Source organism: Flavobacteriales bacterium, assembly GCA_021739695.1.
In the GTDB taxonomy this organism is placed as follows: domain Bacteria; phylum Bacteroidota; class Bacteroidia; order UBA10329; family UBA10329; genus UBA10329.
The window spans coordinates 77,672-135,342 of record JAIPBM010000008.1; the positions used below are offsets into that span (position 1 = coordinate 77,672).

The following is a 57,671-nucleotide window of genomic DNA, read 5'->3' on the forward strand; positions in this document are numbered from 1 at the left end:
ACCCTGTGGTCCTATCAGTCCATCAGCTCCTGTCGGGCCTTGTGGGCCTACAGGTCCTGTTGCTCCATCCTGTCCATCAGCACCATCTGCTCCGTCCTGTCCATCGACTCCGTCCTGTCCATCAACTCCTGCTGGGCCTTGTGGGCCAGGCAATCCTTGAACTCCTTGTGGACCTGCTGGACCCTGTGGTCCTATAAGTCCATCAGCTCCTGTCGGGCCTTGTGGGCCTACAGGTCCTGTTGCTCCATCCTGTCCATCAGCACCATCTGCTCCGTCCTGTCCATCGACTCCATCTTGTCCATCAACTCCTGCTGGGCCTTGTGGGCCAAGCAATCCTTGAACTCCTTGTGGACCTGCTGGACCCTGTGGCCCTATCAGTCCATCAGCTCCTGTCGGGCCTTGTGGGCCTGCTGGGCCTGTGGCTCCATCCTGTCCATCCAATCCTGCTGGGCCTTGCGGTCCCTGTGGTCCTGCCGGGCCAGTTGCGCCATCCTGTCCATCAGCACCATCTTGACCGTCTGCTCCGTCCTGTCCATCGACCCCATTCAATCCCGCTGGGCCTTGTGGTCCCTGTGGTCCTGCCGGGCCAGTTGCGCCATCCTGTCCATCAGCGCCTGTCGGACCTTGTGGTCCCTGTGGGCCTGCTGGGCCTGTTGCTCCATCCTGTCCATCAGCACCATCTTGACCGTCTGCTCCATCCTGTCCATCTGCGCCATCTTGACCGTCTGCTCCGTCTTGTCCATCGGCTCCATCCTGTCCGTCCAATCCTGCTGGGCCTTGTGGTCCTGCCGGGCCAGTTGCGCCATCCTGTCCATCAGCGCCTGTCGGACCTTGTGGTCCCTGTGGGCCTGCTGGGCCTGTGGCTCCATCCTGTCCATCAGCACCATCTTGACCGTCTGCTCCATCCTGTCCATCCAATCCAGCTGGGCCTTGTGGTCCTGCTGGGCCTGTAACACCATCCTGTCCATCGGCACCATCTTGACCGTCTTGTCCATCGGCTCCATTCAATCCCGCTGGACCTTGTGGTCCCTGTGGGCCTGCTGGGCCTTGAGGACCTACAGCTCCTGTTGCTCCTTGAAGCCCAGGCGTTCCGTTAGTACCCGCTGGACCTGCAGGCCCTTGCGGCCCAACAGATTGAACCCAGATAGTTCCATCGAAATACCAGAATTTATTATCGTTAGTGTCATATACCATCAGACCCGTTGCAGGGGAAGCAATGGCGGTTCTTTGAATTGTGCTAAGCCTAGGGACGAGTAAACCTTTATCCGTGGCAGATAGGTCTAAGACCGCTGAAGGATTTGGCGTTGATGTTCCAATACCCATGTTATCCTGAGCCAAAGACTCAAATGTGATAAGGCTGGTAAGAACTGAAAATACGAGTAGGACTTTTTTCATGTTACAATTGGATTTTAACTAAATGTCGCTCAATAAGTCGTTACAATAGACGTATTGATAATTTTAATCGATGAAACAAAAGTAACAGCTAGTGAGACACATTACCAAACTCATCAGACCTGAATTAGACAAACGACCAACCGTTTTTGGTAAAATCAAAGACATTTGTTCTTAAATATCGCTTAAGAAAAACTTAAAATATTTTTTGCTGTTAGTAATCACCACATGACCAAAATGCTCAGACTACTCATTCCAATTGCCCTACTGATATTAATTGACCTTTACTTTTTTCAACTGGTAAAAACATCGGTTCAGGATCTCAGTCAAAACTGGCGTACTGCAATTCAATTCGGATATTGGTCCGCAACCATTTGCGTGATGGTCATTCTATTTTTCACTGCCAACCGGAACGGCCTTCCAAACCATGTTAGATACTACCTCTTCAGTCTAATGTTGGTGTTGCTGATTCCAAAATTGATGGGCATCCTCGTTCTGTTGAGTGAAGACATTTTTCGATTTGGGAAAGGCGTTATGGGATTGTTTGGATCAACTACGGATCCATTTCTTGCTAATCGAAGAAAGTTTGTTTCGCAGGTCGGCCTCGTAGTGGCAGCTATTCCTTTCAGCACTATGCTGTATGGTATGGTGAGGACAGCTTTCAACCTCCGAGTCAATAAACAGACAGTCATTTACAACGATCTACCAATTGCTTTTGACGGATTGAAAATTGCTCAAATCTCAGATCTTCATTCAGGTAGCTTTTCTTCTTCAGCATTTATAGCAGAAGCCGTTGATCGGATTCTTGAATTGAAACCTGATATCATTTTCTTCACAGGCGACCTCGTGAACAATGAGGCCGTGGAAGCGGAGCCTTACGTGCAAGAATTCAAACGGTTGAACGCAAAATTTGGGGTTCATTCCATTTTAGGCAACCATGACTATGGTGATTATGGTCCTTGGCCCTCTCAATCTGCAAAAGCAGAAAACCTCGAAAGACTAAAACAAATTCACAGAGAATCTGGATGGAATCTACTACTGAATGATAACCACACGCTGGAATCCAGTGGAGAAAAATTGGCCATTGTGGGTGTAGAAAACTGGGGAGCTTCCAGACATTTTCCGAAATACGGTGACTTGGATGCTGCTGTCAAAGGCGTGGAAGACGTTTCATTCAAAATCCTGCTTTCGCACGACCCAAGCCATTGGGATGCTAAAATCAAGGATCATCCACAAAAATTCCAATTGACTCTTTCGGGACATACGCATGGGGCTCAATTTGGGATTGAAATCCCTGGATTCAAATGGAGTCCGGTTCAATATCTATACAAGCAATGGGCGGGATTGTACGAATCTGCCGGTCAAAATATCTATGTAAACCGTGGTTTGGGATTTATCGGGTACATGGGTAGAATTGGAATTGCTCCGGAAATCACCTTATTGGAACTCAGATCAAATAAGAATGCCTAACTTGGTTGGCAAGTTCAATTCCTCTGATTTCTAATAGCTTATGAAGAAAATTATTGCTTGCCTAGCTGTGATGGCCGGGCTTTCTGCATCCGTATTGGCAGAAGACAACGGTTACGAATACTCGATCACGGTAAATCCCGAAGACATTACCATTGTGAGAGACAAATGGGGTGTTCCTCATATTTTCGGAAAAACAGACGCAGACGTTGCGTATGGATTGGCTTGGGCCAATGCAGAGGATGATTTTTATACCATGCAGGAACTCGTTATTACTGCAAAAGGCCTTGCTGGGAAAATGCTCGGGGTTGAAGGGGCTGAACGTGATTTCTTTTCGCACGCTTTAGGATATCGGGAACGCGTTGAAAAGGACTTCAGTCAACTTTCTGCTGATTATGTGAAGTACATAGAAGGTTATTGCCAAGGAGTTAATGCTTACGCCAAATTGCATAAGAAAGAAGTGCGGGTAAAAGGTACTTTCCCTATCAACCCAAAAGATGTGGTTGGTGGATACATGTTTGCGCTGAGTGCGCTTATTGGAACTCCAGGTGCTGTTGGTAAGATCATGGATGGTACATATGATAAAGACCAACCTTCTGACCTTCCTTATGGATCTAACGCATTTGCTTTCAACAGCAATAAAACTTCAGATGGCAGTTCCATGCTTTGCATCAATCCTCATCAACCAGTTACAGGTCCATTTTCTTGGTATGAAGCGCATTTGTGCAGCGAAGAAGGTTTGAATATTCACGGTGCAATGTTCCCAGGTAGCTCAACAGTATTTTTAGGGAATAACGAACATTTGGGATGGGCGCACACGTTCAATCACTTAGATCTTGTGGATGTATTTCAGTTAGAAATGCATCCGAGCAAAAAGCATCTGTACAAATTCAATGGTGAGTGGAAAAAGATTGAGAAACGACCTGTTTGGTTGAAGGTGAAATTGGCAAAAGGCATCGTTTTTCCTGTAAGAAGAATGACATATTGGAGCGAATTCGGAACTACTTTAAAATCTCCGGACGGAAATTATTACGCGGTCAAACTTCCAGGAAACGAACGAATCCGCGTTGGAGAACAGTGGTATAGAATGGATAAGGCCAAAAACTATTCAGAATTCTACGATGCGCTCAGAATGGAATCAATCTCCATGTTCAATATTATTTATGCGGATGAAAACGATACGGTGATGTACCTGAACAATGCCGTTGTTCCAAAACGGAATCCAGAAGTTGATTACTCTGGCGTTGTAAAAAGCAATTCCGATAAAACCATGTGGACTGAATTTCATCATGTGGAAGACCTTATCCAGACCCTGAACCCGAAATGTGGTTGGGTTTTTAACACAAACAATAATCCAGTGCATGCAACGGCTAAAAATGAGTGGCAAAGTCTTGATGACTATCCAGCATCATTTGGCATAAGTGATAATGGCGAGAATAATAGAGCTGAACGATTTTTAGAACTGATGCGCGAAAAAGCTTCAGACCAAGTTTCATTCGAGCGGATGAAAAAAATGAAATTCGATTATGAATTTCCCGCTTGTGGCGCATACCAGAATTCCATCGAAAATCTCTTTCATGTAAACCCTAGCGATTACCCGGAATTGGCTCCACTTATCACAACTATAAACGCTTGGGATAAAAGAGGAGACAAAGAGAATAGAGGTGCCGGAGCATATCTTATCACCTTTCAAAAAGTGTTTTCCATGATGGGATTTTCTGATGGCGAATTCAAACGCTCCGTAAGTATTCCAGACACGACTTACGTAAAAGCACTTCGTTGGGCGAAGAATCAAATAGATACGCATTACGATGGTAAAATTCCAGCGCTAGGCGAAGTGCAGCGTCATGTTCGTGGAGATGTTAATCTTCCGCTCAGCGGATTTCCTGATGCGCTCGCTGCCAATTACAACGAAGAATGGAAAGATGGAAGGTACAAGCCTTGGGTTGCCGATTCGTATGTTCATTTTGTCCAATGGAAAGACAAGAAAATAGTCCGAATGGAAACTTTGCACCCTTTTGGTGCATCTACCCGACCAAACTCTCCACATTACACTGATCAGATGCAATTATATGCCGATCAGCAGACCAAAACCATGACTTTGGACAAGGAGAAGATCTTTGCAGAGGCAGAATCGATCTATCACCCAAAATGATATCGTAAACACTTGATACATAGTTAATAGGCATTGAATTGGGGCAGACGTACCTTTACGTTTGTGAGTTCAACCCCTAAATATTTCTACACTTAATGCCCCAAAAACCATTGATGCTGGTTGCCATCCTTTTTGCAACTACTAGCCTTTTCGCTGGCAAACCGAAAATCTCTGAAAACGAGCCAAACAGCACTGGTTCTCAATTTGAGAAGATTGATATCGCTAAGATTCAAATAGTCCGCGACCAGTGGGGCGTGCCTCACATTTTTGCCGATCAAGATCACGAAGTTGCCTATGGCTTGGCTTGGGCCAATGCTGAAGACGATTTCGGAACCATGCAAGAACTTCTTATTGCAGGTCAAGGTCGATCTGGACAACTGATGGGAAAAGATGGCGCCAAGCGCGATTTTCTACTTCACGCATTTGGAGTGAAAGATGTGGTTGATGCGAAATTTGATTCCGCTTTCAGCGAAGAATACAAGCAGTACTTAGACGGTTATGCGCAAGGAATCAATGCGTATGCGAGTTCGTATCCAGACGAGGTGCTCCTGCACGGACTCTTTCCAATATCTGGGAAAGACCTCGTTTACGGGAACGTGTTTGCAGCGTGCATCGTTTCTGGCGGGCACTTAGAAGTGGCCAACATACTTAACGGAGAATACGATGGCGGCACAACTTGGCTTGGTTCCAATGCCATGGCTTTCAATCAGAATAAGACTGAAGACGAAAGCACGATACTGGTTGTCAATCCACACCAACCAATGGAAGGTCCATTTTCTTGGTACGAAGCGCATCTCTGCAGCAACGAAGGATTGAATATCCTTGGTGGGCTTTTTCCCGGAGGACCATCGGTTTTCTTGGGGACCAACGAAAATCTTGGTTGGGCACACACGGTCAATAAACTTGATCTGGTAGATGTGTTCAAACTGAAAATGAATGAAGAAAAAAAACACTCGTATCAGCTTGATGGAGAATGGTTTGAATTGGATAAACGACTCACCTTCCTAAAGGTGAAATTGAGCAACATTCTTACCGTGCCAATTCCTAAAATGACATATTGGAGTAAGTACGGAGCCACCATCAAATCAAAAGATGGTGATTACTACTCGGTTCGATTAGCAGCAAACCAAAAGATCAATACGATTGAGGAAATCTATCGAATGAACAAGGCCAAGAATTTTGATGAATTCTACGAAGCCTTGAGCATGGAAGCGCATCCGCGATATAACGTGATCTATGCCGACCGCGAAGGAAATATCATGTACCTGAACAACGGACTTATTCCAAAACGGAATGAGGATTACAACTGGGCTTCCGTGCTGCCTGGTGACACGAGCGCCACGTTGTGGACAGAATTCCACCCAATTCAGGAACGGCCTCAGATCGTTAATCCTGCTTGTGGTTATGTTTTCAATACGAACAACACTCCTTTTAACGCAACATGCGAAAGTGAGAACATGAATCCGATGGATTATCCACCATACTTCGGATTTGAGCATGGAGACAACAATAGAAGTACACGCTTGATGCAATTACTGGAAGAACAAGAAACCGTAAATCTAGAAGAGGTTAAGCGAATGAAATTCGATTGTCAACTGCCTGATTCAAGCACGTTCTTCAATTCGGTTGACAATTTCATGCAACTTGACCCGAACAGTTTTCCAGATGTAGCGGAAAGTATTGTGAAGATGCAGAATTGGGACAGGCGTGCCGACAAGGAAAGTGAAGCGGCTGGAATGTACCTTCTCACCTATCATTACATTTTCGATAAGTTGAAGCTTGGAACGGAAGCTTTCATTGATGGAATGGATGTGGACGATAACCTATTTATTGAAGCGGTTACTTACGCCAACGAGCATTTGATGGAATACTTTAAAACACTGGACGTCACACTTGGCGAATTGCAAGTACATGTTCGTGGAGAGAAAGAATATGGTGTAAACGGTTTTGCAGATGCATTGGCTGCCAACTACAATATGCCTTATACCAATGGTCGGTTCAAGACCTTTGTGGCTGATTCATACGTGCAATTTGCACAATGGAAAACAGGCGAGGAAGTTTCGTTGCAAACGCTGCATCCGTATGGCGCTTCCAACAGAGAATGGTCTGCGCACTACAATGATCAAATGGAATTATATGCCAATCAGCAGACCAAGAAGATGACATTGAACAAGGAAGAGATCTTTGCAAACGCAGAGAAAATCTATCATCCAAAGTAATTCTGTACTAGAAGTCTACGTATTAAAAAAGGCCCTTACGGGCCTTTTTAATTTATCAGTTAACCGACAGCTTCAGTCGCTTAAAGGTTTTGTCATCAATGGATTCGAGCGCTTTCAATACCGCATCATCTTCTGCGTTAAAGACGCGGTAGAACGCTTCAGTTTGCCAAAGTGTTCGAGCCAAAAGCGCTTTCAACCTTGTTCGGATGATCTTGCCAGAAGCCTCCATTCCTTCCGCCTTTCTTGTAGCGAAATCCTTCTCTTCAGCATCATCTGTAGGCTTTTCAACCGCAGCAACTGCGTCCGTTGTGTCTTTGGCCTTTGGCTTTAGCTCCTTCTCTGCAAAGGCAAAAAAGTCATCTAGGAATTTGCCATCAAGATCAAATTTGGCTTCAAATGTTTCAAAATCCGGATACGTTTTTGCAAGCTCATCCCTATGCGTATCTACATATTCGTTTATGTACTGATAGAACAGTCCTCGGCTAAGCAGGTCTCGCAAGAAGTCTGAATTTTCTGAAGTATCAAGCGGAATGAAAATATCTGGCAGAATACCTCCGCCTCCGTATACTTTACGCTTGTTGTCCGTAAGAAACTCCTGATGATCATCCACATGGATACTGTCCATACTGAACAACTCTCCGTTGTCTCTTCTGCGCTGCCCTTCCTTTCTGTATTCCTCGTTTCCTTCTTCGTAAGGACGCTGAATACATCTTCCTGCTGGAGTGTAATATCGAGCCGTGGTGAGTTTAAGTGTCGATCCATCACGCAGTTTAAATGGCCGTTGAACCAAGCCTTTTCCGAATGATCTGCGACCGATGATGAGACCTCTATCATGATCTTGAATCGCTCCTGAAACAATCTCGCTTGCCGATGCGGAACCTTCATCTATCAACACCACTAGTTTTCCTTTCTCAAATCGTCCTTGACTAGTGGCAAAATAGTCTCGCTTAGGGTTCGATACGCCTTCCGTGTAGACGATCAACTTCTTGTCGTCAAGAAACTCGTCAGACAATTCGATAGCTGTATTCAAATATCCTCCAGAATTGCCCCTCAGGTCAAGCACCAAGTGTTTCATTCCCAATGGAATCAACTCGTTCATTGCTTCAGCAAACTCATCCATGGTGGTTTGAGCAAAACGATTCAGTTTAATGTATCCAACTTCTGGAGTGAGCATGTACGATGCATCCAGACTGAAAATTGGAATCTTATCGCGAACGATCGTGTATTCTACAAGTTCGCTTACTCCTCTTCGGTAGATCTTAACACGAACTTTCGTTCCCTTATCGCCCCTCAGTTTTGCGATCACATCTCCATTAGTAATTCCGATGCCGGCCACCACGGTGTCTTCAATTTCAACGATCTTATCGCCAGATCTTATTCCTAGTTTCTCGGAAGGTCCGCCAGAAATTGGAGATACAACGGCAATCGTATCGTGAAGAATATTGAATTGAACTCCGATTCCTTCAAAATTGCCTGAAAGCGGCTCATTCATCTTCTCGTATTCTTCGGCCGTCATGTACTCGCTGTGAGGATCGAGTTCTTTGACCATTCCGACAATGGCCTCATCAACCAACATTTCGTAGTCTGGATGATCGACATACTTGGTTTCAATCAGGTTGAGTACGTCATCAAACTTGAGTTTGTATTCTTCCTTAATGGTTCGCTGTGCAAGGGCGCTGGTAGCAACAAGTGCCAATCCAAGCACCAATCCCGACAATCTTCTCATATCCATGTGAATCTCTTTCTACGAAACGCTAAAATCGCCAAAATGGTGCCACCAATTGGTCTGTAAATCACAAAACTTGTGAACGGGTTTCCAAGACCGCATGATTCTGACCTTCTGCAATGGTTAATTTCGCATCGAATCAAAACACGAAGTCATGTCAAAAGTTCTATTGCTTGCTCTTATTACCGTTTCGCTTATGTTCTCATCCTGTGATAATACAGGGAAAATGGTTGAGCGAGAATGGGTGGTTTACAATTCAGTTATGGATCAAGGTGATATTATTACGGCAATCACTTGTTTGAACCGCATCGTTGCATTCGAAAAATACAATCCAGATGCCTTGGATACATTGGCAATACTTTATCTGAAAAGTGGATCGAACGAAGCAGCGGCCAAAATTGCTACTCGTGCTCTCAATGTCAGAGAAAGTGATGTGTTGACGAAAGTTCTGGCAAAGGCAAATAAAGGATTGGGGAAATATGATATCGCATTGGAAAACTATTCCAAGCTACTTGTAAAAACCCCTGAAGACCTGGAATTGATGTACGAAGTTGCTTACGCATACATCAACTTAAGTCGATTGAATGATGCGCTTCCTTTCGTTCAGAAGATCATTTCGCATCCTGAATCGGGAAGCGCTGTCATGCAAGAATTCATAAAAGAAGGAAGTCAGCTTTTACCATATCGCGCTGTTGCTTTCAACATGCTTGGCTTTATCCAAACTCAAGCCAATGAACCAGAAGCTGCTATAAAGAGCTACGAAACGGCACTGCAAATATTCCCGAACTATTATTTGGCCAACAACAACTTGAAGCTACTTTCAGCCAAATTGGAGAAGAAATGATCAGTGGATCAAATTGAATATCCGCGACCAACGGATCTTCTCTGCCAATTTCGTTGCATCCTTATCGATGGATAGCCAAATGAACACTGCTTTTCCAACGATGTGGTCTTCAGGTACAAATCCCCAAAAACGACTATCGGCAGAATTGTGACGATTGTCTCCCATCATGAAATAGTAGTCCATTTGAAAAGTGTATGAATCCACTTGCATTCCGTTGATGTAGATCTGAGATTCTTCGATCTTCAGATCATTGTGCTCGTAAAAGCTGATAAGACGCTCGTAAATCGGTAAGTTCTCAACCGTCAATTGTACGGTTTCACCTTTCTTTGGAATAGTGATCGGACCGAAATTATCCACATTCCAATAGAACTTCTGCTTCTCATTTGACTTCAATTCTGGGTCAGAATTCGGAAATATATATTCAGCATATGTTCCTGGCTTGGCAATTTCCGCTTCTACAGACTGAACGTTATTCAACTCAGCGATCTTCTCCTTTGCCGCCTTGGTCATTGTCAAACTGAAATCCCCTTTCACAGATGTACGTCCACCTTCGGTAATGTCTAATTTCCTAAGCACCAATTGATTGAAGCCCGTTCCATTGGTTTCAACATCATAAGAAGTTTGCATTCCTTCGGCCTGATAGGCTTCTTCACCGTTTATGTAAAGCACACCTTCTTTCACTTCAAGCACATCGTTCGGAATAGCCACGCATCGCTTAATGTAATTTTCGCGCTTATCCACCGGACGATAACCTTCCATCGGATAGTTGAAAACAACTACATCGTTATTCTTGATCTTGCTGAAACCAGGCAGACGATAGTATGGCAGTTTGATCCACTCCAAATACGATTTGGTGCTAAGCGTACCGGGCATAGTATGATGTGCAAACGGAAACGCGATAGGCGTGTTGGGAATCCGTGGGCCATAGCTGACCTTGCTTACAAACAGAAAATCGCCAATAAGCAACGACTTCTCCATAGACGATGTAGGAATCGTATATGCCTCTATCAAGAATAAGCGAATAATGGTTGCCGCGATGACCGCAAAAACGATGGCATCAACCCATTCTCGAACGAAACCTTTCTTTTGGGCAGGTTTTTCTTTCTTCCAAAATTTCCAATTCATGGCCGAAGTAACTGATCTATTGATGATTTATTTAGCGAAGCCCTCAAACTTAACATCCTTTATGAGGTCGCTCATGGTGTATACACCCTTTTTCTTTACCAGCCATTCTGCGGCAAGTACTGCACCTTTTGCAAATCCCACGCGGCTTTTTGCCGTATGAATGAGTTGTATCTCATCAATCTCAGATTCGTAGGTGACCACATGCGTTCCAGGAACATCGCTTTCTCGATGAGAAATGATCTCAAGTTCATAGTCTTTATCAGATGCGTGGTTCACCCAAACATCTTTACGATCTAAGGCATCAATGATATCGTTTCCCAATTTAATGGCTGTGCCACTTGGCGAATCAACCTTACCTGTATGGTGCGTCTCATCTACAACCACTCGGTAACCTTCATGCTCGTTCATCAATTTGGCAAGCACCTTATTTGCTTCGAAAAACAAATTGACCCCAACACTGAAGTTAGAAGCATAGAGCAGTGCCTGATTATGTCGGTGACAGACCTCTTTCACATGATCCAGCTGACCGAACCAGCCAGTGGTTCCAACCACTACGGGCGTATTGGCATCAAAGCATTTGAATATATTGCTGACCACGCTATGTGGCATCGAGAATTCGATGGCCACATCTGCGGCAGCCAACTCTTCCTCTTTACCGATCCAATCATCGGCATCGTTGAATTTCACTACAATTTCGTGTCCACGCTGCAAGGCGACCTTTTCAATCTCCTTGCCCATTTTCCCGTATCCTGAAAGTGCGATTTTCATACTTGACAAATAGCGTGATTCACGCAAAAGTAGAGTTTTATTTAAGGTGGAGCGTGAGCGCAAAGGTTGGGGTCGGAGTGAACTCCGGTCCGATCAGCTGCATGGCTGGTCTCACTTTTAGCGTTAGGTCATCACTTACGTCAAAACCTTTCAGGTGCGCATCAACCGTGGCATCTATGATATTCAATGCATAGATAACACCCGTAAAAATCAGTGAAAGGTCTCTGTTGCGTTTATAAAAGTCTACAAGTTCGCGCAAATTGGCATCGGAATAAACGCCTACAAACTCATCCTTCGTGTTCGGGTCACCATCAACTCTAATTAGGTATGCAGTCCTGTAGGTTCTACACTTCATATCGTTGAACACAGAACTATAGATAAGACCACCAAAAGCACCATAGATGATCGGTACTTTCCACCATTTACCATTATACACTTGACCCAAACCGGGCAATGCTGTGCTCATGATAGATGCACGAACGGGTGAATGTTTCTTTACGATTACCGAATCAGCTTGCTCTACCTGAGCAATTGTGTCATTTTCTTGAGCACGGACTTTCGTTGCCGAAATGATCAGAACCAGAAATAATGGTATGAGATACCGATTCAAAAAGTGCTTTTTGGTTATGGCCAAAGATCCAAGATGGATAGCACACGTTTCAGTTCCTTCTCATTGTCAAATGCAATGGAGATGGTGCCTTTTCCTTTTGCGTTCACTTTCAAACCAACCTCCGCATCGAGCTGACGCTTCACATTATCCTGTATGCGCTTGTATTCTATCGGAAGTTCCTTTTTAAGACCTGTCTTTGCTGATTCTTTGGCCGTTTTAGATGCTTGCTCCGTTGCACGTACGGAAAGCCCACCTTTCACAATTTCTTGAAACAAACGCAATTGTTCGTTCTCATCTTCCATATTGATGATGGCACGGGCATGTCCCATCGTCAGCACCTTATCAATAAGCGCTTTCTGAATCTGTGGAGGAAGCTTCAACAGCCTCAAATAATTTGTCACTGTGGAACGCTTCATTCCAACGCGTTCACCTAGCGCTTCCTGCGTCAGTTTGCATTCATCAATCAATCGCTGATAAGACAATGCTACTTCTATCGCGTCAAGGTCATCTCGCTGAATGTTCTCCACCAAAGCCATTTCCAACATGGCTTGATCGTTGGCCACACGCACATAAGCGGGAACTTCGGTCAAACCAGCTAACTGCGAAGCTCTGAACCTACGTTCTCCGGAAATGAGTTGGTAGTGATTCGGGCGAACCATCCGAACGGTAAGCGGTTGTATGATTCCCAGTTGGGCAATGGATGCGGACAGTTCATCCAACTTCTCCTGATCAAATCGTGTCCGTGGTTGAAACGGATTTGCCTCAATTTGAGAAACGGGAATACCGCTAATCATTCCTGATGCCGATTCACTTGAATTTAAATTTGATTGGGATGTCAGACCAGAGTCTGAGTTGTCGAGCAATGCTCCAAGCCCTCTACCTAACGCACTTTTCTTGCTCATCAGCTCAATATTTTCTCACTCTCCTTTAATCGTGTCATTCCATTCTTCTGAAGGATCTCGCGCGCAAGATTCAGATAATTGGTTGCTCCTTTCGAAGCCGAATCATGCATGATGATGCTCTTACCATAACTTGGAGCTTCGCCCAACTTCGTGTTTCGGGCAATGACAGTATCGAACACCAATTGCTGAAAGTGCATTTTCACTTCTTCCACTACTTGATTTGCCAAACGCAGGCGCTGATCGTACATGGTCAGCAACAGTCCTTCCATTTCCAGATCGGGGTTTAAGCGTGCCTGAATGATCTTTATTGTGTTCAGCAATTTCCCAAGTCCTTCCAAGGCAAAGTATTCGCACTGAATTGGAATAAGCACGCTATCAGCGGCAGTAAGGCAATTTACCGTGATCAATCCCAATGAAGGAGAACAATCGACCACAATGAAATCATAATCGTTCTTGATCTTGTTCAAAACCAACTTCACCATCATTTCCCTGTTCGGCAGATTGATCATTTCAATTTCCGCCCCAACCAGATCGATATGTGCCGGCAAGACATCCAAATTGGGTGTTTCCGTGTGAAGGATGATATCATTTGGCTCAGCTTCGCCAATAATGCATTCGTAAATGCTGGTCTTAATGTTCCTAGGATCGAAACCGACTCCTGAAGTGGAATTGGCCTGTGGATCTGCATCTACCAACAGCACTTTGTATTCCAACACCGCCAAACTGGCCGCCAAATTGATGGCCGTTGTGGTCTTTCCAACTCCCCCCTTCTGATTTGCAATGGCTATGATCTTACTCATCTTTCTCCTCTAATTTCTGCATGCAAAGTTAGCCTATCTACTTACCGCATAAACTGCATGTTTTTAACAAAACAGCACGCTTACTAACAGTTTCAACTGTTCATAAAGTCAGTTTCCGAAGCCTGAACCATCGTACAAGTAAATACGAAAGCAGACCAACTGGACCTACAAAAAGCGTGAGCAAAAGGCAAGGGAAAACAGCTAAATGCTTGAGTTTATTGTGTACCGCATCTCGCACGATCCATGAACCGATGAATAGATCGAAAACCAAATAATGCACCCAACCTAGCACTAAGATCTCATCTCTAGTAAACGATAATTTTAAATGTTCTAAGGAATCCATTCCTCCTTCTCCACCAAATGACGTGACCAACAAAACGATGTAAAGAGTACCAAGAACAATTGGATACAGATAAGATTGAACGACCGCCTGCGTGACCCTGTGCTTAGGAAAAAACACCAGAAGAAACCAACCAGGCAATACAGAAAGGTTAGCAATCTTAAACAGCAGCGCGTAACTCATCCGAGGTGAATCTTTTCAATGATGTCTGCCAATTTTCTGTCTTTGGCTGTAATAACATTTCCTTCATCGTGTGTGGTTAAACAGACCTCCACCTTATTGTAACTATTGGACCAATTAGGGTGATGGTTCATTTTTTCTGCTTCGACAGCAACTTTGGTCATAAAGGCAAATGCCTCTACAAAATCATTGAACTCGAACTTGGCAATAAGTTGACCTTCCTTCTCTTTCCACATGGCGAATGAATGTACAAAAAAAGGCGAACCGTACGGCTCGCCTTTAAAGTTCTCTGATTCAAAACGATTAGCTTGAAATACGATACCATTTTGACCCCATGAACATAATTATTGCTCCTTCTCCATGTTCGACATTGAAGTCCTCGATGAATTGCTGGGTTCCTTGGTTTTTCTTGAATTCAACTTTATCGTTACTAGCTGTATTTACAACATAGATAATCTGACCATCTACACCACCGGATAGCCCTCTGATGTCCTTATCATTACTGTAAGTTACTTCAAGAATGGATACTCCTGACACATCTTGACTGGTTACATTACTTGAAAGAGAAAGACTAAGTGTCGTACCCGAACTACCGCCAGATGGAATAGTTTGTGTAGAAAGGGTTCCGTTTGAAGAAGCAACCACCATTCTTGTTCCGCTTCCCGCAAGATCCGAGATTCGTGCATCGCCACTAACATGCAAAGATGTGCTCGGAGAGGATGTTCCAATGCCTACCTTACCTGATGAGCGATAAACGTTGGAACCACTTTGACTCCAAACACTGCTTCCACCGCTTGGAATTGCTTGAGTAGAAAGGTCTCCATTCGCATCGGCCACCACCATTCTTGTTCCACTACCACCCAGATCTGTGATACGTGCATCACCGCTTACATGAAGGGTAGCCTGTGGATTATTATTGCCGAAACCGATATTACCTGACGAACCGCTGATAAAAATGCTGTTCTCGGTACTATTTCGAGTGAGAACAAAATCATGATCATAACTATTCATGTAAGCTCTGTTCGTGAAAATACCCGATGTGCTGGAATTGGCAAACCCGAATGTTGCTGACAATGACCCTGACTGATCCATGAAATCAACACTGCTCCAACCATTACTTGCACTGCTTTGTAGCGTCATCACATTGGCATTGGAAGTGCTGCTAATAACATGCAAAGCTGTGCTTGGAGAAGATGTTCCAATTCCCACCTTACCTGATGAGCGATAAACGTTTGAACCACTTTGACTCCAAAGGCTGCTTCCACCGCCTGGAATTGCCTGAGTAGAAAGGTCTCCATTCGCATCGGCCACCACCATTCTTGTTCCACTTCCAGCCAGATCAGAGATTCGTGCATCGCCACTGACATGCAACTTAGCAACCGGATTACTTGTGCCAACTCCGATATTCCCTGTATTGATTATTGTCAGTGCCTGAACAACATCACTTGGAAAGTTATCTGCAAACGTTCCTCCTGCCCCATTTGCAACCCCTCGCTTAACCAAGAACGCCAAACCTGCAGAGTAGCTGTCATAATCTATCATCTGAATCGCTGCTCCAGGGTTTGAAAAACCGCCTCTTCCAAAACCAATTTCAGGACCTTCTGCAGGGTTTGGAACTGCTGTTGTTCCACCAAGAGATACGCCACTGGTTCCATTTCCATAAATATGTAAGCGTGTGTCAGGATTAGTAGTTCCCATACCGATACTTCCTGTCGGCAAAATGGTCATTCGAGAATCAGTTAGTGATAAGGACTGATTGTCTTGAGTCCCAGATACCATGAAGTGAAGTTTACCATAACCGTAGTTACCAATTCGTTCATGGAAAATACCTGCTTTCATCCAATCTCCTGCTCCTTCACTGTTGAAACCAATACCTACTCCATTACCTCCTGTTTGCGTTCCGTTTGTATTTCGTATAAACAATGGCATATTCATTCCATTGTTATTTACTTGCAAATGAAGTAATTGATTCGGAGTAGCTGTACCAATCCCCACGTTTCCACTCTCACTTATTCGCATCAATTCTGTCGGTGACGTCATGCTGTTCTTACCGAAACGGATAGCGCGGGTATCACTGTCATTATTATTATAATCCATGGTGATGTAAACATCATCTTCACCACTCATTCGAATGTTTCCGTTGTCATCATAGATATCATCATTGACGATGATCTTACCTCCAACGTGCAGCTTTTCGAGCGGAACAGCTACCCCAATGCCCACATTACCATCATCAGCAATTCGGATTCCCTCGCTGCCTCCATCATTGGAAAGCCAATGGTCGTCCATTTGAATATTCGCAGCAGCAATATGATCACCGAAGTTATCTGCTCCTCCTCCGAATTCTGTCCAAACGGTTCCATTATAATACTTGAATCCTTTGGTTGCATTCGTCTGATACACAATCAACCCTTCAGTTGGACCGCTGATGGCGTTCATCTGAGCCTGTGTCATCTTTGGCAGAAGAAACCCGGATGTTGTCGATCTCAATTCGAGTAATGCGTCAGTATTAGGAGTAAAGCTGGTATTGCCAATTCCTACATTCTGCGCAAAGGCAACGGCACTTGAAAAGGTGCAAATTAGGGTGAGTACTTGTCTGTTCATCAGTTCCTGTTTCTAGTATTCTGGCTTGTCTAACGAAAGCAAGAAGGAATGGTTAGCTTATTTGGAGATTTATCGATAAACGGCTTTTTCGATTCCGACATTTCTTCGTTTAACTTCGACCGATCGTTATTTCCCCCCGATAAACATTGAATACGTCAAAGACCGCATACGACCGACTGATTGCTGAACTCCCTTTCAAGCCCACATTGGGGCAAGAAGGGTTTGTTTATCGGCTTTCTGAATTCCTGACCGAGCAGAACGTTGGAAAAGTGTTCCTGCTGCGCGGATATGCCGGAACTGGTAAGACTTCGATGGTAATAAGTGTGGTTAAAACCCTGAAGGCGATGAACCGCAAGTTTGCGTTGCTAGCTCCAACAGGCCGGGCAGCCAAAGTATTGGCAGCATACACCAAACAGCGAGCGTTCACCATCCACAAGTTTATTTATCAGATCACTACAGATGAGTTCGGGAATATCCGTTTTGCGTTGCGACATAATAGAGGTAAGAATGCGGTGATCATTGTGGATGAAGCATCGATGATATCCTTGTCTAGAGATGCAGGTTCAGGGAGAATTCAATCTAAGAATCTCCTTTCCGACCTCATGAAATTCTTAGAGGAGGGCAAGGATTGTAAGCTGATCCTTATTGGCGATACGGCTCAGTTGCCCCCCATTGGATCGGCCGATAGCCCCGCGCTTGACGGAAAAGTTCTACAGACGAATTTCAGTTTTGAACCAGAAATGCAGCACGAACTGCGCGAGGTGGTCCGTCAGGAAGCCGATTCGGGCATTCTGACCAACGCCACCGAGCTTCGGAATCTGTTGCAATCTGGAAAATCAGACATCTTACTAAAGGTGAACTTTCCAGACATTAAGGTAATAGACATGCTTGAGCTGGAAGATGAACTGAATTCGGCTTACGGTCTTTATGGCGAAGATAACGCCATGGTCATTACACGTTCGAACAAGAGCGCCAACCAGTTCAATCAGCAGATCCGCTTACGCATTAAGTACATGGATGATGAAATTGCTTCCACCGATAAACTGATGGTAGTGAAGAACAATTATCATTGGCTACCCAAGGGTTCGGGTGCTGGTTTTATTGCCAATGGCGATATGATTGAGATCATGCGGCTTGGCGCATTGGAAGAAATGCACGGGTTCCGTTTTGCCAATGCTACGGTCCGTTTGATGGATTATCCGAGCGAAGATTCGTTGGATGTAAAATTGCTGCTGAATGCGCTGCATGTGGAAGCGCCTTCACTTCCAGACTCGGATTACGAGCAACTGTACAACTCGGTCTGTTTGAGCTACGCGGATATTCCAACACCATCCGAACAGGCCAAAAAAGTTGCTGAGGATCCGTACCTGCATGCGCTTCAGGTAAAGTTCGGTTATGCCATAACCTGCCATAAGGCACAGGGCGGGCAATGGCCTGCCGTGTTTGTCGACCAAGGTTACCTAACGGCCGAAATGTTGGGCGTTGAATACGTGCGATGGCTCTATACTGCTATTACCCGTGCTTCAGAGAAACTGTATCTGGTCAATTTCAACGAGCAGTTTATTGAGCAATAGCTTGTAGAACAGGCTTCCCATCCCAACATTCGGGCGCTTTAATTCCAAGAAGATAAGCCAACGTGGCGGCTGTATCGTAGGTTTTCACCTCTACTTGCAATTCGCCATTTACCACTCCTGTTCCGGTGAGAATCCAAGGCACGAAGCGTTCTTCGGGTGTATCGCCACCATGTCCGTGGCCAATGCCTCCGTGGTCGGCAGTGATGAGGATGACGGTGCTTTCCAATTCGCCAGAAGCTTTTACGGCATTCACCATTTTCTTGATCATTCTATCCGTTTCAGAAACTGCAGCATAATACTGTGGTGTTCCGTGCCCATCGTGGTGGCCTGCGTGATCTACCAGGTCCAAATGCACGAACATGAAATCGGGTTTCTGCTTTTTGAAATAGTTGGAAGCCATGCGGGTAATTCCCTTGTAGCCGTGATGAGATGCGGCCTGCAGCAGAATGGCATCTCGCTGACGGTTGACCACGCCTTTCTCGAACAGGCGATTGAAGGCCAACCAATCGTTGAAGCAGGCAATTTTGGAATCTGGTTTCTGTCTTCTGAGCTCTCCGAAAACAGTAGGCCAGATACCGCTTGGCTTGCCATTGCCTTTTGTGCCTTGGCATTCCAATTCGATGGTCTGTTTGTGCGGTTGCCACGCGTTGGAGGTAATGCCATGTTTTTCTGGCCCAGCCCCCATGATCATGCTTGCCCAGTTGGGGCTACTGCTAGTTGGCAACACGGCTTCGCACTTCCACGTGTAAGCAGCCACTTTAAGGATGCTATCGATGGTGGGTGTTTCGGCCTTGTGTATCCCGTCAGGACTCATACCATCCACCCCAATGACTATGACGTGTTTGATGGCAGGCGCTTGGGCCTGGGAGAAAAAGGGGAAAAGGAGGCTGATACGAATTACGAATGAAAAACGAATATACGAATGGCGCATTCTCAGGGTAATCGGTTTTTAGTGAACAATTGACATCATAAAGCCACAGATGCACAGATTTGCACAGATTCTTTCACAGAGAAAACCAATCCACGAAATCAGTGAAAATCTGTGCATCTGTGGCTAAAAACATGTTTTTCAATATGCTTGAAAATAACACCTGATTGCCCTAGTGGCATACTGCTACGTTTGGCGGAATTCGTAATTCGTATCAACGCAGGAGCCACTTGGCCGCCATCTTAATGAAGTTGATTTTGGCTTTGCTGTATGGAGGATATTTCTGCGCTACATCGCCCAAGAATGAACGCGTCATCACTGGTTTCATGTGCGAGAAAGTATCGAAACCGAGTTTTCCGTTATATGCTCCAATACCGCTATTCCCCACTCCACCAAATGGAAGATTTGGCTGACCCGCGTGTACCATGGTTTCATTTACACAGATAGCTCCCGAAGATGTTTCGTTCATTAGACGTTTCTTCAATTTAGAATCGTTGCTGAACAGATACATCGCCAATGGGCGCTCGCCTGCATTGATGTGATTGATCACCTCATCGAAATTGTCGTAGCCAATGATCGGCATTACAGGTCCAAAGATCTCTTCCTGCATGGCTGGATGATCGTTGGTCACATTATCAATGATGGTTGGCGAAATGTATCTGGTAGCTGCATCAGTTACACCACCAACGATAATATCTCCCGTTAGCATTTTGCTTACACGCTGAAAATGTCGGTCGCTGATCAATCGTCCAAGATCATCTGAAGGCTTATCGGCTGGGCCGAAGAATTCTCCAATATATTGCTTCAGTTTCTCAAGGAATTTAGCTTTGATCTTGTTGTTGACGTAGATGTAATCTGGCGCAATACACGTTTGTCCTGCATTTTGGAATTTACCCCAAACCAATCGCTTAGCAGCCACATTCAGATTAATGTCTGTATCAATGATACATGGGCTCTTGCCGCCCAATTCCAAGGTGACAGGCGTAAGGTGTTTTGCGGCTGCTTGATAAATGATCCGTCCGATCTCGGTTCCACCAGTGAACAACAGATAATCAAATCGCTCATTGAGCAACTCTGTAGTTTCTGGAACGCCACCTTCAATGCTTACAATGTATTCAGGGTCGAAGGTGTCTTTGATCAGATCGGCAATGGCCTTGCTGCAATTCGGAGAAATCTCTGAAGGCTTTACCACAGCTGTATTTCCAGCGGCAATAGCACCTAAAAGCGGTCCGAAAAGGTTCTTTACAGGATAGTTCCATGGGGCGATGATCAATACAACTCCGTAAGGTTCAGGCACGATCATCGATGAACCTGGTTGAAAGAACAAAGGCGTTGGAACACGCTCTGGTTCCATCCAATCATCGAGATGGCGCAGGTAGTGATCGATCTCTGCAACAGTTACTTCAATTTCCGTTGCAAGTGCTTCTTGTTTCGGTTTATTGAGGTCTTGCTTTAAGGCTGCAAGAAGATTTTCCTCATGCTTACGAAACGCAGCTTTCAATTTATTCAACTGCTTTTTTCGGAAAGCAGCTGGTTTGGTGGCATGCGACCAGAAATAATCGCGTTGCTTTTGAACTACTGCTGAATATGCTGTGCCGGTTGCCGGCTTTTCGAGAACTGCTTCCATATCAATATTTGATTCCGAGTTTATTGTAAAGTTTTGTGAGGACCCACATTGGCCCAACTAAGAAAAATTCGAGGTCTTTGAAGAATGATGGCTTCTTGCCTTCCACCTTGTGGCCTACGAACTGCATGGCCCATGAAAGAACAAAGATCACCAAGGAAATTAGCCAAATGCTGACCGGTCCGTTGTAGAAATAGCATGCAGCCATACCCGTCAACGTTACTGCAAGAATTCCGACCGAAACGGCAAACGAAAGTGAGAGGTAATATGCAAACACGAAAATTGCGAGAATCATTGAAACATTAAGTGGTTCGCCACCAAGAAACCCCAACTCAACCGGTAGTTTCACATCCCAAAGCATGCCAATGGCACTCAAGAAGATAAGTGGAACAAAAATGTTGTGAATGAACTGATTGGTCTCGTTCTGATGACTCTCTTTGTATTCGCCCAAGAGGCGGTCTATCTTACTCATAATTTGATTTGGATTAAATCGAGGAACACGTAAAGTTAGCCACTTCATTGATTTTATGAGGGCAACAAAGACTATTTTTCGGACGATGGAATCACTTTCAGTTCAATTCAATTCGCTTTTCGGCCATTTACAGGAGCCGAAACGATTTTTCTGCCCAGGTAGGGTTAACCTAATTGGCGAACATATCGACTACTTAGGAGGTTCGGTCATGCCTGCTGCCATCTCTTTGGGAATCACCGCGCTTTGCAGTAAGAACGATTCCAACATACTGCGGATACACTCAACAGATTTTCCCGAAACAATTGCATTCGACCTTGCTGCCCTGCCCGTTTCAAAACAAGGTAATTGGGGTGATTTTATACTTGGAGTTGTGTTGGATTTGAAAGACAAAGGAATTGAACCAAGCGGATGCGACATTCTCTTTGAAAGCAACTTACCGAAAGGTTCGGGGCTGTCTTCTTCTGCAGCGTTGGAGGTCTTGTGCTATCATATGTTTCACGTTATAGCAACTGGAACCGAGCCAGACAGGACTAAAATGGCGTTGTATTGTCAGAAAATCGAGAATCAATTCATTGGCGTGAATTGCGGCATTATGGATCAGTTTGCCGTTGCCAACGGAAAAGCCCAGCACGCACTACTGCTTAACTGTGAATCGTTGGCTTACAAACTTGTGCCTTTGCAATTAGGAACGCATGAACTGCTGATCATCAATTCGAATAAACCGCGAACATTGGCCGAAAGTGCCTACAACCAACGCAGACAGGAATGTGATGATGCCTTGCGGATTATTCAAAAAGAAAGACCAATAGGGAACTTGGTGGATGCTCACGAATCAGAGCTCGAATTACTGTGCAACCCGATCTTGAAGAAACGAACACGACATGCGATTGGCGAGCAGATTCGTGTGATGCAATCCGCTGTTGCGCTGCGTGCTGGAAACCTCGAAGAATTTGGAAGACTGATGACGGAATCGCATAACTCGTTGAAAGATGATTACGAGGTTTCCTGCTCAGAGCTCGACTTTATCGTAGAGCAATTGCTCGCTTCTGATGCCTGTTTGGGCGCACGTATGACCGGTGCTGGTTTTGGTGGCTGCTGCGTGGCTTTGGTAGACAAATCTGCGGTTGCTTCACTTTCAGAACAACTCGGAAATGGTTATCAGAAACGCTTTGGATTCGAGCCGTCATTTTATAGCTGTTTAACGTCAGATGGAGTACATACCATTACTTAATGATTAAATTATCTTTAACGCCTCTTAACGAAACACACATATCAGAACAACATGAAAAAACTTTTTACTCTAAGTCTATTATCCCTTTTTGCGATAAGCGAGACAGTTGCACAACCAGACTGTTCCAATGGAAGATATACAACATTCGATCTATTCTCTTCTGTTGACGTAACAAGTGCCGTGACATTTGGAAACAATACTGCCTTAAATGGTAGTGATGTAGACCTGAAAATGGATGTATATCAACCTTCAGGAGATACAGAAACAGATCGCCCCGTGGTCATCATGGCTTTCGGAGGTTCTTTTATTGGCGGAGCTCGAGCGGATGTAGCTTTCATGTGTAACATCCTTGCCAAAATGGGCTATGTGGCTGTAGCTCCTGATTATAGAGTAGGTTTCTTCTTACCAAGTGAAGTAACAACAACATTGGCGGTTTTGAGAGGTGCACATGACATCAATGCATGTGTCCGATTCCTTAAAAAATCGGCTGCAGAGGATGGAAATCCTTACGGAATTGACTGTGAAAGAATTGTTGTAGGTGGAATTTCAGCCGGAGCCATCGCTGCCATTCATTCTGCATATCTAGATAAGTTGACAGAAGTCCCTTCTTATATGGTAAACGACACAGCAGGACTAGGCGGTGTTGAAGGACATAGCGGAACTCCTGATTACAATAGCACATCAGTTGGTGTACTAAGTTTCAGCGGAGCCATCGGTGACACTTCATGGATTGAAGCTGGAGATGCTGCCATAGTAAGTGTTCACGAAGAATTGGACAATGTGGTTCCTTACCTGACTCAAGAAGTTTCTGTATCGGGATTCCCTACAGGATTGATCGCTTCCGGTAGTGCTCACGTTCACCTAAGAGCTGATAATGTTGGCGTTCCAAACGACCTAAAAACATACTTGGGCGTTCAGGACCATGTTGGTTATCTAAGTCCTATTGACCAATCTGCTTTGGATTTTGCCATGTCCTTCATCGGTGACCTAGTTTGCGGTCAAAGCACAAACAGCTGCGAAAAATTGGCATCTGGAATTGCTGATGTAGAACGAAATGCGATCTCTGTCTATCCAAACCCAACCAAAGATCAGATCAACTTCAGTACGGAAGAGCAAGGAACAGTGGAGGTGATTGACGCTACAGGAAGAACCGTTCTCAATGCAACTTCAGTCGTAGGACAGAACAGATTGAATGTGAGTTCCCTACCTGCAGGCGTTTACACGCTGCGAACGATTGGAAAGCAAATCGGCACAGCTCATTTCATCAAAGAATAATTATTCAATTAGCGCTTGAGAAAGCCTCGGGAATCGAAAGACTCCCGAGGCTTTTTCGTTTTCGTGCAATAAACAAGAAGAATTGCGTTTCTGCTGAACAAACCCTTGCATGATGGGGTTTTATTACAACACCGATGGGTTGAAGTGATACGCAAATGCTGGTCGTTTTTGCTTGGTTTATTGGTTGATCGAGTTATCATGGACCATCGGATGGGGCCTCGGAATCGTCAGATTTCGAGGCCTTCTTTTTAACGAAACCCTGTTAACAAGTGAACGAAGAACTGCTTTGATCCCCGTTAACCTGAACATAACTTTGCTTAAACCAACAGTTACATATCAATGGCCTTAGGCATCACCTCCATTTTTAAGAAGAAGGTATCAGAAGAAAAGGTAGCCGAACTGTTCGTCAATATCATTTTCAACGCTGTAGATTCCAGTTTTGCCGAAGTGGCCGATCTGTTGAACAATGATGTGAACCTGATTTCGCGAGCCCTTGTAAACCCAGAGAATCAGGATGATTTCCTGATGATTGTTGTTGCTGGGAATTTTGACCTCTTGGAAGATTATTTCCACGAAGGTCAGGAAGACAGAATCCGTCAACTGACCATTGAGAAACTTTCGAGTGTATATGGCGTGGACACCGTAACCATGCGTTCTGCCATCAACAACACCATTGCATTGTTCAAGAAGATCAATTATCCATCAAAGAATACGCACTATGCCATGAGCCGTGCGGTTTTTCACAAGTACAAACTGAACGATTTCCAAAAGGATTATTTCAAAAACCTGAATGCTCCTGACCCGATTCTACTCAAGAATATTGATGAGATCATGGAACAATTCATCATCAAGTGGGATACGTTTACAGAGAAGTACCGGATTACAGATTGATCTTATCCTTTAGCGCAAAACGCTCCTCTGCCATTTCCCTTATTTGATTGCCAATAGCCAAACTGGCCGTAGCCGCTGGACTTGGTGCATTTAATACATGTAAGGAATTCCCTTTCTGCTCAATTCTAAAATCATCGATGGTTTCGCCATCAAGACCAAGTGCCATTGCCCTCACTCCTGCTCTTCCTGGCTGAAGGTCATCCATCGTCAGATCAGGAATCAAGCGTTGAAGCGTTTTCAGGAACAATCGTTTCGAGAAAGCTCTTCTGTATTCATTGTAAGCGAATCCAAAATGATTGAAGAGCAGACTCCAAGTTCCTTTGAATGAAAGCGCCTCGACCGTATCGCGCAGACTGAAGTCCAGTTTACCGTATCCTTCGCGTTTGAAAGTGAACACGGCATTCGGACCGCACTCTACACTTCCGTCTGTCATACGCGTAAAGTGAACTCCCAAGAAAGGAAACTCCGGGTTTGGAACGGGATAAATGAGATTCCGCACTTTATACTTGGCAGCATCAGTCAATTCGTAGTAATCGCCACGGAAACCAACAATAGACATGTCGAGTTTCACGCCATCCTTCTTGGCCAATCTATCTGATTGCAATCCGCCACAGAAAACCATGTACATGGCCTTGTAATTCGCCTTATCCGTTCGAATTTTCTTTACTCCTTCTTCTTCAACATAGGAAAGGACTTCCTCACCAAAAATGACCTTGCTTGCTGAGTTCAACGACTCCGTTATCTCCAACATTTTGGCTGTTGCGCCCACAAAATCGATGATACCCGTGTAAGGCACCCAAATGCCTTTGATGCCCGTGCAATGCGGCTCAATTTCTTTGATCTCATCCGCATTGATCCAGCGATTGTCGGTCAGTCCATTGGCAATGCCATTATTGAAAACCTTTTCCATATGTGGGAACTCGCTTTCGTCCGTTGCCACAATGATCTTTCCGCAGACATCATGCTTTATCCCATGTTCTCTGGCAAAGGCAATGAGTTGGTCTTTACCCTTCACGCAATTCTTAGCCTTATAAGAACCTGGTTTGTAATAAATCCCCGAATGGATAACACCTGAATTATGTCCCGTTTGATGCGGTGCTGGACGATTTTCCTTCTCAATCAGAAGAATTTTCAGATCAGGATACGCCTGCTGAAAACTGTAGGCGGTAGCCGCTCCTACAATTCCTCCACCAACGATGCAGAGGTCGAATATTTTATCTTGAGACATGGTTCGCGAATTTACATCTTCCGCAACTAGAGGCGCAAAACATTGCGCTTCTACGGAAACACCACATGGAAGAAATGCGCCATTCCAAGTCCGAGGTAGTTGGCAATGGCATAACCGACCAGACCTGTAGTTAAACCGCTCACCACAATATCTTTGTTCTTGAGCACACTTGCCACTGGGCCGATAAAGGCCGGACCAAAGATTCCAGCAACCGAGGTTATCAATGTAGTATCGGCATCAATCCTAAATATCCACGAAAGAAGAAAATGTACACTAAGTGTTCCAACAAAAACGCACGACACATAGAACAATACTTCTGGGCTTGCTTCCAACATTTTTTGAACGTTGGAAATGGATCCTATTCCCATGCAGAAAATGAGTAGGAAATATTCTCCGAATTCGTAGGTACGCGGGAGGAAGCGCACTTTCTTTATAAATGAAGCTCCGATACTTAATGTCGTAACTGCAAGAATGACGGATGGCGCAGTAATCTTTCCATCAATCAATATGGAGAAACCAATGCTTGCAACAACAATTGCCACGGAGATTCCAAACGCAGAAAGCAACGATAATCCGACTTTCGTGTTCGACACCATTTGTTGTAAGCGTTGATAATGAAAGGTTTCATCCCTATCGTCAGCTTCACGCGGAACAAAGGATGGCAAGAATTTGAGAGCCAATTTCTGCGCCACCGATAGCAGCAACATCAGATACAATGCGCTCAGCATCAGATCACAGGCATTCAGCACAATGAAAACCTCATTCGAAATACCAAGCGCTGTACCAATAGCGGCCAAGTTGGGCGTTCCGCCTGTGTATACTCCAACCATCATTCCTGACAATTTCCATACATCATCGACACCCATTTCGCGCAAATGGAAAAATGCTGAAACACAGAAAGAAGAAACCAACACTGCGACTACCGCCAAGGCAAAAGATTTCGCGGTCTGCTTCGCGTATTTGAGCCACGCCATAAAACGGGTGGACAGCAACATCAGCGAAATGGCCAATGGCACGCAGCCTTCAGCCACATCCTGACTCAATTTCATGTTCACCGGAGAATCCGGCACATTCCCCATTATCAATCCGAGAGCATAGCAAAGAATGACCGGGCCGACCATTCCAGCGAGTTTATTCCGTTTCACCACCTCAATGACGAGGACAGGAAACGCAAGCATGACCAATATCTGTATGATGGACGGTAAATGCACAATCGAATTTAGTCAAGCAACTTCAAGAAGCAACTTTCTGCCCATCGAATTATTAATAGTCAGAACAATCTTGATTATGCTTTCTTTGAAGCAATATTAGCACTCAAATGAATATTAACGCTTGGATCAAATCGGCTTTTTGGAAAATAGAAGATGTCGGAGTCGAAGTGCTTCATCGCATTGAGATCAAACCATTCGAACATTTTCCAACTGAATTTACTGATGAGCGCGTAAACGTTGCGGTGAAATATCATAATGAGAAATGGTTTCACAATGAGATCATAGTGAAAGCGAAAAACGCTTTGGTGGAACCACAATACGGCTATGCGATAGATGGCTTGGACACAATTATTGGAACCAGTATCCGAACTAGAAGTAATTTACCTTCCCCTATTCCAACGCTGAAAGCGAAATTGCTTGGCAGCAAGAGAAGTCTTGATCGGGCAATCCTTTTTGATGGAAGTATGGGCATCAACTATTTCCATTTTCTGTCGGACGTACTGCACAAGGTCTATTTGCTTGAAGCTTTCATGGAAATGGACTGTCCATTATTGGTGGGAAGACAGGTTTTTTCGAAGCCATTCTTTCAGTTTTTCATCACGCAGACCGAGCTTTCAAAACTGAATTGGCAGCCAATTGACTTGCCCGTTCAGGTGGAGGAACTTTTCATTGCAAGGCCGATGCCTTATGGAAAGGAGCATTGGCTTCGGACGAAGCAACTATTCATAAAGCAAGACGCTACCATCGGATCCAGAAAGGCAGTTTTCGTCAATCGAACTGGTACTCGCCATATCACGAACTGGAGCGCTGTCGAAAAGATTTTAAACGAACATTCAATAGAAATCGTTGATCCTGGGAACCTGGATGTAAAGCAACAGGCTGAATTGTTCAATTCTGCGAGTCATGTTATAGGCATTCATGGCGCTGGAATGACCAACCTCGCTTTCTGCAACCATTCAAAAGTGAAAGTGCTCGAATTGTGCTCCAACAACCGAATTGGAACACAATATTATTGGCTCTGTCAGGCTTTGGGAATTGACTGGGACATGATGCTTGGAGGTACTGCGGAAGCGGATCAGTCGTTTGAACTGAATCCTACGGCTTTCGAAGAAAGACTGAAGATTTTTCTCGCTAATTGAATCGGAACCCCTTCACCGTATCCACAAACAATTTCACCTTCTGTGGATCGATGTCTGGGTAAACTCCGTGGCCAAGATTGGCAATGTGTCGGTTGGGGCCAAATGCCTGAAGCATTTCTTTGGTCTTGGATACAATGACCTCATCTTCTGAATAAAGAACACACGGGTCGATATTTCCTTGCAACGTTTTGCTGGAACCGACCAACGCACGACTTTCGGCTATATCCATGTTCCAATCAAGACCGATTGTTTGGCAATTAAGCTCACCTAATTCCTTTCGGACAAAATAAGCCCCTTTGGCAAATACGGTAACGGGAACTTCATTGACCGCGTCACAGATTCTGGCAATGTATGGCAATGCAAATTCCCTGTATTGTTCTGGGCTAAGAATACCGGCCCAGCTATCGAAAATTTGAACGATGTCCGCACCAGCTTCTATTTGTCCTTTCAGGTAATTGATGGTGCTAAGCGTGATCTTCTCCAAAAGCTTGTGAGCAAGAACAGGTTCTGTGTAAAGGAATTTCTTGGCATCTGAGAAGGTCTTGGAACCTCCACCTTCAATCATATAACTGAAAATGGTCCATGGCGCACCAGCGAAACCGATCAATGGAACTCGACCATTCAGTTCTTTTTTGGTCATGGCAATGGCATCAATCGTATAACGAACGCCATCAGCCTCAGCAACAATCATTCGTTCTACATCGGCTGCAGTTCTGATCGTATTCTCGAACCAAGGTCCACGCTTCTCTACCATTTGATATGGCAATCCCATTGCTTCGGGAATGACAAGAATATCTGAGAAAATGATGGCCGCATCCACACCAAGATGATCAACAGGTTGGATGGTCACTTCGCAGGCGAATTCAGGTGTTTCGACCAACTCTTTGAAGCCGCCCATTTTAGCACGGACTTCCCTGTACTCAGGAAGGATTCTACCCGCTTGACGCATCAGCCAAACTGGCGTTCGTTCTACTTTTTCTCCTCGCGCTGCGCGCAGTAAAAGGTCATTTTTCAGCATGCGGCAAAGGTAAACTCATAAAAGCACGAAAAAAGTAAAATCGAAATCCGAAATCGTTTCAGGAAAGTACAACCATCGAAGACGGAATATCTTCTCTTCCTAAAGCGCGCAGCATTTTTCCGTGGCCGAGAACCGCTTCGGTAAAGGTTGGAATGCAATGGTAAGGCACTCCGAATTCTTCTGCTGTCTGCCTCACAATCGGGGCCAAATTAGGATAATGAACATGGCTCACCTTCGGAAAAAGGTGATGCACGACTTGAAAATTCAAACCACCAACAAACCATGTGACGAGCTTATTGTTTGGAGCAAAATCTGTGGTGGTGCGAAGCTGATGAACCGCCCATTCGTCCTTCATTTTTCCTTCATCGTTCGGTTTCGTGAACTCACAGATTTCCATGATGTGTGCTGATTGAAACACCATTCCAAGGATCAATCCGCCAATGAAATGCATCATGAAGAAACAGCCCAAGGTTCCGTACCAAGGAAGTGGTAAAATGTAAATCGGCAAGGCCAGCGTAACGAAAAGGTAAGCTGCTTTTATTAGAATGATGCGTAAGGTGATCAGCCCAAAACCAGTATCGTAATTATTCGTCATGCCCGAATTCTTGTAATCAACCAGCTGCTTAAAGTCTTTCATAAAAATCCAGCTAACCGTCATCAATCCGTAGAAGAACCAACCATAAATGTGCTGATAGCGATGAACCGCTCTGCGCTTGGCAAAAGGCGAAAATCGTAACATAGGAAAGGTCACGGTATCAGCATCCAAACCATCAATATTGGTATAGGTATGATGAAGGATATTGTGCTGGATCTTCCAGTTTTCGGCACTACCACCGATCATATTCAGGAAATAGCCAACGAACTTATTGACCAATTCATTCTCCGAATAGGAACCATGATTTGCATCATGCATCACCGACATTCCAATGCCCGAAATGGCCACGCCCATAACCATCCACGAAAGAACGATTGCCATTGTAGAAGTGGTGATTCCAGCCAGCATTAAGGCCAATGGAACGACATAGGCAGAAACGATGACCACCGATTTGAGGTACATACGTGCATCTGCAAACTTGGAAATATGCTTGTCTTTGAAATAGGCATCCACGCGTTGATTAAGCGTTTTTGCAAATCCATCCTTGCTTTCGCGTGGGGCGAATTTTACTCTTTGAATAAGATCTTGGGCCATTTAGGCAATTATGATGATGTGGGTTCGCTAAAGGTCGTTGAATTACGACAGCTTTGGCGTCAGTCGAAGACGAATTTGAAGAAATACGTCAACTAAGCCAATTCGGCCTCACAAATACGCTTCTTCTGCTCGGAAGGTTTGCGATTCTGAATCTCCTCCAAAGTCGCAGTGTACTTGGCATGTGTTGTTCCCATCCACTCGTCCCACCAACGGAAATAGAGCCCATAATTGCCATCAAAATACTTGTGATGCATATTATGATTCGTGCTCGTATTGAGCCAAAACCCGAGCTTACTCCGCGTAAGCCATTTCGGGAAGAATTCGTAACCGAGATGTCCCATCACGTTTTCCATGGTCATAACCACAAGGAAAAGCATCAGCGCGTACAAGTGCATGGGAATAATGAATGCCAAAACGATGATGATCCCAGATTCGACCATAGCTTCCAACGGATGGAACGCGAATGAAGCCCAAGGCGTTGGATTTGTGCTTTTATGATGCACCAGATGGAAGGCCTTGAAAAGCTTTGGATGATGCATCAATCGATGCGTCCAGTAGAAATAGGTGTCGTGAATCACAAGAGCAACGGGAATACTGAGCACAAACCACCAGATCGGGTAATCGGATATGTTCGCGTAAAGCTGTGTGTGGTCTTTTATGACAAATACGAGTAGGCCTGAAAGCCCGAAGAAAACGAAGGTGAGCAAGGAATAACCAATCTCGCGCTGATAGTCTTTACGAACTGGAAATTTGGCCTGAATCCTTCGCCATGCGATTGAATTCTTGAACCAGAAGTAGCACGGAAAGAAGACGAGCGATGCAAAAAACAGGTATCGCAATGTGACGATGACGAAAACCTTGAGCCAGATGAAAAAATATGCTTCCATGCCATGAAGGTAAAGATGTTGGCGCATTTAATCAGTGGAGAATCAATCAATAGCTCATCCAATTAAACGATATGTCGGTTTAGAGCGCCACCACTTCGCCTTGCGCTTCCAACAAACGTGCAGGAACTGAATCTCGGATGGAGTCGGCCAAAGCATTGATCATTGCGGTTTTTACGTGCACACGATTGGTGGCGATACTCACTTCTCGAATGGGCAGATTCCCCTTGAATTCACGAAGCAATTCTCGCTTTGCATCATCAAGGTTAATGGTTGCAAGAAATGGAAGAATCGTCATGCCACGATGATGTTCAACCAATCGTTCTAGCGTTTCTAAGGAACCGCTTTCGAATACGAAAGTGTGCGTCTCATCTTTCTGATGTGCTTTGCAAATATTGAGCACTTGAGCGCGAAGACAATGACCTTCTGAAAGAAGCCAAATGTCGTCCAGATCGAGGTCGGAAACGGCAATTTCAGCTTTTGAGAAAAGGCGATGATTTCTCCCCACGTATCCAACCATTGGCTCGTTGAAAAGCACCATTTCTTGAATACCTTTTTCCTCTATTGGAGTAACCAGAATACCCAGGTCAAGTTCATCTTTTCGGAGTTTCTCCACAATCATGTTGGTTTGGAGTTCCTGTACCAGCAGACGGATGTTCGGGAAATCACGCTCAAATAGAGGTACAAAAAGTGGCAAGAGATAGGGAGCCAAGGTTGGAATGATTCCTATCTTCAATTCGCCCGTGAGTTTTCCCTCCTGTTCTTTCACCAACTCCTTCAAACGTTCCGCTTCGCGAAGGACTGCGTAAGCCTGCGCCACGATTCTCTCGCCCAAGGGTGTTGGAATGAGCGGCTTTTTAGATCGATCGAAAATCTTGACTCCAAGCTGTTCTTCGAGCTTTTGTACTTGCATCGTGAGCGATGGCTGTGTCACAAAACATCGCTCGGCAGCTCGCACAAAGTTGCGTTCAATATCAAGTGCGCGGATGTATTCTAATTGTTGAAGTGTCATTAAATAGTTTTAAACTATTCAAATATAGATACTATTGATTTGACTGATAATGATTGAGCTAGCACCTTTGTATCAGAAATAATTATCCATAAACAACTACATCATGAAAACTCAATCATATTTAGAACACAACAACATTACGGTGAACAATTTGGATGAGGCAGTCAGGTTCATTCAAACAGCCATGCCTGAATTTAAAATACGCGGAGGTGGCGAGGACAATCAAAGACGTTGGCTCCACATTGGAACAGACGAATCGTATTTAGCACTCAGCGAATCTTTCGACAAGAAGAAAGGAAGTGATGATTACCTCTCTTTCGGATTCAATCACATGGGATTTGTGGTAGCTGACGCAAAAGCTGTCGGCAAGCGTCTTTCTGATGCGGGTTACAAGCGCAGTTACCCGTTGACTGAACAAAAGCACCGCATACGCGATTACTTTATAGATGCGGATGGCAATGAGTATGAATTCATTCAATATTTAAGTGACAAGCCGGAAGAGCGAAATTCGTACGATGACTAGCCCATGTGACCTAAGTCATACCAAGCCGACTTGAATAGACGACCTTTAAAAAAACCGAAAAGACAGAAAAGATGAGCACAAATCAAATAGGATTGAACACCAATCAATCGAATGAACTGGCTAAGGAGTTGAATACGCTTTTGGCAACATATCAAATGTTCTATCAGAATCTTCGTGGTTTTCATTGGAACATTCAAGGATCAAGTTTCTTTGAACTTCACTTGAAATTTGAAGAGTTGTATAACGATGCGATTCTGAAGGTGGATGAAATTGCAGAACGCGTTCTGACTTTAGGAGAGACCCCTTACCACACCTTTACTTCGTATTTGGAACATTCGACCATTAAGGAAGCTGCAAATGTGCATGATGGCCAAGGAACCGTTTCAACAACTCTCGCCAATTTGAAAACGTTATTGGAAATGGAACGGAAAATCCTTGACATGGCAGGAGAAGCTGGCGATGAAGGAACGAATTCGCAAATGAGTGATTACATCACGCAGCAGGAAAAGACTGTTTGGATGTTGACGGCATATTTGGGAAAAAAGTAAAATGAGAAAAGGGAAAAAGGGAAAACGTGTCTCGAATGGGCACGTTTTCCCTTTTTCATTTTCTCCTTCTTCAAATTCAGAACAACTCATTCAGGTTTTTCTGAATAGTTTCTGAGTTTTGGCAGCAAAATAGGATTGCCGAATTTCATTGAATGAATAAACTCACCTCTTCGGTTCTGATTTTCTGGTTGCAGAAAACTGCCAACCAATACCTGATAAGCCTACTGCTTATCGTGCTTACATCGGTTTTCTGTCATTTTGTGACCGATGCCATTGGGTATAGGGTTGTAGCCCTTATCCTACTCTTGGAAGTTTCGTTCCTGGCCATGGTATTCAGCATCCTGCCAACCTTGGCCACAGCCGTACTGAGTGCTTTGGTATGGAATTTCTTTTTCATTCCTCCCACCTACAAGTTTGTGATAGAATCTGCCGAGGACACGCTTCTGTTCATCATGTACTTCGCTGTGGCCTTGATCAATGCGGTTCTCACCTTTAAGGTCAGACAGTTGGAAAAACAGGCGCAGGATAAGGAAGGTCGGGAACGGACGATCAGGCTTTACAATACGATGCTCAATTCGCTTTCGCACGAATTGAGAACCCCGATCTCCACCATCATCGGTTCGGTCGATACCATTAAAGGAAACGCTGACCGCTTGTCCGAAGCCGACCGATCGGAACTCATCAATGAAATTGAACTCGCGGGGCTGCGACTGAACAGTCAGGTCGGAAATCTTCTCGACATGAGCCGATTGGAAGCGGGTGTACTGCAACCAAAGAATGACTGGTGCGACCTGAATGAACTGGTGCACAAGGTGGTGGTTGATATTCGGGCAACTTGGCCTGAAAGAACGGTTCAATTCGAAAGCAATGACGACCTGTCGTTGTTCAAGACCGACCACGGGCTGGTGGCGCAGACGGTTCATAACCTTCTTCAAAATGCGGTGCAGCACACTCCACCAACAGCCACCATGAAAATTGAGGCGCATGGAACCTCAGAAGGGTTCAGTATCGTGATCATCGATAACGGCCCAGGATTTCCAGAGGAACACATCATCTCTGCCTTCGATAAGTTTTATCGCTTGCCTGAAGCTGCTTCCGGTGGTATCGGTCTCGGACTGTCCATTGTCAAAGGATTTGTGGAAGTTCTTGGTGGTTCTGTCAAATTGGAGAACGTACCTACTGGAGGTGCCAGATTTACCATTGGCATTCCTGCCGAAACGTCTAAAATGAACAAACTCGAACATGAATAAGGCCGAAATTCTGATTATTGATGATGAACCGCAGATAAGGAAGTTGCTACAGATCAGCCTGGAAAGCAATAGCTACAAGGTGAATCAGGCCGCAACGGCCAAAGAAGGCATCTTATTGGCCGCCAATCACCCGCCCGACCTTATTCTTCTCGACATCGGTCTGCCAGACAAGGATGGACACCAGTTGCTAAAAGAACTACGTCAATGGTACGACCGCCCCATCATCATGCTATCGGTCAGGAACAGTGAGGAAGATATTGTAGCCGCGCTCGACAATGGTGCCACCGACTATCTGTGCAAACCTTTCCGAACAGGCGAACTGATGGCGCGGATACGCTCAACGCTGAGGCGTAGCAGTTCCGATCATGCAGAGACCGTTCTACAGTTCAGCAACATTGTAGTGGATCTGATTGCCCGCGTGGTGAAACGCCATGGTGAGGTGGTGAAGCTTACGACCACCGAATACAATCTGCTGGTGCTCTTTGCAAAGAACGAAGGCCGAGTGCTCACCCATCAGTTCATTCTGCGAGAGGTCTGGGGTGTCGGTTATCAGACCGAAACGCAGTATCTGAGGGTGTATGTGGGGCAACTGCGCAAAAAATTGGAGGACAACCCCAATGCGCCCAAACACTTCATCACCGAAACAGGCATTGGATACCGCTTCCAATAGTCTTTATACAATCTTTATACCTGCCCCTTTTCTTTTATTCTGCCCTTATGCGCTGAGGACTTACTTCGTCCCGTTAAGCATTGATGCTTCAAACCGTGGCAGACACACTTCTACTTGAACCGAATGTTGACCTGACTTCAGACCATCTGATGCAGGTAATAGGGCTTACCATCATGGTCGGGCTGGTGGTCTGGATGTTTTACATCGGCATTCGAGAAGCATTCAAGAAAAGAGGAAAATAGCCATGCCAGAGGACGAAGACGAAAAACCCTACACCTCATTCCAAGATTGGAAAAAGGAAGTGGCACACCTCAAGTGGCCTTCCATCATTTCCCTCATCTTATTGTTCATCCTCATCGTTCTCTATGATGTGTTTTTCTAAAGAGATCCACCTGGGCACAAGCACCGAAAAGAATTGAGAAGATGTACCGAACATTCATAAAACAGATAGCTAGCCTTCAGATCATTCTGGGCTTTGTAATTCTCATCCCATCCATCGTTGCCATCATCTATGGCGAATGGTATTCCTTGGCAAGCTTTGCCCTTTCGGGCAGCTTCGTTCTTGCCACCGCCTATCTCATCTACCGCTCTTTAAGGAAGACTGAGGAGCCCCAGTATCGGCATTCCCTCGCCATTGCCGCGCTCGGCTGGATCATGATCATCACGCTGGGAGCATTGCCCTATTTCGTGGCCGCCCATCTGACCCCGTTGGAGGTCATGCAACAATTCGTGCCTGCGGGACAGGACTACACATCGAGTCTACTGAACTTCAAAAATCCCTTGCACGCCCTGTTTGAAAGCACAAGTGCCTTCACCACCACTGGGCTGACCATGGCCTATCATGAACCATCCGTAGGCAAGACCGTGCTCTTTTACCGCTCGCTGTCGCAATGGGTCGGTGGTGCGGGCTTCATTGTGATGGCCTTGGCCGTGTTCCGGCAGCTTCCTGGACAAGGGGCCATGCTCCTTTATGGGTCGGAAGCAAGCGGGACCAAGCTGCGCACAACGGTCATTCAAACGGCACAGGCCATTTGGAAGACCTATCTCACGCTGACCCTGTTGGTCACCGCGTATATCTTCATTGGAACGCTCCTCATCCTGCCTGAATATCCCTTGGGAGAAAGCCTGTTCGATGCCATCAACCACGCCATGGCCGCACAGTCAACAGGCGGGTTCAGCACCTTGGACGACAGCATTGCCGGATATGGCTCGGCCAAAATGGATGCACTTTTCATTCTTCCCATGATCCTCGGAGGACTATCCATACCGTTTCTCTATCGTTTCATGTTCCAAGGCAGGATAACGGAGGTTTGGAACGACATTCAGACGCGCGCCATGCTCATTGCCTGTGTGCTGGGTAGCATCGGACTTTCGGTATTGCTGATGTATTCGGGCATCGTGTCGGATTCGATGCGCGAAGGTGCGTTCCAATACGTGAGCGCCCTCACCACCACGGGCTGGCAGACATCCAATATCGGGGCGTGGGACGACCTTTCGGTGCTTTTCATTGTGGCCGCAGCCATGATAGTAGGAGGTTCGGCCGGTGCCACTGTTGGTGGTATCAAGATACTCAGAGCGCTCATCCTTCAAAAAGGACTACGTTGGCATGTGTCCAAGGTGTTCCTGTCTCGCAATACCATCAAGGCCGTGAAATTCAATGGAGAGACCCTACTTCCTGAAAGGATGAACAGAGAATTGGCCAATGCGGGCATTTTCACTCTCATTTATATTCTATTCCTCTTCATTTCAACCATGATCACGGTTGCCCTCATGGGAACCGATTTCACATTGGCTGACGCCATTTTTGAAGCAGCTTCAGCCCAAGGTACGGTTGGACTTTCCACTGGAATAACCGACCCTTCCATGTCAAGCATCCTCGAAATAGTTTACATCATTCAGATGTGGGCCGGAAGATTGGAGATCATACCCGTGCTCGTACTCACCAGGGTACTGTTGTTCGGTTCAAAACCACGAATCATATAAAATCAAACTCATGCACATAATCATAGTAGGCGCAGGAAGAACAGGCAAACACGTCATAGAGTCGGCCATTGCCGACCATCACGAAGTTTTTGTCATTGAAGCAAGTAAGGAACGGGCCGAGTGGGTGTCCTCCCATTACGATTGCATTGTGATAAATGCCTTGGCAAACAACCCAGAGGTGCTTATGGAGGCAAAGGCCGAGCAGGCCGATGCCATTATTATCACCACAAGTGATGATGCTGTTAACATGATGGTGGTGCTGTTGGCAAGGGAATTGGGCACCAAAAGGTTGGTCAGTTCGGTCAACCGGGAAGGGTACATCCCTGTTTTTGAACAATTGGGCATAGATGTGGTGGAAAGCCCTTATCGCCTCAACGGAAGATACCTCTACCGTGCTGTTCAGGAACCGAATGTGAAGGAATTCCTTGATCTGGGCGATGGCATTGAGATCATTGAACTGGAAGTATCTGCGGGATCGGTGGTTGAAGGGAAACTGATAAAGGAACTGAACAAGCAACGGATGCTGCCCGCAAATTCAAGGGTTGTGGTCATCAAACGCAGCAGTCAGCTCATTGTGCCTGAAGGCGATACGCGCATAAACGTAGGTGATATAGTGGCCGTGTTGACCTCAAAAGAAAACGTGTCAAAGGTGGATGCGCTTTTCGGGGTGAAAACGGCCGTTGTCGAGTGATGCGGCCCACACTCATCCTTCTGTTCGTCCTCACCAAGCTACTGACGCTGGAAACAGTGGCCCAGAACGATACAGCTTGGTCAGGAAAACCGCAACTCGACCTTACGGTTTTCCTAGAAACCTTCTATTCGTACAGTATCAATCGGCCTGAAACCGAAACCCGACAACCATTCCTTTACAATTACAACAGGCACAGCCAGTTCAACCTGAACCTGGGGCTGTTGAAATTCAGCCTAACCCACGCCAAGTATCGCGCTGGACTGGCCTTGCAGGTGGGTACTTATGTTGCCGACAACTATGCGGCTGAACCGCCCGTTCTCAAGAACATCCATGAAGCAAGCATCGGCCTTGCCATCGACCGAAAGAACAAGCTGTGGCTGGATGCGGGCATTTTCGGTTCGCACATCGGTTTCGAAAGTGCCATCGGAACTGATAACTGGACGCTGACACGCTCGTTGATTGCAGAGAATTCACCCTATTTCCTTGCAGGGGCCAAACTCAGCTACAGCCCCACTTCCAAGATCGACATCACGGCTCTTGTGCTGAACGGTTGGCAGCGCATTCGCACCGTTGGAGGAAACTCCATCCCTTCTTTCGGTACACAGCTCAGTGCGCGGCCATCCTCCAAGTTCAGCTTCAATTGGAGCACCTTCATTGGAACGGACGACCCCGACACCACCAGACGCATGCGCTATTTCAGCAACCTCTATTCCATTATCGCGGTCTCGAAGCGTGTTGGCATCACCCTCGGTTTTGATGCGGGCATACAGCAACGGAGCAGGGCAAGCAATGCCTATGAAGCGTGGTTCGGTGCCGTCATTATCGGAAGGGTGAAGGTGAGCAACAGGTGGTATTTGGCAACAAGGGCTGAATATTACCACGACCGGTCAGGTGTCATTGTCGCCCCACTCAATGGCTATGCTTTCACAACCTTCGGCCTTTCTGTGAATGCTGATTTCGTGCCCATTCCCAACCTTTTCTGCCGCGTTGAGGCCCGGTGGTTGAACGCACCCGCGCGAATGTTTGAGACAAACAATGGCCATTCAATGAATGATGTCTCATTCACAGCATCCATTGCTTACCGTCTGAAAACAGGATTGATCAAATCCACCCCTTAAGGATCATGTCAGTGGATGCGTTGCTCAAAATGAACTGTAACCCTCACAGGGTTACATGAAATCCAAACGAAGGCTTTCCATTTGTATTACAACTACCTGTAGTCGTTGAGGAACTTGGTTGGAGATAGGATAAGGGAACTCCGAAAACGGAAGAGTTTGACCCAACAGGAACTCGCAGACAGGTTGGAAGTGGATAGGCAGTATATCTGGAAAATTGAGAATGCAAAGGTCAATATCACTATGGATTATCTGGAAAAAGTCATTCGAAGCTTGGACTATAGCTACCATGAGTTCTTCCGTTTTCCAGAAGACCAAACAGAACGTGTAAACCCTTAAAACCCAAATATCATGAGTGTAAACAAGATCAGTTTTGAATTGACGGCACAGGAAAAGACGGACCTGAACACTGCGCTGACCACCATCCGCGGTATTCTGAACCCTAAGTGCATCAACCTCACACCCGATGGAAGAAAAGAGTTCGGCTCGGTGGGCGATGAACGCATTGCGTGGATATTGAAGGTGAGAAGCTATATGCAACAGTATCCGCAGATCATTCCATTCTTTGTGGATGCAGTGGAGCACGACAAGGATTTCAACGCGTTCGGGGACCTGATGCCTTTTGTGCAGCAGTTTGCGGAATTGACTGACATGCTTTCTGACACCAAGCTGCTTACCGGATACGACCTTTGGCAGAACAGCCTTTCAATCTACAACTATGTGGCGTTGTTGTCTGAACAGCAGAACATTCCGGGAATCACGCCACTGTACGAGGATCTTAAGAAGGAATTCCCTGGCCGTGGTCCGAAACCGACCTCTACTGAACCAACGGAGCCTGAAACTCCAGAAACCCCATCTGATACCAGCAGTCCTTCCTGATGTGGTGAAAGTATTTGCGTTGCATCTCTACGAGAATGGTGCCTCGAACATGCAAATGGCTGTCCGAGACACCATTTTTGCTGTTTTTCGGAGCAATTTTTCTGCGATTCACCGAAACGTTCATGTCCAGAACAGCAATTTTCCTGTTCGGAACTGAAAAATTGGTCTAAAACACAGCAATTTTCATCTGAAAGACAGAAACTTAGACGTTCAGAACCGCAATGGCTACTCAAGGAACGCCTGCAACGGATGAAATGAGAAAAGGGAAAACGTGTCTCGCAGTGGGCGCGTTTTTCTTTTTTCATCATTCGCCTTCAGACTGAAAACCCGAACAGACAGATGTCATCCACCTGCTCCTCTGCCCTTTTCCATTCATGAAGTTTTGAGATAAGTTGGGCCTTTCCTATATCGGCCATTGGCCCGTTGAGCGAGGCCAACCAACTGCGCAAGGAACGATGTCCCAGTTTCTTTCCTTGTTCGCCACCGAACTGATCCTGCAACCCGTCTGAATAGAGAAAATATCGGTCTGATGGGGTCATGGGCAATGCTACATCCATGAATGAACTTCCGTTCAACTGCTGTTCACCTATGCTTTTGCGTGTGGCATCCACCAATTGTGTATCGCCATCACGCACTACCAAAAGCGGCCTCCGTGCTCCAGCGTAAGTGATTGTGGCCAATGAGCGATCGATCAGGCAAATGCCCATGTCCATTCCATCTGAAGATTGTCCGCTCTGCTGGCAACCGAAAGCTTTACAGATGCGCATATCAACATACTTGAGAATGCCCGCAGGAGATGTAGCGCCTTCCATGTTCACGGCATCGTTGAGCAGATCATATCCCATGATCGTCATGAGCGCACCCGGAACGCCATGCCCTGTGCAATCAGCCACGGCAACCAATGCACGGTTTTCATCCAAGCGGTGAAACCAAAGGAAATCGCCACTTACGGTGTCCTTTGGCAGATCAATGAACAGTTGATCGGCAAAGAAGTCAGAAAGTTCGTCCCTACTGGGCTGAAGTGAGGTCTGCATACGTGCTGCATAACGGATGCCGGCCTCCAGATCCTCGGTCTTTTCGCGTAACTGTTCGTGGGTCTGTTTCAACTCCAGTTGACGCTTCTCATCCGATCGCATCATCACGCTTAGCGCTGCAAAAAGGATGATGGCAATAGCGCTGAATATGCCCAATGCCGCCCTGATATTGGCCACGGCATCGTCTTCGGCATACATCACAAAATCATCAAACGGATAGTCAACGGCCAGTGCTGCAATCTGCTTTCCATCGGCAGTACGCAATGGTATAAGCGCAGAAAGCCACGTTCCGTAAGCATCCGTGTACACAGGTATTACACCACCCTGCTCATAAACATCCAAATGTTCCTGTACATGCGAGGTGTAAAGTAGCCCGTAGGTGGATACGCCATGGCTGGAAATGCCCAACCGCAATTGGTTGGTGTCCTTATCGCAGGTAAGCGTGTAGATTGGGGTTTTCAATTCGTTTGCATCGAACGCATTCCGAAGAATGCGACTGAACTGGCCGTAAACCGAGTCTGTTTTAAGTTGTATCGTGTCGAAAGAACCTAAGGGATATTGTTCGAAAAGCGCCTGTAAAAGCTCAACGTCCAACCGTGGCTCCAAGGTAGTTGCCACCGAACGCAAGCGCTCCAACACCAATCGCTCAGACAGGTCGAGACTTCGTTTGTATTGCCCATAGATGAGAAACGCTGCCAAAAGCAGCATTCCCATCAATACGGTGGTCAATATCCGTGCTCGGAATTTCCGCATATCAACTTTTTGACCAGTGTGTGATGCGTTCAAGTTCGAGGTGATCACCGAAATGCTTTCCGTAATGGCTTTCGGAAATGCGCTGATCTCTTCCAATGAGGAAATCGGCCGGAATAATGGGTCTGTCCTTGGCCGCCTTGGTATTGAAGAACCCACTGGTCATTACCTGCCACATACGTTTGGGGCTGAGCATGGCCTTCACCATACCCGAAGCCGAACTTTCCACTCCGTACTTCCTGTACAGTTCGCCCGAAGGGTCAGGGATGATCGGAAACGGGGCCTGCTGCTTGCCGGCATACTCTGCTATCTGTGCTGCGGTAGAATTGAACACCACCATGACGTTCAGTCCGTGTGCCTTCAATTCGGGATAGGCGTTTATCAGTTCATGCAATCGGAGGTTGCAGAACGGACAGGCCGCACCACGGAAGAAACTCAGCAGCACCTTTTTTCCTTCGTAGGAAGAAAGCTGCACCGTATTGCCGAGATAATCGGATGTTTTGAAATCAATGGCCTTCTGATGGCGTTCCAATCTGCTCATGATCGTTTCAGTTTTTACTTGCCGCGATGATGGCAGCCACCGATGCGCGGTTCTTGTAGTTGGGGTCCACGTGCTTCGAAAGCACTTTTCCATCCGTGTCTATTAGAAATGTGGCGGGCACAGGCAATTGCTGGCTATCGTCCGAATGGGCATTCTTGAGGTCGGCACCCAACATGGTATTGTAAACTCCCAAGGTCTTCTGGTCGGGTCTGAACAGCACATCGAATGCTTTGGCAAAGGCATAATTGCGATCATGCACCAAGGTGAATGCGGCCTTGGTCTTTTCCTGCGTGCGTGTCAGCTTTTCCGGCTTTTCGGGAGATACGGCCACCACGTTGATGCCCGCATCTTTCAACACTTGCAGGCTGTCCTGCACATTGCTTAGATGTCGGCTGCACACGGGGCACCACTGTCCACGGTAAAAGATAACCACTGTTTTCCCTTTCTTCAGCTCTTTGTCAAGGTCATATTCCGAGCCATCGGCCAGTACGCCTTGCAGACCTGCTACCCTCTCTCCCACTTCAATTCCTTTCACCTCTTCCGCAGTGCGGTACTCTTGCGCCATAACGGTCTGGGCAGTCAGGATCTGAAACGCAGCGGCCACACAGGCAACAGGCAGTGTTCTCAAGTGTATCATCTTCATGTTTCGAATTTCATTTTTCAGATTTCCAATTTCTCTTTTCAGTGCCCACCGAGCGGACAGCCACCGGAAGAACTGGACTTTTGTTCCAAACTGAGTTCTTTGACCAGATCAGCAGCGCCAACATACCCTTTGATGGTCTTTTTGACGGTTCCATCAGGGTTAATCACCAACATGGTCGGATAACCGGATATGGCGTAGCGCTCTTTCAAGGCAGGTCCTTCGCCCTTCTCCATGTCCATATTCAAAGAAATGTAATTGGCATTCACGGTCTCTACCACAAGACCATCGGTCATAGTGGTGCTTGCCATTTTCTTACATACACCACACCACGAGGCATGGGCTTCCAACAGAATGGGCTTACCTGTTTCTGCCGAAAGTTTCAAGGCTTCTTCAAAAGAGCCTTCAAAATAGTTTATGGCAGGCGGGTTTTCGCGCTTAACCGCCCAACTGCTTGCTTCTGCTGTGGAGAACACTGCTATCAGCGATAAGATGGAAAGAAATGCTGTTTTCATGTTTTTGGGTTTAATGATGGCGGGCCATGAGACCCGCCATCGGTTATAATGTTTATTTGGAAAAAACGTAATCCTGATTGGCCGCGCCCGCATGGCAACCGCCACACATGCCGTTCATCAGGTTGGCTCCGCGCATTTCCATGCCGTTGTCCATGGCTATCTGCCCTTCGCCCATCAGCATGAACCACTCCCAGTCGCCATTCCCTGGGTTGAAACCGTTGCCTCTCTTGACCATGGCGGTATACTCATTGACCGTAGCGGATGGATTTGAAGAATGCTTAACGATCACGGTCCCGACAGGATATTCACCGTTCACAGGGTCTTGACCGTCCTTGAAATATACATTCCGCACCACCGTGCTGTCATTTCCACCGTGGGCCATAGCAGCCAAAGCGGGGTCGGCACCCTGTGCAGTGGCATCGAGTGACCAGTTCAGAAAGTCGTCAAAGGTGCTGTTGTCAGCAATGAACTCCTCCGGGTCCTCTTCTTTCGTACAAGAATTAAGCACAAACGACCCGCAAAGGCCAAGCATCAGTAGGTAAGCAACATTCTTCTTCATGTTAATTGATTTTGGTTATTGATTATTGAATTGATTTTGAATTTTCATTTAGGTCCGGCTGCGGAAATTGGTAGAGCGGGGGTTGCAATTCATGCAACCTGCCCGCCCAAACCAACCACCAACCACCAACCAATGTGTTCTATGCTTTACGGGTAAGTTCGAGGGTGACTTTGATCTCCACCTCATCGCCAACGACCGCTGATGCAGCCCAACTTCCGGACCCGATACCGTATTCGTTACGATTGATGGTGGTCTTGAGTTGAACTCCTGACACAAGCGTTCCTTTCTTCATCGGATGCTCGGTTTCACCGAGGATCTTGAACGGAAGCGCTACTTCCTTGGTCACATCGCGGATGGTGAGCTTGCCATGCACTACGTAATTGCCATTGCCCTTGTCTTCAAACTTGGTGGAGGCGAATGTCATCTTCGGAAATTTCTTGGCGTTGAAGAAATCTCCGCTTTGAAGGTGGCCGTCACGTTTGGCATCGCGGGTATCAATGCTTGCCACATCGATACTGAAATCGGCCTTGCTGTTCAGCAGATTGTCCTTGTCGAGTTTCACGCTTCCTTCAAAATTATTGAAGCGGCCATCAACTGGAATAAGGAAGTGATTGACAGCAAATGTTACCGAGCTGTGCGAATTGTCAATGTCCCAAGCTGGTGCATCGATTGGTTTGAATGCGCTCAGAACAGGAACGAGAATGAGAGCCAGAAATAAACTTGAAATTGTTTTCATGATGTAAGTGTTTTTTTTGATTTACACCATGATGGTCGGAGGTCAAGAGCGTTCCTTACACCCCTCTCGAAAAAAAAATCACTTTTCCTTATTCTCTTCGTTTTCGAGGTCTTTCAGAATGCGCATTTTCAGCTCTTCGCACTCTTCATGCACTTGAGGCAATTGGTCGCATTCGTCTTTCATGGCCGCGTCTATCATTGTAGTATGCGACTGATAATCTGAACAGGCCTTGCACATGCTGATGTGCAGCTTCAACTGAAATGTTTCAGTAGTGCTCAATTTCTTATCGAGCTTTTTCTCCATCAGCTCAGTGGCCTTACGGCACGAGAGCATCATTACGTTCATAATCTTACCCATTCGTCCAGTTTTTCTGCAGGCAGTCTCTTAATTTCAGTTTGGCGCGGTGCATGAGCTGCCAATAGTTGGTCGGTGATATGTTCAGTTCCTTACAGATGTGGTCGGCATCCAACTCTGAATAGTATTTCATCTGAATGACGGCAAAAAGGTTTTCGGGTAGCAGTTTTCGGCAGTGCAACAGTACGCGATTGAATTCGGCATTATCTAAAAGATGTACTTCCTCACCTGCCCGTGGCTGTGCCTCAGGTTTCCAATTGCCATCGGCATCAAAAAAATCGTCAGTCGAAACCATTTTTTCCGCTTCACGATAGTGCTTGCGGTAATGGTCCATCAACTTGTTTTTCAGTATCGAGAACAACCAAGTTCTTGCAGATGCCTCCTTATTGAAGTTGTCCCAGCCTTTGTAAGCGGCCAGAAAGGTTTCCTGTACAAGATCATCGGCACTTGTCGCATCCTTCACCCGTGCTTTTGCATAGGCTAACAGCTCGGCCGTGTGGTCGTTCACCAGTTTGGTGATGGTTGAAGTGGCCGTTTGCGTGGTCATGCGGCTAAGCTATGAGTTCGGTTCGGTTTTAGAAACTGCTGATCGTTTCTTTTTAGATCGGAAAGCATACTTGGTCAGCCCCGCCACATTCACCCAGAACATGGCAAAATAATGAGGCGCGGCAAATACCGCTTCGTAGGTTTTTCCTTTCCGTTCACCCCGCTCCTGTACGCAGGCCTCGCCTATGTATGACATCCGTTTCCAATGGTGCGACCATTGCCCTTCGCAGCCATGCTCAAATACTTCCCGTGCCGTGATGCGAATGCATTCCCGATGTCCTTTGGCATTGCAGTTCAGCTTTACCTGAGCGGTGTCTGTCTGGGCCGAAACGGCAACCGATAGCATCAAGAAGAAAAGCGTTATGTGGATTCGCATGGTGCCACAAATATCTGAGGTACCTGTAAGGAACTGGCAATCCGTCCGACCAATACCTCAGAAACATTCAAAAAACCAAAAACTAAGTAAAATGAATTCTAACGTATCAAAATCAGTTATTTCCGGTGTTGCCGGAACAGCGGTAATGACCGCCATCATGTTCATCGCTCCGATGATGGGCATGCCGAAAATGAACCCTGCCGAGATGCTTTCATCCATGTCAGGAATGCCTGTTGCTGCTGGCTGGGCCATGCACTTCATGATCGGTATTGTGTTCGCTGCTGCTTACGTTTACCTGTTTGCAGCAAAAGTGAAGATCGGCAACAGACTGCTGAAAGGTGCGGCTTTCGGTATGGCCGTTTTCATCTTTGCACAGGTGATGATGGGCATCATGGGGGCCATCATGGGCGGAATGCCGCAGCCCGAAGGTTCCATGGTTCTAATGATGATAGGAAGCGTCATGGGGCATGTGATCCACGGGGTTGTGGTGGTGGCTATTGTAAAGGAATAAGAAGACCTCTTCCAAAAGTCTCGATTTTGCAACGGATGAAATGAGAAAAGGGAAAAACGTGTTTAGCAGTACGTTTTTCATTTTTCCATTTTCTCCTTTTTCTAATCAGTACAACTCCTTCAAATTCCCTTTGATGGTCTCCGATAGCGTATCGGTAGGAAGATCGTTGGCATCACGCCCGAAGGGATCCTCAATCTCTTCTGCAATAAGCTCCAAACTGGCCAACACATAGAAGATGAAGATGACCACGAAGATGGTGGAGTAGCCGAAATCGCGCACCACACCAAACGGAAGGCTCATCACATAAATGAAGATGAATTTCTTGATGAACGCGCTGTAGGAATACGGAATGGGCGTTTTCTTAATCCGTTCGCAGGCACCGATGATATCGGTCAACGAGCGGAATTCACTGTCAAGTGTTATCAGCTGCTCATCCGAAATGAAACCGTCCTTTTTCAGAAGTAAGATCTGATGATAGAGTTGCTGTGCGATTGCATTGGGGACATGTGCGCGTTGCAATGCGCTGTCCAGATCAAAACCCGGATGTGTTTCCATCTCGAAAGGCAAGACACCGCTGCGCAGATGTTCTTTCATGGCAAACACATAATTGGTGATAAGCACCCGGAAAAGTTGCCTTCGCTCGACTTGATCTTCAGGAATGATCTGACTGAGTTTGATGCTAAGATTACGGGTATTATTGACCAATGCGCCCCAGTTTTTCCTGCCTTCCCACCAGCGATCGTATGCGGTATTTGTTCGAAAAACCAGCAACAAGGAAAGCACAAAACCGATGAGCGAATGCACGGCAATGGTGCTCGTGTACTCAAGGTTTAGAATCTCAATTTCCAGATAGCAAAAGGCGAGTGTCAGAAAGGCCAACACAAGCATGGTAGGAAGTAACTGACGGAAGGTGTCGTACTTGTGTAACTGAAAAATGATGCTGAACCAGCTTTTTGGGTTGTAACTGACCATTGGTTATTTCCTCTTTTTCTTCTTCTTTTCCTTGTGAACAGGCGGATTATCATAATCCAGTTTTCCGCCCCAGTGGCTCATCTGCCCCATTGTCCACGATTGGCGACCTCGCACAAAACCACTTGGCCTTACAACCGAATATCTTCTCGGACTTGGAAGAATGCTTGCCAAAAGTGCAGCCTCAGCGCTCGAAAGTTTGGACGCATCTTTTCTGAAATAATGTTTAGAAGCAGCTTGCGCACCATAAATGCCATCGCCCATTTCAATCACATTCAAGTAGACTTCCATGATGCGCTCCTTGCTCCAAATGAGCTCAATCAAACCAGTGAAGTAAACTTCCAATCCTTTTCTCACCCACGTTCTTCCTTCCCACAGGAAAACATTCTTAGCCGTTTGTTGGCTGATCGTACTTGCTCCGCGAACTTTCTTGCCTTTGTTGTTGTGTTCAATGGCTTTTTCAATGGCCTCCACGTCAAAACCATAGTGATTCAGGAATTTCTGATCCTCGGCACAGACCACCGCCAATTGCAATTTGTTGCTGATGTTTTCGAGCGGTTCCCAATCCTTGTACAGCACCATCGGTTTATCTTCCTGAAACTGCTCCACGCATCGTGTTAGCTGCAAGATGGTAACTGGAACAGGCACAAAACGATAGATGACAACCATCCCAACGCTGAATAGGAACAGTGCCAGAATGGTAAAGCCAATGAACCGAAGGATGCGCTTGAACCAATGACGACTCTTGCCTGATCTGGCAGGCTTTGCTTTTTTAGGGATGATCTTTTTAGCCATTGAAAGTGACCTGTTCGGCCAAATGTTTTACGTAATGTGGTAATTGTGCTGCTGCGTAGTGAGGCACATTCATCAAATGAAACTCTTTTCCTGAAATGGTTTTCACTTTTTCAATACTAAAATTTCCACCATGAACCCGAATGGCCATGCTATGCGGAGCAACATCCATGAATTGATGGAGCGAACGCAGTTTCCCCGTTTTTCCAGCCTTGACCTCTATCGGAATAAGATCAGCGCCCAAAGGTATGACCATATCGACCTCGGCATCGCTATTCACCTTTTCACGCACCCAAAAATGTGGCCTGAATAATGGATCCAATTGCATTGAAATAAATTCCTGTATGACCAGATGCTCCATCAGTCTGCCTTGGTGAATGGGATAAAGGTCGCTGAGAAGCACCATTTCCTGCTGAACGCCCGACATGTGATTGAACATACCTGTATCGAGTACCTGTAGTTTAGGAGAACGTTTCAGGTCGGGAATAAGCGGCAAAGTTGTTCCTGTTACAGGATACATCAAGCGGATGACCATGGCCTGTTCCAACGTACGGAAAGCCTCTGCCATTTCGCGAGAACGGTAGTTCGACCGCCCGAAACCCTGAAATTTTATACGTATTCCTGCTTCCAGGAAAGATGCATTTATCACGTGCCGTATCACCTGTCGCTGCGTTTCATTCTTCGCATATTTCTCCACATCCTCCAAATATCCCTGAATGAGCGAAGCGTATAGCTTTGAAACCTTGGTCAGGTCGCGACTTGCGGCATATTCAGCCACAATTTCAGGCATTCCACCAATAATAGCGTACGTATTGAACAAGCGTTTCAGCTCGTCATGCGCATAGCTCTTTACAGGAACAAACTCAAGTGCCTTCTGTGCCTCATGCTCTCCAATGGCACCCAAAAACTCCGAAAAATTCACGGGGTGCATCTGCATATATTCCACTCTTCCCACAGGAAAACTCCTGTTCACATCAAAAAGCGTTTCGAGTAGCGACCCTGCTGCAATCACCTTGAGGTCGGGAAATTCCTCGTAGAGATACCGAAGTATTGGAAACGTCTTTGGTTCTGCCTGTATCTCGTCAATGAACAGCAACGTTTCGGAAAGCAGTTCCGTGTTCTTCCTTGCTTGAAAGAAGATGGCATCCACCAATTCAGCAATCGGGCGTTCTGTTTCAAACAGTTTTCGGTGTTCCGTCCTTTCCAGATTCAGATGAATGAATTGTTTGAACGTTGCTGCAAATTCGATGACAGCCGTGGTCTTGCCCACCTGCCGTGCCCCACGCAATACCAACGGCTTGCGTTTCTCAGATTGTGCCCAATCCCGCAACCGATAGTGTATTTTCCGATGATACATGCTACAAATGTAACATTTACAGGGTTAAATATTCACCAACTTGGTGAATATACGGGGTTATATATTCGCTAATTTGATGAATATACAGGGTTAATTTCACCTCTTATTGTATCATTTATAGGGTTAAATAAATAGGTGAAAACAAAAACGGGCACCAGACCACGTCTGATGCCCGCTTCAAAAATAGTCAAACAATTAAGCGTTAGCCGCAGCCTCCGCTTTGATCATATTCAGAGCTGAACCAGCCTTGAACCACCCAATTTGTGCTTCGTTGTACGTGTGGTTTGCTACGATGGTGTCTTTAGAACCATCCGCATGAACCACTTCGATGGTAAGTGGTTTGCCGTCAACAAATTCCGTCAGATCAACGAAGTTGAAGGTGTCATCTTCTTGGATCTTGTCGTAATCTGCTTCGTTTGCGAAGGTTAACGCCAACATTCCTTGCTTCTTCAAGTTGGTTTCGTGAATCCGGGCGAATGACTTCACCAATACGGCACGAACGCCCAAGAAGCGTGGTTGCATCGCTGCGTGCTCACGAGAAGAACCTTCTCCATAGTTGCTGTCTCCAACAACAATGGATGGAACACCTGCTGCTTTGTACGCTCGCGCCACCGCAGGAACTTCTCCGAATGAACCGTCCAATTGGTTTTTCACCTTATTGGTCTCTCCACCGAATGCATTCACCGCACCGATCAATGTGTTGTTTGAGATATTATCTAAGTGACCTCTGTAACGCAACCATGGACCTGCCATCGAGATGTGGTCGGTGGTACATTTTCCGAACGCTTTGATCAGCAATTTGGCACCTGTTATGTTCTTACCATCCCAAGGAGCAAATCCTGCCAACAATTGAAGTCGGTCGCTGTCCGGTTTCACTTTTACTTCTACTCCACTGCCATCTTCCGCAGGCTCCAGATATCCGTTGTCTTCCACGTCAAATCCTTTTGGTGGAAGTTCAAACCCATGTGGTTCGGCCAATTTAACTTGCTCGCCTTTATCGTTAGTAAGCGTGTCGGTAATTGGGTTGAAGTTCAAGTCTCCAGACATTGCCAACGCTGCAACCATTTCTGGCGAAGTCACAAATGCGTGTGTATTCGGGTTTCCATCCGCACGCTTGCTGAAGTTTCTATTGAACGAATGAACAATCGTGTTCTTCGGTCCATTTTTCGGGTCGCTGTAACGGCCCCATTGTCCGATACATGGTCCGCAAGCATTGGTGAAAATTGTGGCTCCAAGCTTCTCGAATGTGTTGATAAAACCATCGCGTTCAATCGTGAACCGAACCTGCTCCGAACCTGGGTTGATACCGAACTCAGCCTTTGGCTTTAAGCCTTTGGCCAATGCATCTTCTGCAATGGAACATGCCCTCGAAATATCCTCGTAAGAAGAGTTGGTACAAGAACCGATCAATCCCCACTCAATTTTGGTTGGCCATCCTGCTTTCGCAGAAGCTTCTTTCATTTCAGCAACTGGCGTAGCCAAATCTGGCGTAAACGGTCCGTTGATGTATGGAGAAAGTGTAGAAAGATCGATCTCAATTACTTGATCGAAATACTTCTCTGGATTTGCGTAAACCTCATCATCGCCTGTCAAATGCTCTTTTACTCCGTTTGCCAGATCAGCAACATCAGCCCGACCTGTAGCACGTAAATAACGCTCCATACTTTCGTCATAACCGAAGGTTGAAGTGGTAGCACCGATCTCCGCGCCCATGTTGCAAATGGTTCCCTTTCCGGTACACGACATGCTTTTGGCGCCTTCTCCGAAATACTCAACAATCGCATCTGTTCCACCTTTCACCGTAAGAATTCCAGCTACTTTCAAGATGACATCTTTTGGAGAGGTCCAACCGTTCAGTTTTCCGGTCAGTTTAACTCCAATTAATTTCGGAAACTTCAACTCCCAAGGCATTCCAGCCATCACGTCAACCGCATCCGCACCACCAACTCCAATAGCAACCATTCCCAAGCCACCAGCATTCACGGTGTGGCTGTCGGTTCCAATCATCATTCCGCCTGGGAATGCATAATTCTCCAACACCACTTGATGAATAATGCCCGCTCCTGGCTTCCAAAAACCAATACCATACTTGTTGGAAACGCTTTCTAAGAAATTGAATACCTCAGAACTTTTGTTCATCGCTTCCTGCAAATCGGCCGTTGCGCCAATGCGTGCTTGAATCAAGTGATCGCAATGAACTGTGGATGGAACAGCCACTTTCGGTTTTCCAGCTTGCATGAATTGCAACAAAGCCATTTGAGCCGTTGCATCTTGCATGGCCACTCTATCTGGGTCAAAATCCACGTAAGACTTACCTCTTTCGTACTCCTGAGTTGCCTCTCCATCCCATAAGTGAGTGTAAAGGATTTTCTCGGCCAGCGTAAGTGGTTTACCAACTGCTTTTCGTGCTGCCGCGATACGCTCTGGAAAACGAGCGTATACTTCTTTAATCATATCTAAATCGAATGCTGCCATGTTTGAAAATGTTTTGTTGTGATAATCCGTAAGGTATCAATGCTTAGCGGAATTTCAAATTCTGCCTCTTGATTTTACAACAAGTGGAATCGGCTTCTAGTTCAAATCAAACTCATTTATTGGGAAATGATTCGAAAATAAAGACACAAAAAAACCCGAGCGTTTAACTCGGGTTTTCTGGTTAATTATCTCGTGGACTTAAGCAAGCACCAAGCTCTTCGCTGATGGTTTGAATCGAGTTAAGACGATACCATCTACCGCGGCTTCGTACTCGGCCATTGTTGGAGTTCTACCCAAAACTGTAGACAACACAACCACTGGAGTTGACGACAACAAAGACTCGCCTTTCTTTTCGCCTGAATCTTTCACAACTCGTCCTTGGAACAAACGTGTTGAAGTTGCCATTACGGTATCGCCTGGCTCTGCCTTTTCTTGGTTACCCATACAAAGGTTGCAACCAGGTCGTTCTAAGTAAAGCTTGTTTTCGTACTTGGTACGAGCTGCTGCTTTCGGAGCATTATCGTCAAATACGAAACCTGCGTATTTCTCCAATACTGCCCAATCGCCTTCCGCTTTCAATTCATCAACGATATTATACGTTGGAGGCGCAACAACCAAAGGAGCTTTGAACTCCACTTTACCTTGCTGAGCTTCAATATTCTTAAGCATTTGAGCCAAAATCTTCATGTCTCCTTTGTGAACCATGCAAGAACCTATGAATCCTAAATCCACTTTCTTAGTACCACCGTAGAAAGACAATGGTCGAATCTGATCGTGCGTGTAGCGCTTAGAAACATCCTCATTGTTCACATCTGGATCGGCAATCATCGGCTCCGCAATCTCATCTAGGTCGATAACAACTTCAGCAAAGTACTTAGCATTGGCATCTGGCTTCAATGTTGGATTCGCTCCAGAATTGATCTCGGCAATTCTACGCTCAGCCTTGTCAATCAATCTTTGCAGAACTTGCGTCTTATTATCCATTCCCTTATCAATCATGATCTGGATACGGGATTTAGCAATCTCCAAAGATTCAATCAACGTTGCATCTTCAGAAATACAGATTGAAGCTTTCGCTTTCATCTCTGCAGTCCAGTCTGTAAACGTGAAAGCTTGGTCAGATGTCAAGGTTCCAATATGAACCTCAATCACTCGTCCTTGGAACACGTTTTCACCGCCAAACTGCTTCAACATTTGCTGCTGCGTTGCATGAACAACATCACGGAAATCCATGAAACTTCTCATCTCTCCCTTGAAAGTCACTTTCACAGATTGTGGAATTGGCATTGTCGCTTCACCCGTGGCCAATGCCAATGCAACCGTTCCTGAGTCAGCACCAAAAGCAACACCTTTCGACATTCTTGTGTGAGAATCACCACCGATGATGATGTCCCAATCGCTCACCGTAATGTCATTCAATACCTTATGAATTACATCCGTCATAGCTGGATAAACGCCTTTCGGGTCGCGAGCTGTGATCAATCCAAAGTCGTTCATGAATTTCATCAACCTTGGAATATTCGCCTTCGACTTATCATCCCAAACAGAAGCTGTGTGGCAACCTGATTGGTAAGCTCCATCTACAATTGGAGAAATTACCGTAGCAGCCATATTCTCCAATTCCTGCGAAGTCATTAGACCTGTAGTGTCCTGAGAACCTACAATGTTTACTTCAACACGAACATCAGAGCCAGCATGCAATGTTTTACCTGGTGTATTTCCAACTGCATTCTTGTTGAAAATCTTCTCAACGGCAGTCAGACCTTGTCCTTCAATTGAAATTTCTTTAGAAGGAGCATACACTTGAGGAACATTGATTCCTAAAATTTTGCAAGCAACCGTTTGCAATTTCTTTCCGAAAACAACAGCATAAGACCCCCCGGCTTTGATGAACTCCATTTTCTGAGGAGTCAGCGCTGCCGAAATGTCTTTCAATTCCTTATCACCGCTGTAAAGCTTCTTCGTCTTGGTATTAATTGTAAGAACAGTTCCTGTTTCTACAGAATACTCATGATCTAGAACTGGTTCTCCATCAGCATCAACAACGGTATTTCCATCAGCATCTTTTTGCTTCACCCAGTTTTGAAGGTCGATTCCGATACCGCCAGTTACACCAACGGTGGTCAAGAAGATCGGAGAAATTCCATTCGTTCCAGCAATTACAGGAGCAATATTGATAAATGGCACATACGGACTAGACTCAACACCCGTCCACAAAGCCACGTTATTCACGCCAGACATTCTGGAAGAACCAACGCCCATTGTGCCTTTTTCGGCAATTAACATCACTCGCTTGTCTGGGTGTTTTGCCTTAAGCGCAGTAAGTTCTTTCTGCATTTCCTTGTTGTGCTCGAAAATGCACTGACCATGCAACTCACGGTCTGACCGAGAGTGCGCATCGCCACCAGGAGAAAGCAAGTCTGTAGAGATATCACCAATACCTGCGATGAATGTGACCACATTGATCTCTTCTTCTATATCTGGAAGCTGCGTAAAGAACTCTGCCTTGGCGTAGCTTTCAATCAATTCCTTAGCGATCGCATTACCAGCTTTGAAGGCTGTCTCTAAGCGAGCTGTATCTGCATCATATAGGAATACCTGAGTCTTTAGAACCTTCGCGGCTGCTTTCGCGATGCTTGCGTCTTCTCCCAAAGCAAGATCAAGAAGCACCTCAATAGATGGTCCTCCTTTCATATGAGACAGCAATTCGAAAGCGAATTCAGTCGAAATTTCTTCAACTGATTCCTGTCCAAGAATTATTTCTTTTAGAAATTCTGCTTTTGCACCTGCCGCAGGCGTGGTTCCTGGAAGCACATTGTAAATGAAGAAATTAAGAGAATCTTTTCTGTGTGGGTTGCTCAGATCCTTAATCTGATCAATAACCTCGCTTAGCAACTCCGCACCATCAATTGGCTTCGGATGAAGACCTTGCGCTTTTCGTTCTTCGATTTCCTTTAGATAATCTTCATACATACTCATAGCAGAAGTATTTTTAATGTTGTTTATTGATTTGCGAATTCGCTTTTAGCCGATGAACAATTCAGTTTAGAACCCGTTCATTTTCCGAGCGCGAATTTAGGCAATCAGCGCACCATAATCAAGGCAAAAACTACGTTCAAATAGCTACCTTTCGCAGGTCGTAATTGAGGAATGGACAGAAAGTATTTACAGCTTGTAACTGAGAACGTAAAAGTGGCTTTGGGCTCCATTCGAAGTCAGTGGCTGCGCGCTATTCTTACCATGCTGATCATCGCCATTGGCATTACTGCGCTTGTCGGAATTCTGACCTCTATCGATGGAATAAAAAGTTCCATCACCAGCAATTTCACGAGTATGGGGGCGAATACATTCACCATCCGAAATCGCGGAAGCAACATCCGTATTGGTAGAGGTGGAAAAAAACCGAAGAATTACACACACATCACATATCGAGAAGCCGAACGTTTTCAAGAAACCTTTGAATTTCCTGCGCTTGTAAGTGTTTCTGCATACGCATCATTTGCATCTACATTGAAACACGGATCTGAAAAAACCCAACCGAACATCAACGTAATGGGTTGCGATGCCAATTACTTTGCCGCCAGTGGCTACGAAATAGAACGGGGAAGGAACTTTTCTGAAATGGACCTACGTTTCGGCATTCCTGTCATTGTGATCGGTAAAGAGATCAAAACCGTGCTTTTCCCCGGAAATCTTGACCCGATCGGAAAAATAGTAACCGTAGGCGCCTACAAATATGAGGTCATTGGCGTTTTGGCAGAGAAAGGTTCCAGTATGGGATTTGGTGGCGACAAAACCTGCATGATCACTTTGACCAATGCTCGCCAGCATTTCCTCCGACCGAAAACATCATTCACCATTAGCGTATTGGCAGACAATATCGCTTCGTTGGAAAGTGCCATCAGCGAAGCCACCGGAACGTTCCGAGTAGTTCGAGGTATGCAGGCCAGCGAGGAAAACAACTTCGAAGTTGTCCGAAGCGACAACCTTTCAAAAATGTTGGTGGACAACCTCTATGAAGTTCAAGTGGCTGGATTCATGATCGGCATTATCACACTGATGGGCGCAGCGATTGGACTGATGAACATCATGCTTGTTTCCGTTACAGAACGAACACGTGAAGTGGGCGTTCGGAAAGCACTTGGCGCCACAAAAGCATTCATCCGACTTCAGTTTCTGGTAGAAGCAGTTTCCATCTCCGTTCTAGGCGGATTGTTCGGAATTGTGTTCGGAATTATGATCGGTAATGGTGTTTCAAGTTTTATCGGTGGCGGATTCATTATCCCATGGTTGTGGATAATCGTTGGAGTGATCATCTGCTTTGTGGTTGGAGTTGTCTCAGGAATTTACCCTGCCATTAAGGCATCCAATCTGGATCCGATTGAGAGTTTGAGGTTTGAGTAAAAAAAGCCCCGACTCACGCAATGCGTGAATCAGAGCCAAACCTTGCATCCGAAGAACTCGAACGCTCACTGAACAAAGACGTTCAATTGATTTTCAGTTAACCTTAATATTGATTCCTGTGAAGCTTCCACTGACCTGAATCTGCTGAGGAGGTGTATCGGTACTTTCCATAAGTATGGTGAATGAACCGTCTATGAAATAATCGTCAGCACCTCCCAAACCTGATCCGACACCCTGGTACAATTCGGCTTTGCTGATGCTAATGGTTCCGGAAGTCGCCAAAAATCCAGCCTGGGCCAAGGAAGGATTGCTAAATCCACTTGTGCCTAATACATCGTAAGTCCCAACTCCGAAGCTTGTGGCACTATAGGAAATGCCGAATTGCCAGGTTCCAATGTCCTGTGCAGACATAGCAAACATGTCAGAAGCACCAGTGTAACTTCCATTCACGGCCTGTGTTCCGTTTACCATGTTTTCGGCAAGGGTAAAACTGATGTTTTGGCTAATTGCACCTGTCACCGTGGCGTTGAAAATCGCGTCTGGCAATTTGTCATCGTCATCCTTGTCGGTATTGCACGAAGAGCAAAGCGAACCTATCAGGAAAGTCGCCAAAAGAAATGTTGGTAATCTTTTCATTGTAAATAG

The 57,671-nt window shown here is 45.8% G+C and carries 56 protein-coding genes (1 of these 56 cut by a window edge); 22 read left to right on the forward strand and 34 right to left on the reverse strand.

The features are described 5' to 3' along the window. Positions 1-1,395: the beginning of a hypothetical protein gene (locus K9J17_06840; GenBank protein MCF8276432.1), read on the reverse strand. The gene continues 1,530 nt to the left of window position 1, outside the view; 1,395 of the gene's 2,925 nt are visible here — the first part of the coding sequence; it begins with the start codon at positions 1,393-1,395; the stop codon falls past the left edge of the window. A 234-nt stretch (positions 1,396-1,629) separates the two neighbouring features. Here K9J17_06840 and K9J17_06845 point away from each other — a divergent pair, with 234 nt between their 5' ends. The 3 genes from K9J17_06845 (at position 1,630) to K9J17_06855 (ending at position 7,233) form a co-directional block, all read left to right on the forward strand. Next, positions 1,630-2,862 (forward strand): metallophosphoesterase, encoded by a 1,233-nt coding sequence (locus tag K9J17_06845; protein MCF8276433.1) that lies wholly within the window; start codon positions 1,630-1,632, stop codon positions 2,860-2,862. A gap of 40 nt (positions 2,863-2,902) precedes the next feature. After that, the gene (locus tag K9J17_06850) at positions 2,903-5,014 is read left to right on the forward strand and encodes a penicillin acylase family protein (GenBank protein ID MCF8276434.1); all 2,112 of its coding nucleotides are present in this window, start codon (positions 2,903-2,905) and stop codon (positions 5,012-5,014) included. Between the two features lie 113 nt (positions 5,015-5,127). Then, positions 5,128-7,233: a penicillin acylase family protein gene (locus K9J17_06855; protein ID MCF8276435.1), complete on the forward strand. Its 2,106-nt coding sequence runs from the start codon at positions 5,128-5,130 to the stop codon at positions 7,231-7,233. A gap of 55 nt (positions 7,234-7,288) precedes the next feature. Here the strand turns inward: K9J17_06855 and K9J17_06860 are convergent, their stop codons facing one another. Continuing rightward, positions 7,289-8,959: a S41 family peptidase gene (locus K9J17_06860; GenBank protein ID MCF8276436.1), complete on the reverse strand. Its 1,671-nt coding sequence runs from the start codon at positions 8,957-8,959 to the stop codon at positions 7,289-7,291. 154 nt (positions 8,960-9,113) lie between these two features. On the opposite strand from K9J17_06860, the gene K9J17_06865 reads away from it, so the two are divergent. Continuing rightward, complete coding sequence (locus K9J17_06865; GenBank protein ID MCF8276437.1) at positions 9,114-9,803, forward strand: tetratricopeptide repeat protein; 690 nt, start codon at positions 9,114-9,116, stop codon at positions 9,801-9,803. Here K9J17_06865 and lepB read toward each other — a convergent pair whose 3' ends face one another. The 8 genes from lepB to K9J17_06905 all read right to left on the reverse strand — a co-directional run bounded on the left by lepB (position 9,804) and on the right by K9J17_06905 (position 17,132). Then, a complete protein-coding gene (gene lepB, locus K9J17_06870) occupies positions 9,804-10,928 on the reverse strand; it encodes a signal peptidase I (GenBank protein MCF8276438.1) in 1,125 nt (374 codons plus the stop codon). Between the two features lie 27 nt (positions 10,929-10,955). Further along, positions 10,956-11,696, reverse strand: a complete 741-nt coding sequence (gene dapB / locus K9J17_06875) for a 4-hydroxy-tetrahydrodipicolinate reductase (protein ID MCF8276439.1) — start codon at positions 11,694-11,696, stop codon at positions 10,956-10,958. A gap of 37 nt (positions 11,697-11,733) precedes the next feature. Next, complete coding sequence (locus tag K9J17_06880) at positions 11,734-12,306, reverse strand: hypothetical protein (GenBank protein ID MCF8276440.1); 573 nt, start codon at positions 12,304-12,306, stop codon at positions 11,734-11,736. A gap of 14 nt (positions 12,307-12,320) precedes the next feature. Continuing rightward, a complete protein-coding gene (locus K9J17_06885) occupies positions 12,321-13,217 on the reverse strand; it encodes a ParB/RepB/Spo0J family partition protein (protein ID MCF8276441.1) in 897 nt (298 codons plus the stop codon). After that, positions 13,208-14,008 carry an AAA family ATPase gene (locus K9J17_06890; protein ID MCF8276442.1) on the reverse strand — a complete coding sequence of 267 codons (801 nt, stop codon included), beginning with the start codon at positions 14,006-14,008 and terminating at the stop codon, positions 13,208-13,210. The genes K9J17_06885 and K9J17_06890 overlap by 10 nt, the downstream gene beginning before the upstream one ends. Positions 14,009-14,108: 100 nt before the next feature. Further along, positions 14,109-14,531: a DUF4281 domain-containing protein gene (locus K9J17_06895; protein MCF8276443.1), complete on the reverse strand. Its 423-nt coding sequence runs from the start codon at positions 14,529-14,531 to the stop codon at positions 14,109-14,111. Beyond that, a complete protein-coding gene (locus K9J17_06900; protein MCF8276444.1) occupies positions 14,528-14,764 on the reverse strand; it encodes a 4a-hydroxytetrahydrobiopterin dehydratase in 237 nt (78 codons plus the stop codon). Before K9J17_06900 ends, K9J17_06895 begins: the two co-directional genes overlap by 4 nt. 67 nt (positions 14,765-14,831) lie before the next feature. After that, positions 14,832-17,132 carry a hypothetical protein gene (locus K9J17_06905; GenBank protein ID MCF8276445.1) on the reverse strand — a complete coding sequence of 767 codons (2,301 nt, stop codon included), beginning with the start codon at positions 17,130-17,132 and terminating at the stop codon, positions 14,832-14,834. A gap of 146 nt (positions 17,133-17,278) precedes the next feature. Here K9J17_06905 and K9J17_06910 point away from each other — a divergent pair, with 146 nt between their 5' ends. After that, on the forward strand, positions 17,279-18,706 hold the full coding sequence (locus K9J17_06910) for an AAA family ATPase (protein MCF8276446.1): 1,428 nt from the start codon (positions 17,279-17,281) through the stop codon (positions 18,704-18,706). Here the strand turns inward: K9J17_06910 and K9J17_06915 are convergent. From K9J17_06915 to K9J17_06925, 3 genes are all read right to left on the reverse strand, one after another. Beyond that, positions 18,693-19,637 (reverse strand): alkaline phosphatase, encoded by a 945-nt coding sequence (locus K9J17_06915; protein MCF8276447.1) that lies wholly within the window; start codon positions 19,635-19,637, stop codon positions 18,693-18,695. The two genes, K9J17_06910 and K9J17_06915, sit on opposite strands and share 14 nt — an antisense overlap. Positions 19,638-19,848: 211 nt before the next feature. Continuing rightward, entirely contained in the window at positions 19,849-21,261 is a 1,413-nt protein-coding gene (locus tag K9J17_06920) for an aldehyde dehydrogenase family protein (protein MCF8276448.1), read from the reverse strand. A gap of 1 nt (position 21,262) precedes the next feature. Further along, positions 21,263-21,730 (reverse strand): DUF962 domain-containing protein, encoded by a 468-nt coding sequence (locus tag K9J17_06925; GenBank protein MCF8276449.1) that lies wholly within the window; start codon positions 21,728-21,730, stop codon positions 21,263-21,265. A gap of 85 nt (positions 21,731-21,815) precedes the next feature. Here K9J17_06925 and K9J17_06930 point away from each other — a divergent pair, with 85 nt between their 5' ends. The 3 genes from K9J17_06930 (at position 21,816) to K9J17_06940 (ending at position 25,127) form a co-directional block, all read left to right on the forward strand. After that, positions 21,816-22,961 carry a galactokinase gene (locus tag K9J17_06930; GenBank protein ID MCF8276450.1) on the forward strand — a complete coding sequence of 382 codons (1,146 nt, stop codon included), beginning with the start codon at positions 21,816-21,818 and terminating at the stop codon, positions 22,959-22,961. Between the two features lie 51 nt (positions 22,962-23,012). After that, a complete protein-coding gene (locus K9J17_06935; GenBank protein MCF8276451.1) occupies positions 23,013-24,236 on the forward strand; it encodes a T9SS type A sorting domain-containing protein in 1,224 nt (407 codons plus the stop codon). 339 nt (positions 24,237-24,575) lie between these two features. Next, complete coding sequence (locus K9J17_06940) at positions 24,576-25,127, forward strand: hypothetical protein (protein ID MCF8276452.1); 552 nt, start codon at positions 24,576-24,578, stop codon at positions 25,125-25,127. Here the strand turns inward: K9J17_06940 and lhgO are convergent. Continuing rightward, positions 25,117-26,355, reverse strand: coding sequence for an L-2-hydroxyglutarate oxidase (gene lhgO, locus K9J17_06945; protein MCF8276453.1), 1,239 nt, complete (start codon positions 26,353-26,355; stop codon positions 25,117-25,119). The two genes, K9J17_06940 and lhgO, sit on opposite strands and share 11 nt — an antisense overlap. A gap of 50 nt (positions 26,356-26,405) precedes the next feature. After that, on the reverse strand, positions 26,406-27,533 hold the full coding sequence (locus K9J17_06950) for a DUF819 family protein (GenBank protein MCF8276454.1): 1,128 nt from the start codon (positions 27,531-27,533) through the stop codon (positions 26,406-26,408). A gap of 140 nt (positions 27,534-27,673) precedes the next feature. Here K9J17_06950 and K9J17_06955 point away from each other — a divergent pair, with 140 nt between their 5' ends. Beyond that, a complete protein-coding gene (locus K9J17_06955; GenBank protein MCF8276455.1) occupies positions 27,674-28,705 on the forward strand; it encodes a glycosyltransferase family 61 protein in 1,032 nt (343 codons plus the stop codon). Here K9J17_06955 and hemE read toward each other — a convergent pair. The 4 genes from hemE to K9J17_06975 all read right to left on the reverse strand — a co-directional run bounded on the left by hemE (position 28,698) and on the right by K9J17_06975 (position 32,808). Continuing rightward, the gene (hemE, locus tag K9J17_06960) at positions 28,698-29,723 is read right to left on the reverse strand and encodes a uroporphyrinogen decarboxylase (protein MCF8276456.1); all 1,026 of its coding nucleotides are present in this window, start codon (positions 29,721-29,723) and stop codon (positions 28,698-28,700) included. The genes K9J17_06955 and hemE overlap by 8 nt on opposite strands. Before the next feature lie 58 nt (positions 29,724-29,781). After that, positions 29,782-30,912 carry an acyl-CoA desaturase gene (locus tag K9J17_06965; GenBank protein ID MCF8276457.1) on the reverse strand — a complete coding sequence of 377 codons (1,131 nt, stop codon included), beginning with the start codon at positions 30,910-30,912 and terminating at the stop codon, positions 29,782-29,784. Positions 30,913-31,004: 92 nt separating this feature from the next. Further along, positions 31,005-31,799, reverse strand: a complete 795-nt coding sequence (locus K9J17_06970) for a sterol desaturase family protein (protein MCF8276458.1) — start codon at positions 31,797-31,799, stop codon at positions 31,005-31,007. Positions 31,800-31,878: 79 nt separating this feature from the next. Next, entirely contained in the window at positions 31,879-32,808 is a 930-nt protein-coding gene (locus K9J17_06975) for a LysR family transcriptional regulator (protein MCF8276459.1), read from the reverse strand. A gap of 103 nt (positions 32,809-32,911) precedes the next feature. Between K9J17_06975 and K9J17_06980 the strand changes: the two genes are divergently transcribed. The 11 genes from K9J17_06980 (at position 32,912) to K9J17_07030 (ending at position 40,467) form a co-directional block, all read left to right on the forward strand. Then, on the forward strand, positions 32,912-33,331 hold the full coding sequence (locus tag K9J17_06980) for a VOC family protein (protein ID MCF8276460.1): 420 nt from the start codon (positions 32,912-32,914) through the stop codon (positions 33,329-33,331). A gap of 71 nt (positions 33,332-33,402) precedes the next feature. After that, positions 33,403-33,879, forward strand: coding sequence for a DNA starvation/stationary phase protection protein (locus K9J17_06985; GenBank protein MCF8276461.1), 477 nt, complete (start codon positions 33,403-33,405; stop codon positions 33,877-33,879). A 152-nt stretch (positions 33,880-34,031) separates the two neighbouring features. Then, complete coding sequence (locus K9J17_06990) at positions 34,032-35,129, forward strand: DUF4118 domain-containing protein (GenBank protein MCF8276462.1); 1,098 nt, start codon at positions 34,032-34,034, stop codon at positions 35,127-35,129. Further along, on the forward strand, positions 35,122-35,799 hold the full coding sequence (locus tag K9J17_06995) for a response regulator (GenBank protein ID MCF8276463.1): 678 nt from the start codon (positions 35,122-35,124) through the stop codon (positions 35,797-35,799). Before K9J17_06990 ends, K9J17_06995 begins: the two co-directional genes overlap by 8 nt. A 95-nt stretch (positions 35,800-35,894) precedes the next feature. Next, positions 35,895-36,041, forward strand: a complete 147-nt coding sequence (locus K9J17_07000) for a hypothetical protein (GenBank protein ID MCF8276464.1) — start codon at positions 35,895-35,897, stop codon at positions 36,039-36,041. A gap of 2 nt (positions 36,042-36,043) precedes the next feature. Then, positions 36,044-36,181 (forward strand): hypothetical protein, encoded by a 138-nt coding sequence (locus K9J17_07005; protein ID MCF8276465.1) that lies wholly within the window; start codon positions 36,044-36,046, stop codon positions 36,179-36,181. 41 nt (positions 36,182-36,222) lie between these two features. Beyond that, a complete protein-coding gene (locus K9J17_07010) occupies positions 36,223-37,782 on the forward strand; it encodes a TrkH family potassium uptake protein (protein ID MCF8276466.1) in 1,560 nt (519 codons plus the stop codon). 10 nt (positions 37,783-37,792) lie between these two features. After that, complete coding sequence (locus K9J17_07015; GenBank protein ID MCF8276467.1) at positions 37,793-38,473, forward strand: TrkA family potassium uptake protein; 681 nt, start codon at positions 37,793-37,795, stop codon at positions 38,471-38,473. Further along, positions 38,473-39,591 (forward strand): porin, encoded by a 1,119-nt coding sequence (locus tag K9J17_07020; GenBank protein MCF8276468.1) that lies wholly within the window; start codon positions 38,473-38,475, stop codon positions 39,589-39,591. Before K9J17_07015 ends, K9J17_07020 begins: the two co-directional genes overlap by 1 nt. Before the next feature lie 105 nt (positions 39,592-39,696). Further along, positions 39,697-39,927, forward strand: coding sequence for a helix-turn-helix domain-containing protein (locus K9J17_07025; GenBank protein MCF8276469.1), 231 nt, complete (start codon positions 39,697-39,699; stop codon positions 39,925-39,927). A 12-nt stretch (positions 39,928-39,939) separates the two neighbouring features. Next, positions 39,940-40,467: a hypothetical protein gene (locus K9J17_07030; protein ID MCF8276470.1), complete on the forward strand. Its 528-nt coding sequence runs from the start codon at positions 39,940-39,942 to the stop codon at positions 40,465-40,467. Positions 40,468-40,781: 314 nt separating this feature from the next. Here the strand turns inward: K9J17_07030 and K9J17_07035 are convergent, their stop codons facing one another. The 9 genes from K9J17_07035 to K9J17_07075 all read right to left on the reverse strand — a co-directional run bounded on the left by K9J17_07035 (position 40,782) and on the right by K9J17_07075 (position 46,518). Then, a complete protein-coding gene (locus K9J17_07035; GenBank protein MCF8276471.1) occupies positions 40,782-42,254 on the reverse strand; it encodes a SpoIIE family protein phosphatase in 1,473 nt (490 codons plus the stop codon). A gap of 1 nt (position 42,255) precedes the next feature. Further along, positions 42,256-42,792, reverse strand: a complete 537-nt coding sequence (locus tag K9J17_07040; protein ID MCF8276472.1) for an AhpC/TSA family protein — start codon at positions 42,790-42,792, stop codon at positions 42,256-42,258. Positions 42,793-42,799: 7 nt separating this feature from the next. Further along, positions 42,800-43,435 (reverse strand): AhpC/TSA family protein, encoded by a 636-nt coding sequence (locus tag K9J17_07045; protein ID MCF8276473.1) that lies wholly within the window; start codon positions 43,433-43,435, stop codon positions 42,800-42,802. 38 nt (positions 43,436-43,473) lie between these two features. Next, positions 43,474-43,947 carry a thioredoxin family protein gene (locus K9J17_07050; GenBank protein MCF8276474.1) on the reverse strand — a complete coding sequence of 158 codons (474 nt, stop codon included), beginning with the start codon at positions 43,945-43,947 and terminating at the stop codon, positions 43,474-43,476. A 52-nt stretch (positions 43,948-43,999) separates the two neighbouring features. Then, positions 44,000-44,506: a cytochrome P460 family protein gene (locus K9J17_07055; GenBank protein MCF8276475.1), complete on the reverse strand. Its 507-nt coding sequence runs from the start codon at positions 44,504-44,506 to the stop codon at positions 44,000-44,002. A gap of 139 nt (positions 44,507-44,645) precedes the next feature. Further along, entirely contained in the window at positions 44,646-45,242 is a 597-nt protein-coding gene (locus tag K9J17_07060; protein ID MCF8276476.1) for a YceI family protein, read from the reverse strand. 78 nt (positions 45,243-45,320) lie between these two features. After that, a complete protein-coding gene (locus K9J17_07065; protein ID MCF8276477.1) occupies positions 45,321-45,599 on the reverse strand; it encodes a zf-HC2 domain-containing protein in 279 nt (92 codons plus the stop codon). Beyond that, positions 45,592-46,143, reverse strand: a complete 552-nt coding sequence (locus K9J17_07070) for a sigma-70 family RNA polymerase sigma factor (protein MCF8276478.1) — start codon at positions 46,141-46,143, stop codon at positions 45,592-45,594. The genes K9J17_07065 and K9J17_07070 overlap by 8 nt, the downstream gene beginning before the upstream one ends. Positions 46,144-46,152: 9 nt before the next feature. Then, complete coding sequence (locus K9J17_07075; protein MCF8276479.1) at positions 46,153-46,518, reverse strand: hypothetical protein; 366 nt, start codon at positions 46,516-46,518, stop codon at positions 46,153-46,155. Positions 46,519-46,609: 91 nt separating this feature from the next. Between K9J17_07075 and K9J17_07080 the strand changes: the two genes are divergently transcribed. Next, positions 46,610-47,029: a DUF1440 domain-containing protein gene (locus tag K9J17_07080; GenBank protein ID MCF8276480.1), complete on the forward strand. Its 420-nt coding sequence runs from the start codon at positions 46,610-46,612 to the stop codon at positions 47,027-47,029. 105 nt (positions 47,030-47,134) lie between these two features. Here the strand turns inward: K9J17_07080 and K9J17_07085 are convergent, their stop codons facing one another. The 5 genes from K9J17_07085 to K9J17_07105 form a co-directional block, all read right to left on the reverse strand. Further along, positions 47,135-48,001 (reverse strand): hypothetical protein, encoded by an 867-nt coding sequence (locus K9J17_07085; protein MCF8276481.1) that lies wholly within the window; start codon positions 47,999-48,001, stop codon positions 47,135-47,137. Positions 48,002-48,004: 3 nt separating this feature from the next. After that, positions 48,005-48,793 (reverse strand): monofunctional biosynthetic peptidoglycan transglycosylase, encoded by a 789-nt coding sequence (gene mtgA / locus K9J17_07090; GenBank protein ID MCF8276482.1) that lies wholly within the window; start codon positions 48,791-48,793, stop codon positions 48,005-48,007. Then, entirely contained in the window at positions 48,786-50,147 is a 1,362-nt protein-coding gene (locus tag K9J17_07095) for an AAA family ATPase (protein MCF8276483.1), read from the reverse strand. Before K9J17_07095 ends, mtgA begins: the two co-directional genes overlap by 8 nt. A gap of 195 nt (positions 50,148-50,342) precedes the next feature. Further along, the gene (locus tag K9J17_07100) at positions 50,343-52,622 is read right to left on the reverse strand and encodes an aconitate hydratase (protein ID MCF8276484.1); all 2,280 of its coding nucleotides are present in this window, start codon (positions 52,620-52,622) and stop codon (positions 50,343-50,345) included. Positions 52,623-52,820: 198 nt separating this feature from the next. Further along, a complete protein-coding gene (locus K9J17_07105; GenBank protein MCF8276485.1) occupies positions 52,821-55,601 on the reverse strand; it encodes a bifunctional aconitate hydratase 2/2-methylisocitrate dehydratase in 2,781 nt (926 codons plus the stop codon). Between the two features lie 171 nt (positions 55,602-55,772). Here K9J17_07105 and K9J17_07110 point away from each other — a divergent pair, with 171 nt between their 5' ends. Then, positions 55,773-57,026: an ABC transporter permease gene (locus tag K9J17_07110; GenBank protein ID MCF8276486.1), complete on the forward strand. Its 1,254-nt coding sequence runs from the start codon at positions 55,773-55,775 to the stop codon at positions 57,024-57,026. 93 nt (positions 57,027-57,119) lie between these two features. On the opposite strand, the gene K9J17_07115 is transcribed toward K9J17_07110, so the two are convergent. Next, positions 57,120-57,662: a hypothetical protein gene (locus K9J17_07115; protein MCF8276487.1), complete on the reverse strand. Its 543-nt coding sequence runs from the start codon at positions 57,660-57,662 to the stop codon at positions 57,120-57,122. Positions 57,663-57,671 lie beyond the last annotated feature (9 nt).

Bases quoted from the DNA above. Each gene is read 5' to 3' on its own strand.
- K9J17_06860 (MCF8276436.1), bottom strand. From the start codon at position 8,959: ATGAGAAGATTGTCGGGATTGGTGCTTGGATTGGCACTTGTTGCTACC.
- K9J17_06905 (MCF8276445.1), bottom strand. From the start codon at position 17,132: ATGAACAGACAAGTACTCACCCTAATTTGCACCTTTTCAAGTGCCGTT.
- K9J17_06915 (MCF8276447.1), bottom strand. From the start codon at position 19,637: ATGCGCCATTCGTATATTCGTTTTTCATTCGTAATTCGTATCAGCCTC.
- K9J17_06895 (MCF8276443.1), bottom strand. From the start codon at position 14,531: ATGAGTTACGCGCTGCTGTTTAAGATTGCTAACCTTTCTGTATTGCCT.
- K9J17_07035 (MCF8276471.1), bottom strand. From the start codon at position 42,254: ATGCGGAAATTCCGAGCACGGATATTGACCACCGTATTGATGGGAATG.
- K9J17_06985 (MCF8276461.1), top strand. From the start codon at position 33,403: ATGAGCACAAATCAAATAGGATTGAACACCAATCAATCGAATGAACTG.
- K9J17_07050 (MCF8276474.1), bottom strand. From the start codon at position 43,947: ATGAAAACAGCATTTCTTTCCATCTTATCGCTGATAGCAGTGTTCTCC.
- K9J17_06925 (MCF8276449.1), bottom strand. From the start codon at position 21,730: ATGAGTAAGATAGACCGCCTCTTGGGCGAATACAAAGAGAGTCATCAG.
- K9J17_07115 (MCF8276487.1), bottom strand. From the start codon at position 57,662: ATGAAAAGATTACCAACATTTCTTTTGGCGACTTTCCTGATAGGTTCG.
- K9J17_06900 (MCF8276444.1), bottom strand. From the start codon at position 14,764: ATGTGGAAAGAGAAGGAAGGTCAACTTATTGCCAAGTTCGAGTTCAAT.
- K9J17_06970 (MCF8276458.1), bottom strand. From the start codon at position 31,799: ATGGAAGCATATTTTTTCATCTGGCTCAAGGTTTTCGTCATCGTCACA.
- K9J17_07100 (MCF8276484.1), bottom strand. From the start codon at position 52,622: ATGGCAGCATTCGATTTAGATATGATTAAAGAAGTATACGCTCGTTTT.
- K9J17_07060 (MCF8276476.1), bottom strand. From the start codon at position 45,242: ATGAAAACAATTTCAAGTTTATTTCTGGCTCTCATTCTCGTTCCTGTT.
- K9J17_07070 (MCF8276478.1), bottom strand. From the start codon at position 46,143: ATGACCACGCAAACGGCCACTTCAACCATCACCAAACTGGTGAACGAC.
- K9J17_07055 (MCF8276475.1), bottom strand. From the start codon at position 44,506: ATGAAGAAGAATGTTGCTTACCTACTGATGCTTGGCCTTTGCGGGTCG.
- K9J17_07105 (MCF8276485.1), bottom strand. From the start codon at position 55,601: ATGAGTATGTATGAAGATTATCTAAAGGAAATCGAAGAACGAAAAGCG.
- K9J17_06930 (MCF8276450.1), top strand. From the start codon at position 21,816: ATGGAATCACTTTCAGTTCAATTCAATTCGCTTTTCGGCCATTTACAG.
- K9J17_06855 (MCF8276435.1), top strand. From the start codon at position 5,128: ATGCTGGTTGCCATCCTTTTTGCAACTACTAGCCTTTTCGCTGGCAAA.
- K9J17_07015 (MCF8276467.1), top strand. From the start codon at position 37,793: ATGCACATAATCATAGTAGGCGCAGGAAGAACAGGCAAACACGTCATA.
- lhgO (MCF8276453.1), bottom strand. From the start codon at position 26,355: ATGTCTCAAGATAAAATATTCGACCTCTGCATCGTTGGTGGAGGAATT.
- K9J17_07040 (MCF8276472.1), bottom strand. From the start codon at position 42,792: ATGAGCAGATTGGAACGCCATCAGAAGGCCATTGATTTCAAAACATCC.
- K9J17_07080 (MCF8276480.1), top strand. From the start codon at position 46,610: ATGAATTCTAACGTATCAAAATCAGTTATTTCCGGTGTTGCCGGAACA.
- K9J17_07005 (MCF8276465.1), top strand. From the start codon at position 36,044: ATGCCAGAGGACGAAGACGAAAAACCCTACACCTCATTCCAAGATTGG.
- K9J17_06845 (MCF8276433.1), top strand. From the start codon at position 1,630: ATGCTCAGACTACTCATTCCAATTGCCCTACTGATATTAATTGACCTT.
- K9J17_07095 (MCF8276483.1), bottom strand. From the start codon at position 50,147: ATGTATCATCGGAAAATACACTATCGGTTGCGGGATTGGGCACAATCT.
- K9J17_06980 (MCF8276460.1), top strand. From the start codon at position 32,912: ATGAAAACTCAATCATATTTAGAACACAACAACATTACGGTGAACAAT.
- K9J17_06920 (MCF8276448.1), bottom strand. From the start codon at position 21,261: ATGGAAGCAGTTCTCGAAAAGCCGGCAACCGGCACAGCATATTCAGCA.
- K9J17_06940 (MCF8276452.1), top strand. From the start codon at position 24,576: ATGGCCTTAGGCATCACCTCCATTTTTAAGAAGAAGGTATCAGAAGAA.
- K9J17_07030 (MCF8276470.1), top strand. From the start codon at position 39,940: ATGAGTGTAAACAAGATCAGTTTTGAATTGACGGCACAGGAAAAGACG.
- K9J17_06865 (MCF8276437.1), top strand. From the start codon at position 9,114: ATGTCAAAAGTTCTATTGCTTGCTCTTATTACCGTTTCGCTTATGTTC.
- mtgA (MCF8276482.1), bottom strand. From the start codon at position 48,793: ATGGCTAAAAAGATCATCCCTAAAAAAGCAAAGCCTGCCAGATCAGGC.
- K9J17_07020 (MCF8276468.1), top strand. From the start codon at position 38,473: ATGCGGCCCACACTCATCCTTCTGTTCGTCCTCACCAAGCTACTGACG.
- lepB (MCF8276438.1), bottom strand. From the start codon at position 10,928: ATGAATTGGAAATTTTGGAAGAAAGAAAAACCTGCCCAAAAGAAAGGT.
- K9J17_06890 (MCF8276442.1), bottom strand. From the start codon at position 14,008: ATGAGTAAGATCATAGCCATTGCAAATCAGAAGGGGGGAGTTGGAAAG.
- K9J17_06965 (MCF8276457.1), bottom strand. From the start codon at position 30,912: ATGGCCCAAGATCTTATTCAAAGAGTAAAATTCGCCCCACGCGAAAGC.
- K9J17_06990 (MCF8276462.1), top strand. From the start codon at position 34,032: ATGAATAAACTCACCTCTTCGGTTCTGATTTTCTGGTTGCAGAAAACT.
- K9J17_06975 (MCF8276459.1), bottom strand. From the start codon at position 32,808: ATGACACTTCAACAATTAGAATACATCCGCGCACTTGATATTGAACGC.
- K9J17_06935 (MCF8276451.1), top strand. From the start codon at position 23,013: ATGAAAAAACTTTTTACTCTAAGTCTATTATCCCTTTTTGCGATAAGC.
- K9J17_07075 (MCF8276479.1), bottom strand. From the start codon at position 46,518: ATGCGAATCCACATAACGCTTTTCTTCTTGATGCTATCGGTTGCCGTT.
- K9J17_06950 (MCF8276454.1), bottom strand. From the start codon at position 27,533: ATGCTTGCGTTTCCTGTCCTCGTCATTGAGGTGGTGAAACGGAATAAA.
- K9J17_06955 (MCF8276455.1), top strand. From the start codon at position 27,674: ATGAATATTAACGCTTGGATCAAATCGGCTTTTTGGAAAATAGAAGAT.
- K9J17_07010 (MCF8276466.1), top strand. From the start codon at position 36,223: ATGTACCGAACATTCATAAAACAGATAGCTAGCCTTCAGATCATTCTG.
- K9J17_07085 (MCF8276481.1), bottom strand. From the start codon at position 48,001: ATGGTCAGTTACAACCCAAAAAGCTGGTTCAGCATCATTTTTCAGTTA.
- K9J17_07110 (MCF8276486.1), top strand. From the start codon at position 55,773: ATGGACAGAAAGTATTTACAGCTTGTAACTGAGAACGTAAAAGTGGCT.
- K9J17_07065 (MCF8276477.1), bottom strand. From the start codon at position 45,599: ATGGGTAAGATTATGAACGTAATGATGCTCTCGTGCCGTAAGGCCACT.
- dapB (MCF8276439.1), bottom strand. From the start codon at position 11,696: ATGAAAATCGCACTTTCAGGATACGGGAAAATGGGCAAGGAGATTGAA.
- K9J17_06850 (MCF8276434.1), top strand. From the start codon at position 2,903: ATGAAGAAAATTATTGCTTGCCTAGCTGTGATGGCCGGGCTTTCTGCA.
- K9J17_06995 (MCF8276463.1), top strand. From the start codon at position 35,122: ATGAATAAGGCCGAAATTCTGATTATTGATGATGAACCGCAGATAAGG.
- hemE (MCF8276456.1), bottom strand. From the start codon at position 29,723: ATGCTGAAAAATGACCTTTTACTGCGCGCAGCGCGAGGAGAAAAAGTA.
- K9J17_07045 (MCF8276473.1), bottom strand. From the start codon at position 43,435: ATGAAGATGATACACTTGAGAACACTGCCTGTTGCCTGTGTGGCCGCT.